The organism is Vibrio sp. MA40-2 (genome assembly GCF_047302445.1).
GTDB lineage: Bacteria > Pseudomonadota > Gammaproteobacteria > Enterobacterales > Vibrionaceae > Vibrio.
Map to the genome: position 1 here is coordinate 288,356 of NZ_CP178628.1, position 57,671 is coordinate 346,026.

At 39.4% G+C, this 57,671-nt stretch carries 51 protein-coding genes, 1 other RNA gene and 4 pseudogenes (2 of these 56 running past the window's edge); 31 read left to right on the forward strand and 25 right to left on the reverse strand.

The features are described from left to right. On the forward strand, positions 1–324 hold the 3' end of the coding sequence (locus tag ACLKML_RS08760; protein ID WP_413285014.1) for an aminoacyl-histidine dipeptidase. 1,146 nt of this gene lie to the left of the window's left edge; the window shows 324 of its 1,470 coding nt (coding positions 1,147–1,470); the start codon falls outside the window, past its left edge; the stop codon is at positions 322–324. 191 nt (positions 325–515) lie between these two features. On the opposite strand, the gene ACLKML_RS08765 is transcribed toward ACLKML_RS08760, so the two are convergent. Next, on the reverse strand, positions 516–752 hold the full coding sequence (locus ACLKML_RS08765) for a DUF3622 domain-containing protein (protein ID WP_413285015.1): 237 nt from the start codon (positions 750–752) through the stop codon (positions 516–518). 181 nt (positions 753–933) lie between these two features. Then, complete coding sequence (gene purL / locus ACLKML_RS08770; protein ID WP_413285016.1) at positions 934–4,827, reverse strand: phosphoribosylformylglycinamidine synthase; 3,894 nt, start codon at positions 4,825–4,827, stop codon at positions 934–936. 400 nt (positions 4,828–5,227) lie between these two features. Between purL and mltF the strand changes: the two genes are divergently transcribed. Next, the gene (gene mltF / locus ACLKML_RS08775; RefSeq protein WP_413285017.1) at positions 5,228–6,817 is read left to right on the forward strand and encodes a membrane-bound lytic murein transglycosylase MltF; all 1,590 of its coding nucleotides are present in this window, start codon (positions 5,228–5,230) and stop codon (positions 6,815–6,817) included. Between the two features lie 155 nt (positions 6,818–6,972). Further along, positions 6,973–7,113, forward strand: coding sequence for a hypothetical protein (locus ACLKML_RS08780; RefSeq protein ID WP_413285018.1), 141 nt, complete (start codon positions 6,973–6,975; stop codon positions 7,111–7,113). 23 nt (positions 7,114–7,136) lie between these two features. On the opposite strand, the gene tadA is transcribed toward ACLKML_RS08780, so the two are convergent. From tadA to grpE, 8 genes are all read right to left on the reverse strand, one after another. After that, complete coding sequence (gene tadA / locus ACLKML_RS08785) at positions 7,137–7,676, reverse strand: tRNA adenosine(34) deaminase TadA (RefSeq protein ID WP_413285019.1); 540 nt, start codon at positions 7,674–7,676, stop codon at positions 7,137–7,139. 70 nt (positions 7,677–7,746) lie between these two features. Further along, positions 7,747–8,130, reverse strand: a complete 384-nt coding sequence (locus ACLKML_RS08790; RefSeq protein WP_413285020.1) for a type IV pilus modification PilV family protein — start codon at positions 8,128–8,130, stop codon at positions 7,747–7,749. Further along, on the reverse strand, positions 8,114–8,542 hold the full coding sequence (locus tag ACLKML_RS08795) for a hypothetical protein (protein ID WP_413285021.1): 429 nt from the start codon (positions 8,540–8,542) through the stop codon (positions 8,114–8,116). The genes ACLKML_RS08790 and ACLKML_RS08795 overlap by 17 nt, the downstream gene beginning before the upstream one ends. A gap of 43 nt (positions 8,543–8,585) precedes the next feature. Continuing rightward, on the reverse strand, positions 8,586–9,146 hold the full coding sequence (locus ACLKML_RS08800) for a prepilin-type N-terminal cleavage/methylation domain-containing protein (RefSeq protein WP_413285022.1): 561 nt from the start codon (positions 9,144–9,146) through the stop codon (positions 8,586–8,588). Beyond that, the gene (locus ACLKML_RS08805; protein ID WP_413285023.1) at positions 9,127–9,621 is read right to left on the reverse strand and encodes a Tfp pilus assembly protein FimT/FimU; all 495 of its coding nucleotides are present in this window, start codon (positions 9,619–9,621) and stop codon (positions 9,127–9,129) included. Before ACLKML_RS08805 ends, ACLKML_RS08800 begins: the two co-directional genes overlap by 20 nt. Before the next feature lie 385 nt (positions 9,622–10,006). After that, the gene (gene dnaJ, locus ACLKML_RS08810; RefSeq protein WP_413285024.1) at positions 10,007–11,149 is read right to left on the reverse strand and encodes a molecular chaperone DnaJ; all 1,143 of its coding nucleotides are present in this window, start codon (positions 11,147–11,149) and stop codon (positions 10,007–10,009) included. A gap of 198 nt (positions 11,150–11,347) precedes the next feature. Then, positions 11,348–13,267 (reverse strand): molecular chaperone DnaK, encoded by a 1,920-nt coding sequence (gene dnaK, locus ACLKML_RS08815; protein WP_413285025.1) that lies wholly within the window; start codon positions 13,265–13,267, stop codon positions 11,348–11,350. A gap of 413 nt (positions 13,268–13,680) precedes the next feature. Then, positions 13,681–14,301 (reverse strand): nucleotide exchange factor GrpE, encoded by a 621-nt coding sequence (grpE, locus tag ACLKML_RS08820; protein WP_413285026.1) that lies wholly within the window; start codon positions 14,299–14,301, stop codon positions 13,681–13,683. 176 nt (positions 14,302–14,477) lie between these two features. On the opposite strand from grpE, the gene nadK reads away from it, so the two are divergent. The 3 genes from nadK (at position 14,478) to bamE (ending at position 17,723) form a co-directional block, all read left to right on the forward strand. Next, positions 14,478–15,362, forward strand: a complete 885-nt coding sequence (gene nadK, locus ACLKML_RS08825; RefSeq protein ID WP_413285027.1) for an NAD(+) kinase — start codon at positions 14,478–14,480, stop codon at positions 15,360–15,362. A gap of 144 nt (positions 15,363–15,506) precedes the next feature. Beyond that, positions 15,507–17,168 carry a DNA repair protein RecN gene (recN, locus tag ACLKML_RS08830; RefSeq protein ID WP_413285028.1) on the forward strand — a complete coding sequence of 554 codons (1,662 nt, stop codon included), beginning with the start codon at positions 15,507–15,509 and terminating at the stop codon, positions 17,166–17,168. 195 nt (positions 17,169–17,363) lie between these two features. Beyond that, on the forward strand, positions 17,364–17,723 hold the full coding sequence (bamE, locus tag ACLKML_RS08835) for an outer membrane protein assembly factor BamE (RefSeq protein WP_413285029.1): 360 nt from the start codon (positions 17,364–17,366) through the stop codon (positions 17,721–17,723). Positions 17,724–17,799: 76 nt separating this feature from the next. Here the strand turns inward: bamE and ACLKML_RS08840 are convergent, their stop codons facing one another. Together ACLKML_RS08840 and ACLKML_RS08845 are read right to left on the reverse strand one after the other, a co-directional pair. Next, the gene (locus ACLKML_RS08840; protein ID WP_413285030.1) at positions 17,800–18,138 is read right to left on the reverse strand and encodes an RnfH family protein; all 339 of its coding nucleotides are present in this window, start codon (positions 18,136–18,138) and stop codon (positions 17,800–17,802) included. 15 nt (positions 18,139–18,153) lie between these two features. Continuing rightward, a complete protein-coding gene (locus tag ACLKML_RS08845) occupies positions 18,154–18,582 on the reverse strand; it encodes an SRPBCC family protein (RefSeq protein ID WP_317717781.1) in 429 nt (142 codons plus the stop codon). Positions 18,583–18,699: 117 nt separating this feature from the next. Between ACLKML_RS08845 and smpB the strand changes: the two genes are divergently transcribed. From smpB to ACLKML_RS08880, 7 genes are all read left to right on the forward strand, one after another. Continuing rightward, positions 18,700–19,185, forward strand: a complete 486-nt coding sequence (gene smpB, locus ACLKML_RS08850) for an SsrA-binding protein SmpB (protein ID WP_317717691.1) — start codon at positions 18,700–18,702, stop codon at positions 19,183–19,185. A 69-nt stretch (positions 19,186–19,254) separates the two neighbouring features. After that, positions 19,255–19,621: a transfer-messenger RNA gene (ssrA, locus tag ACLKML_RS08855) on the forward strand. A 187-nt stretch (positions 19,622–19,808) separates the two neighbouring features. After that, positions 19,809–21,053, forward strand: a complete 1,245-nt coding sequence (locus ACLKML_RS08860; RefSeq protein WP_413285031.1) for an integrase domain-containing protein — start codon at positions 19,809–19,811, stop codon at positions 21,051–21,053. Between the two features lie 122 nt (positions 21,054–21,175). After that, the gene (locus ACLKML_RS08865; protein WP_413285032.1) at positions 21,176–21,424 is read left to right on the forward strand and encodes a helix-turn-helix transcriptional regulator; all 249 of its coding nucleotides are present in this window, start codon (positions 21,176–21,178) and stop codon (positions 21,422–21,424) included. Positions 21,425–22,176: 752 nt separating this feature from the next. Then, positions 22,177–22,308, forward strand: coding sequence for a hypothetical protein (locus ACLKML_RS08870; protein WP_413285033.1), 132 nt, complete (start codon positions 22,177–22,179; stop codon positions 22,306–22,308). Positions 22,309–22,843: 535 nt separating this feature from the next. After that, positions 22,844–24,417, forward strand: a protein-coding gene (locus tag ACLKML_RS08875) for an IS3 family transposase (protein ID WP_413285034.1) whose coding sequence is annotated in 2 segments (ribosomal slippage) — positions 22,844–23,330 and positions 23,330–24,417 — 1,575 coding nt in all. Because the reading frame shifts where the segments join, the coding sequence is not laid out codon by codon here. Between the two features lie 26 nt (positions 24,418–24,443). Then, a complete protein-coding gene (locus ACLKML_RS08880; RefSeq protein ID WP_413285035.1) occupies positions 24,444–25,181 on the forward strand; it encodes a metallophosphoesterase in 738 nt (245 codons plus the stop codon). A 471-nt stretch (positions 25,182–25,652) separates the two neighbouring features. On the opposite strand, the gene ACLKML_RS08885 is transcribed toward ACLKML_RS08880, so the two are convergent. The 5 genes from ACLKML_RS08885 to ACLKML_RS08905 form a co-directional block, all read right to left on the reverse strand. Next, complete coding sequence (locus ACLKML_RS08885; protein ID WP_413285036.1) at positions 25,653–26,795, reverse strand: HNH endonuclease; 1,143 nt, start codon at positions 26,793–26,795, stop codon at positions 25,653–25,655. A gap of 314 nt (positions 26,796–27,109) precedes the next feature. Next, positions 27,110–27,919: a hypothetical protein gene (locus ACLKML_RS08890; protein ID WP_413285037.1), complete on the reverse strand. Its 810-nt coding sequence runs from the start codon at positions 27,917–27,919 to the stop codon at positions 27,110–27,112. A 49-nt stretch (positions 27,920–27,968) separates the two neighbouring features. Continuing rightward, a complete protein-coding gene (locus tag ACLKML_RS08895; RefSeq protein WP_413285038.1) occupies positions 27,969–28,631 on the reverse strand; it encodes a hypothetical protein in 663 nt (220 codons plus the stop codon). Positions 28,632–29,009: 378 nt separating this feature from the next. Continuing rightward, on the reverse strand, positions 29,010–30,005 hold the full coding sequence (locus ACLKML_RS08900) for a hypothetical protein (protein ID WP_413285039.1): 996 nt from the start codon (positions 30,003–30,005) through the stop codon (positions 29,010–29,012). A gap of 70 nt (positions 30,006–30,075) precedes the next feature. Continuing rightward, a complete protein-coding gene (locus ACLKML_RS08905) occupies positions 30,076–30,372 on the reverse strand; it encodes a hypothetical protein (RefSeq protein WP_413285040.1) in 297 nt (98 codons plus the stop codon). Between the two features lie 111 nt (positions 30,373–30,483). Here ACLKML_RS08905 and ACLKML_RS08910 point away from each other — a divergent pair. After that, positions 30,484–31,004, forward strand: a pseudogene (locus tag ACLKML_RS08910) (transposase); the annotation flags it as partial. Between the two features lie 6 nt (positions 31,005–31,010). Here ACLKML_RS08910 and ACLKML_RS08915 read toward each other — a convergent pair. The 3 genes and pseudogenes from ACLKML_RS08915 to ACLKML_RS08925 all read right to left on the reverse strand — a co-directional run. Beyond that, positions 31,011–31,319: pseudogene (locus ACLKML_RS08915) on the reverse strand (integrase core domain-containing protein); the annotation flags it as partial. Between the two features lie 16 nt (positions 31,320–31,335). Further along, positions 31,336–32,412: an IS110 family transposase gene (locus ACLKML_RS08920; protein ID WP_153446669.1), complete on the reverse strand. Its 1,077-nt coding sequence runs from the start codon at positions 32,410–32,412 to the stop codon at positions 31,336–31,338. 272 nt (positions 32,413–32,684) lie between these two features. Continuing rightward, positions 32,685–33,562 (reverse strand): annotated as a pseudogene (locus tag ACLKML_RS08925) (IS3 family transposase); the annotation flags it as partial. 63 nt (positions 33,563–33,625) lie between these two features. On the opposite strand from ACLKML_RS08925, the pseudogene ACLKML_RS08930 reads away from it, so the two are divergent. Further along, positions 33,626–33,844, forward strand: a pseudogene (locus ACLKML_RS08930) (AAA family ATPase); the annotation flags it as partial. A 463-nt stretch (positions 33,845–34,307) separates the two neighbouring features. On the opposite strand, the gene edd reads toward ACLKML_RS08930, so the two are convergent. Both edd and ACLKML_RS08940 read right to left on the reverse strand, forming a co-directional pair. Next, a complete protein-coding gene (edd, locus tag ACLKML_RS08935) occupies positions 34,308–36,098 on the reverse strand; it encodes a phosphogluconate dehydratase (RefSeq protein WP_413285041.1) in 1,791 nt (596 codons plus the stop codon). Positions 36,099–36,142: 44 nt separating this feature from the next. Then, complete coding sequence (locus ACLKML_RS08940) at positions 36,143–36,673, reverse strand: gluconokinase (RefSeq protein WP_413285042.1); 531 nt, start codon at positions 36,671–36,673, stop codon at positions 36,143–36,145. 231 nt (positions 36,674–36,904) lie between these two features. Here ACLKML_RS08940 and ACLKML_RS08945 point away from each other — a divergent pair, with 231 nt between their 5' ends. The 15 genes from ACLKML_RS08945 to fucO all read left to right on the forward strand — a co-directional run bounded on the left by ACLKML_RS08945 (position 36,905) and on the right by fucO (position 53,457). Then, the gene (locus ACLKML_RS08945) at positions 36,905–37,354 is read left to right on the forward strand and encodes a TRAP transporter small permease (RefSeq protein ID WP_317717782.1); all 450 of its coding nucleotides are present in this window, start codon (positions 36,905–36,907) and stop codon (positions 37,352–37,354) included. Positions 37,355–37,401: 47 nt separating this feature from the next. Beyond that, entirely contained in the window at positions 37,402–38,715 is a 1,314-nt protein-coding gene (locus ACLKML_RS08950) for a TRAP transporter large permease (RefSeq protein ID WP_413285862.1), read from the forward strand. Positions 38,716–38,739: 24 nt separating this feature from the next. Beyond that, a complete protein-coding gene (locus tag ACLKML_RS08955; RefSeq protein ID WP_317717699.1) occupies positions 38,740–39,708 on the forward strand; it encodes a TRAP transporter substrate-binding protein in 969 nt (322 codons plus the stop codon). A 22-nt stretch (positions 39,709–39,730) separates the two neighbouring features. Continuing rightward, positions 39,731–40,495 carry an SDR family NAD(P)-dependent oxidoreductase gene (locus tag ACLKML_RS08960; protein ID WP_413285043.1) on the forward strand — a complete coding sequence of 255 codons (765 nt, stop codon included), beginning with the start codon at positions 39,731–39,733 and terminating at the stop codon, positions 40,493–40,495. Positions 40,496–40,774: 279 nt separating this feature from the next. Then, positions 40,775–41,191: an RbsD/FucU family protein gene (locus ACLKML_RS08965; RefSeq protein WP_413285044.1), complete on the forward strand. Its 417-nt coding sequence runs from the start codon at positions 40,775–40,777 to the stop codon at positions 41,189–41,191. Between the two features lie 397 nt (positions 41,192–41,588). After that, positions 41,589–43,136: a diguanylate cyclase domain-containing protein gene (locus ACLKML_RS08970; protein ID WP_413285045.1), complete on the forward strand. Its 1,548-nt coding sequence runs from the start codon at positions 41,589–41,591 to the stop codon at positions 43,134–43,136. A 195-nt stretch (positions 43,137–43,331) separates the two neighbouring features. Beyond that, positions 43,332–44,075, forward strand: a complete 744-nt coding sequence (locus tag ACLKML_RS08975) for a DeoR/GlpR family DNA-binding transcription regulator (RefSeq protein WP_413285046.1) — start codon at positions 43,332–43,334, stop codon at positions 44,073–44,075. A 214-nt stretch (positions 44,076–44,289) separates the two neighbouring features. Beyond that, complete coding sequence (locus ACLKML_RS08980) at positions 44,290–45,789, forward strand: sugar ABC transporter ATP-binding protein (protein ID WP_413285047.1); 1,500 nt, start codon at positions 44,290–44,292, stop codon at positions 45,787–45,789. 4 nt (positions 45,790–45,793) lie between these two features. After that, entirely contained in the window at positions 45,794–46,774 is a 981-nt protein-coding gene (locus tag ACLKML_RS08985; RefSeq protein ID WP_413285048.1) for an ABC transporter permease, read from the forward strand. Positions 46,775–46,815: 41 nt separating this feature from the next. Then, positions 46,816–47,766 carry an ABC transporter substrate-binding protein gene (locus tag ACLKML_RS08990; protein ID WP_413285049.1) on the forward strand — a complete coding sequence of 317 codons (951 nt, stop codon included), beginning with the start codon at positions 46,816–46,818 and terminating at the stop codon, positions 47,764–47,766. 102 nt (positions 47,767–47,868) lie between these two features. Then, positions 47,869–49,617: an L-fucose isomerase gene (gene fucI, locus ACLKML_RS08995; RefSeq protein ID WP_413285050.1), complete on the forward strand. Its 1,749-nt coding sequence runs from the start codon at positions 47,869–47,871 to the stop codon at positions 49,615–49,617. Between the two features lie 104 nt (positions 49,618–49,721). After that, positions 49,722–51,179 carry an L-fuculokinase gene (fucK, locus tag ACLKML_RS09000; RefSeq protein ID WP_413285051.1) on the forward strand — a complete coding sequence of 486 codons (1,458 nt, stop codon included), beginning with the start codon at positions 49,722–49,724 and terminating at the stop codon, positions 51,177–51,179. Next, a complete protein-coding gene (gene fucU / locus ACLKML_RS09005) occupies positions 51,172–51,603 on the forward strand; it encodes an L-fucose mutarotase (protein ID WP_413285052.1) in 432 nt (143 codons plus the stop codon). Before fucK ends, fucU begins: the two co-directional genes overlap by 8 nt. A 9-nt stretch (positions 51,604–51,612) precedes the next feature. Beyond that, positions 51,613–52,260, forward strand: coding sequence for an L-fuculose-phosphate aldolase (gene fucA, locus ACLKML_RS09010; RefSeq protein ID WP_413285053.1), 648 nt, complete (start codon positions 51,613–51,615; stop codon positions 52,258–52,260). Positions 52,261–52,308: 48 nt separating this feature from the next. Further along, positions 52,309–53,457, forward strand: coding sequence for a lactaldehyde reductase (fucO, locus tag ACLKML_RS09015; RefSeq protein ID WP_413285054.1), 1,149 nt, complete (start codon positions 52,309–52,311; stop codon positions 53,455–53,457). Positions 53,458–53,556: 99 nt separating this feature from the next. Here fucO and ACLKML_RS09020 read toward each other — a convergent pair whose 3' ends face one another. The 3 genes from ACLKML_RS09020 to ACLKML_RS09030 form a co-directional block, all read right to left on the reverse strand. Beyond that, complete coding sequence (locus ACLKML_RS09020) at positions 53,557–54,840, reverse strand: GGDEF domain-containing protein (protein ID WP_413285055.1); 1,284 nt, start codon at positions 54,838–54,840, stop codon at positions 53,557–53,559. Positions 54,841–54,849: 9 nt separating this feature from the next. Then, complete coding sequence (locus ACLKML_RS09025) at positions 54,850–55,971, reverse strand: ABC transporter substrate-binding protein (RefSeq protein WP_413285056.1); 1,122 nt, start codon at positions 55,969–55,971, stop codon at positions 54,850–54,852. A gap of 211 nt (positions 55,972–56,182) precedes the next feature. Then, positions 56,183–56,527: a DUF3316 domain-containing protein gene (locus ACLKML_RS09030; protein ID WP_413285057.1), complete on the reverse strand. Its 345-nt coding sequence runs from the start codon at positions 56,525–56,527 to the stop codon at positions 56,183–56,185. Positions 56,528–56,870: 343 nt separating this feature from the next. Between ACLKML_RS09030 and ACLKML_RS09035 the strand changes: the two genes are divergently transcribed. Continuing rightward, a protein-coding gene (locus ACLKML_RS09035) for an MATE family efflux transporter (RefSeq protein ID WP_413285058.1) crosses the window boundary here: on the forward strand, positions 56,871–57,671 show its 5' portion. Its footprint extends 552 nt past the window's final position; only the first 801 of its 1,353 coding nucleotides appear in the window; its start codon is at positions 56,871–56,873; its stop codon lies off the right edge, out of view.

The following is a 57,671-nucleotide window of genomic DNA, read 5'->3' on the forward strand; positions in this document are numbered from 1 at the left end:
CTGACGTCTATCGCCAAACTAGCGGGTGCAAAAGTCGAATTTAGTGGCGCATATCCTGGATGGAAGCCCGACCCAGATTCAGAAATAATGGCTATTTTTAGAGATACCTATGAAGGTATTTATGGCAAAAAGCCAAATATTATGGTTATTCATGCTGGATTAGAGTGCGGTTTGTTCAAAGAGCCTTACCCTAAAATGGACATGCTCTCTTTTGGTCCAACCATCAAATTCCCTCATTCACCTGATGAAAAAGTAAAAATTGATACAGTTGCGTTATATTGGGAACAGATGGTGGCTATTTTACAAAATATCCCCAAAAAATAACCAAAACCAATAAAAACAGTAATAACCAAAACAAGCTTGATAAAACCTAACAGCAGCCTGTCGTTGATACCACAGGCTGCTGTTAGGTTTGAAATAGTATGATGCACTTATCTCATGCGGAACAAGGCATCAATAAACCAACTTTTGATTCTCGCTTGTTGCTTCTTCTTACTATTTTTTCTTATTGCTAGTTATTCTTGATCGTCACTTTTACGTTGTGCAGACTTACGCTTATTCCGTTCAGTCTGTAATGCGATAAAAGCAGGCAACTCTTGTTCTGCCCAAGCTACAGCCTCTGCTTCTGTCTCAAAGCCCATTTTACGTTTTGATACTGCAGTACGTTGAGCCGATACTTGACGAACAATTTCTGCTGCCCAACCGTTACGTTTCTCAACCACTTTATAACTGAATTTTTTATTAGTACTCATATTTGTTTCCTACTCACTTTACATAAAAGAGTTTCGACTCTTTTCAATGCGCGCATTAAACCATATCGAGGCAACAATTGCTGTAATATTGCTTAAACTGCCGCCAATAAACATCAAATCAGAAAAAAGCCCTTGAATATGGCATATCCAAGGGCTTTATCAATTTTATATTGGTTATCTCTTATCCAATATTCACTCTAGCATTACGGAACATTCTCATCCACGGGCTATCTTCACCCCATGAATCTGGAGCCCAAGAGTTAGCAACGGTACGGAAAACACGTTCAGGGTGAGGCATCATAATAGTGACTCGTCCATCAGTCGTGGTTAATCCTGTGATTGCATTCGGTGAACCATTTGGATTATTTGGATATTGTTGAGTCGCATTACCCAAGTTATCAACATATCTCACTGCTACGGTGCCTGAATTTTCCAGAGCCGTTAAATGCGCATCATCACGAACTTCTACACGCCCTTCTCCATGAGAAACTGCGATAGGCATACGTGAACCTTGCATTCCATTAAAGAAAATAGAATCGGATTTCTGTACTTCAACTAAGCTAAAGCGTGCTTCAAAACGCTCAGATTCATTGCGCACAAAGCGAGGCCACAAATCAGCACCTGGAATTAAGTCATGCAAGTTCGATAACATTTGACAACCATTACACACACCTAACGAGAAAGTATTATCGCGTGTAAAGAAAGCTTCAAATTGATCTCTAGCTTGGTTGTTGAATAAAACAGATTTTGCCCAACCTTCACCTGCACCTAATACATCACCATAAGAGAAACCACCACATGCCGCTAAGCCGTGATATTCATCCAGTACCGCTTGACCAGTTAAAATGTCACTCATGTGAACATCCGTCGCTTCGAAACCTGCTCTATCAAAAGCGGCAGCCATTTCCACATGAGAGTTAACACCTTGCTCACGTAAAATCGCCATTTTAGGCTTAGCACCTTTAACAATATACGGTGCGGCAACATCTTCATGTACGTCGAAGCTAAGGTCGACATTAAGCCCTAAATCGCTATCATCCGCTTTAGCTGCAAACTCTTGGTCAGCACATTTAGGGTTGTCACGTAGAGATTGCATTTGGTGAGTTGTTTCTGCCCAAATAGTACGAAGCTCTGTACGAGATCGCTCTAACACAACCGATTGTTCAGAAGTAATCGTCAGCGTATCTGATTGCTCTACGTCACCGATAACATGGCTCAGCTCAGCTAAACCAAATGAAGCTAAAGTAGCAAGAATAGAGTCGACCTCATCGTTCTTAACTTGAATAACAGCCCCAAGCTCTTCGTTGAACAAGCTAGAAAGCGCATCACTGCCCAATGAAGCAATATCAGCACGTAAACCACAGTGACCGGCAAATGCCATTTCTGCCAACGTAACAATTAAGCCACCATCGCCTTTATCGTGATAAGCAATAACTTTATCGTCCGCAACCAAAGATTGAATCGCATCGTAGAAGCCTTTTAACTGCTCCGCACTATCTACATCCGCTGGTTTATCACCTAATTGTTTGAAAACTTGCGCAAATGCTGTCGCACCCATGCGATTTTTACCACAGCCTAAATCAATGTAAATAAGGCTTGTTTCACCTTTATCAGTTCGCAGTTGTGGTGTGACGGTTTTACGCACATCTTCAATACGAGCAAACGCTGTAATAACAAGACTTAATGGCGACGTGACTTCTTTTTGTTCTCCGTCTTGTTCCCATTTGGTTTTCATCGACATTGAGTCTTTACCAACCGGGATAGTTAAACCAAGCGCAGGACATAATTCTTCACCCACCGCTTTTACTGCTTCATATAAACCAGCATCTTCTCCAGGATGACCTGCTGGAGACATCCAGTTAGCAGACAATTTAATATGTTTAGTGTCACCAATATTGGTTGCTGCAATGTTAGTCAGAGATTCACCAACCGCTAATCGAGCCGACGCGCCAAAATCTAATAATGCGACAGGAGTACGCTCACCCATCGACATAGCTTCACCATGATACGTGTCGTAGCTCGCAGCCGTTACCGCACAGTTCGCAACCGGAATTTGCCAAGGACCAACCATTTGGTCTCGAGCAACCAGACCTGTAACAGAACGGTCGCCTATCGTAATTAAGAACGTTTTCTCAGCAACAGTTGGTAATCTAAGTACACGATCTAACGCTTCATTAACGTCGATATCCGACGTATCCATTGCGGAATTGGTCACTTTAAGTGTTGTTGCATCGCGATGCATTTTCGGCGCTTTACCTAATAAGATATCCATTGGCATATCAATAGGCGTGTTGTCGAAATAGGAATCTTCTAATGTTAGATGACGCTCTTCCGTTGCTTCACCAACAACAGCGTATGGCGCACGCTCTCTTTTACAAATCGCATCAAAACACGCCATATTTTCTGATGATACTGCCAAAACATAACGCTCTTGCGACTCATTACACCAGATTTCTAATGGGCTCATACCAGGCTCATCATTCGGGACATTGCGCAATTGAAATTTACCACCACGCTCGCCATCATCAACCAATTCAGGCAAAGCGTTAGAAATACCGCCTGCACCCACATCATGGATAAAAGCAATCGGGTTGTCTTCACCCATCTGCCAACAGCGGTCGATCACTTCCTGACAACGGCGTTCCATTTCCGGGTTTTCTCGCTGCACTGAAGCAAAATCGAGATCTTCCGCAGATTGACCAGAAGCCATTGAAGAGGCAGCGCCTCCACCAAGACCAATGTTCATTGCTGGGCCACCTAAAACAATTAAACTTGCACCAACTGGGATTTCTTTTTTCTGAACATGTTCGTCACGAATATTACCTAAACCGCCCGCAATCATTATTGGTTTATGATAACCACGTACTTCTTCCCCATTATGAGAGTTCACTTTCTCTTCATAAGTACGGAAATAACCAAGTAAGTTAGGACGACCAAATTCATTATTAAATGCCGCACCACCTAATGGCCCTTCAAGCATAATATCCAATGCGTTAACAATACGACCCGGCTTGCCGAAATCGGTTTCCCAAGGTTGTTCAAAACCTGGAATACGTAAGTTAGAAACAGAGAACCCAACTAAACCAGCCTTCGGTTTACCACCAATACCGGTTGCCCCTTCATCACGTATTTCACCACCAGAACCAGTAGATGCACCAGGCCAAGGAGAAATAGCGGTTGGGTGGTTGTGTGTTTCCACCTTCATCAAGATATGCGCAAGCTCTTGATTGTAAGTATATTGACGAGTTTCTGGATCAGGGAAAAATCGACCAACATGAGAACCAGTCATTACAGCAGCATTATCTTTATAGGCAGATAAAACATGTTCGCTGTTGGTTTCATAAGTATTTTTGATCATCTTAAATAGGGATTTTTCTTGATCAACCCCATCAATGGTCCAATCGGCATTGAATATTTTATGACGACAATGCTCAGAGTTCGCCTGCGCAAACATCATAAGCTCAATATCATTTGGATTGCGGCCCAACTTAGTAAAGCTCTCTACTAAATAATCAATTTCATCCTCAGCTAATGCTAAACCCAGTGCGACGTTAGCTTCTTCTAAAGCCTGCTGCCCACCAGATAAAATATCCACATTAGCTACTGGAGCCGGAACCGCAACGGAAAACAGCTTAGTTGCATCATCAAGATCAGCGAAAACCACTTCCATCATTCGATCATGAATTAACGCTTTAACTTGCGCAAGTTGGCTTTCAGTAAGTACAGAAGAGGATTCGATATAATAAGCGCTACCGCGTTCTAAACGCTTAATTTTACTCAAACCACAATTGCGTGCGATGTCAGTCGCTTTTGAAGACCAAGGCGAAATAGTTCCCGGACGAGGAGTCACCAGTAGCAATTGCCCACTAGGTTCATGCTCTTGAATAGTAGGACCATAAGTCAGCAACTTTTCTACTTTTGCTACTTCTTCGCTAGTTAAGTCAGCCGTTAAATCGGCAAAGTGCATAAACTCTGCGTAAATATCGGTTATTGGCAGTTCTTGTTCACGACAAAGTTCTAATAACTTGTTAACTCGAAACTCAGAAAGAGCTGGGGAGCCACGCAAAATTCTCATATGCTTAGGTCTCTTATACTATTGATTTAGGTGATATTATGATTTAGGTGATATTGGTATAAATTCAATACGTTAATGTAAAATTTCAAAAATTATACCAATGTCACCTATCTACTTCGGGCGTATTATAGAGGAAAATGTTTTGTGACGTAACTCTAAAGGCAACCGTTTGCGTCATTTTTTTACCATTATAGCCTGAACTAAAGCATGCAAGGATAAAACAGCGTCAGTGTTGTATAAAAGAAACTCAACCGCATGGAAAAGCGCAACTCGGACTGATAAATATCAAAATCAGCTCTATAAATTTGCTAAATAGTTAGCGTTTTCTTTAATCATAGTTTGCTCAACTTGCTAGCTCTGATATAAAGAACACAGTCATTTTATAAAGAACCCGTTATTAATGCATAACTTTTTTAACTGTCGGCCAATTAAAGCAACACTAATGATAGTGATGACACTTGTCCTATCTGCCTGTCAAATAGACTCAGACCCAAAAAGTGAGTTAGATAAAGTAAGGGAGCGTGGTGTATTACGAGTGGGAACACTCAACAATCAATTGGCTTATTATATTGGCCCAGAAGGTCCGACTGGGTTAGATTATGAACTGGCAAAACTTTTTGCTAGTGAATTAGGCGTTAAGTTGGAAATAAAACCTGCTTACCGTTTGTCAGAGTTATTTCCAGCATTACAAAATAACGAAATTGACATTGTGGCAGCCGGACTCAGTCAAACTCTCGAGCGAATGAGTGATTTTCGCGCGGCACCAGCTTATTATTATGTGAGTCAACAGTTAGTGTATAAAACCGGAACTTGGAAGCCAAGAAGCATTAAAAACTTGGTAGAAAGACAAGATGAGCATCCCGATGATACCTTAACCATTATTTCTGACTCACATTTTGTTAAAACATTAGAAGATCTTAAAACCGAATACCCTTCACTAAAATACACCACAAACAATAATTCTGATGTTCAAGATTTATTGCGACAAGTTTCAACGGGAGAGCTCTCTTATACCATTGTTGACTCGGTCGAATTGTCCCTGGCTCAACGATTATATCCTGACATTGCATTAGCTTTAGAGCTCACAGAAGATCAACCCGTTTCTTGGTATATGAGAGACACCGATGATGGCAGCCTCTATGCCTTATTAATTGAGTTTTTTGGTAAAATAAAACAATCAGGCCAGTTAGATACATTGGAAGAAAAATATTTTGGCCATGTCGATAGTTTCGACTACGTTGATACGCGTGCCTTTATTCGAGCTCTAGATAGTAAATTACCCACTTGGGAACCTTTGTTCAAAAAGCATGCTGGTAATTTTGATTGGAGGTTGATAGCGGCACTTTCATATCAAGAATCTCATTGGAAACCCAAAGCCACATCTCCTACTGGAGTACGTGGCATGATGATGCTCACCCTACCGACTGCAAAATTAGTTGGAGTTAAAAACCGATTAGACCCAGAACAATCGATACAAGGTGGCGTAAAGTATTTACAAGGTATTGTCGAGCGAGTTCCTGATTCGATTTTTGAGCACGAAAAAATCTGGTTTGCACTTGCTTCCTACAACCTAGGCTATGGCCATATGATGGATGCTCGCCGTCTCACACGATCACAAAATGGCAACCCAAACTCTTGGGCCGATGTAAAAGAACGTTTACCACTATTGAAAAAGAGACAATTCTATAGCAAAACACGGTATGGCTATGCTCGCGGCGATGAAGCAAGAAACTATGTCGAAAATATCCGTCGATATTATCAATCTATTATTGGTCATGTAGATAAACAAGGCGCTATCTCAGCAGATTTGGATATTGACGGAATTCAAACTATCGACGTGCAAATAACCGAACAAAATCCACAGCAATTGATTGATCAGCTAGAAAGCAACCCACAAGAAACAGATACTGCGGTAGCAACAGATCCAAAAGCAACCAAACCAGACGCAGACGCAGACGCAGACGCAGACGCAGAAAAACCTAAACAATAACGGTTAAGATTCAACCTAAAAAACAACAAAGAACAGCAGGTAAACTCTTATCTGCTGTTCTTTGTCGATCATTCATCATTTGGTAACAAACTCTGTTTATAAACAAAAGTTAATAATAGTCTATACTAATAGCAGTCAAATAAAGGGAGTGACCAATGACACCAATGAAAAAAAAGAACAAGACACTAGCAACAAAAACATCGTCAGCAAATCGTCGTAAGAGAATGTTAGCAAACAACAAAAAGAAAGTGATTTGGCGTCATAGAGCCTACGTACACTGTGAAACGTTCAGCTAAACAAACACCGATCATCAGCAACCTTACGACATATCTTTAGTCTTTAACTGTTTCTTCTCTTTTCGTCTTCGTTTAAAGAAAGATTGCAGTTGCAAACGGCACTCTTGTTCTAATAAGCCCGATTCTATCTGAGCGTAATGATAAGCCGCTTGGGTATCAAATAAATTCAGTACCGTTCCTGCAGCACCCGATTTAAGATCTGGCGCACCAAACACAATACGCTTAACTCGACTGTGCAAAAGCGCACCTGCGCACATAGGGCAAGGCTCCAGAGTGACATAAAGCGTCGTATCGAGTAGACGATAATTACCTAACACTTGTCCTGCTTTTCGTATCACTTGAATTTCAGCATGAGCCGAGGCATCGTGATCACAAATAGAGCGATTATAGCCCGTGGCAATAACCTGTTCATCTTTGACCAAAACCGCCCCAACTGGAACTTCTCCTGCCAATTCAGCTTCATAAGCTAGCGCAATAGCTTGGCGCATAAAATCCTCATCTTGAGCAGTAAAAGTGGTCACATCGGCATCCAAAGGTAAAATATCTAAAGGTAAAGTATTCAATCGCAAAGTCTCATATCACCATCACATTCTCCCGGCATTGTAGCGTAGACCAACCCGAAAAAGGAGACTTTTACTCTGTATCAAGGGGGACATACACATTACTTTCCAATGAAACCGTACGCTGTTCTCCTGAATATTCATGCCAACTAACTTGTATTTCGACTTGTTTTAAATTTGAGCTTGCCGGATGTTCACTCGCCATTAACTTTATGGAAAACGAGGAACGGTTTGTCTTATACTGCGACTCTGAAACATCAACCAACCAGTCTGATTCAAGTCGAACTCGCTCTAACTGAGATTCGGCAAGATAGAGCGCCAGTAACTGATTTTGTGTCACGGTAGAATGTTTAACAGTACTGATTTGTAGTGTGGTTAATCCTATAATAGAAAAAGAAATCAAAAGGATAGAAATCAATACTTCAAGCAAACTAAATCCTCTAATTGTCAGGTTCATTATCTGTCCAACTGCCTGCATTCCATGCCGCACTGTATGTTGGGAAGGTAGTAACAACTAACTCTCTAGAAAGCGATATATTGTCTACCGTTGATGTAACCTTGTAGTGATGCAAACTTTGCTGAACCCATACCACTTGTAGTGAAGCTGTAACACATTCCGCCACATAGTATGGCAGGTTGAGATTGAGTAATTGCTCATGACTAGCAACCGATTGATTAGCGAACAACGAAAAAGCACATTCTAACCCTCCTTCTGCCAACCAAAATTTCTGACGATAGATGGTTTCGTTTTGAATACTAGTTGATAGTTCAAAGATGCCAGTATTGCCAGCAAGAGCAAGACTCAACGCCGCGACAAGAAAAAAATGACACAATATCAGTACCACTACTCCGGTTTGCTTACTTGCCATTTAATTCACCTTCTACCATTTATCCAATTACTACGGTGCTAATTTAGCTATTTCTCGGCGAAACTTGAGCGACCAAAGTAAAAACTTGCTGTTGTTTTACAAGTTCTACACTTAAAGAGAGCTCGATTAATTTTTTGTTATTCTCAGTATCGATAACCTTTTCTTGGATAGTGAAACGAGTCACTTTCATTTGAGATGGATCAAACATCGAATAAAATCGATAGCATGCAGTTGAGTGTGCTGCTGTGGGATTTTTTTCTGAACAATATTTAAGTTTGTGTTCAACGTCATCTATTTTAATCGTCGTACGAACGTATTGCCCCGCATCTTGGTAGAAATAGCTTAGTTCTGTCAGTGAAAAGGTTACTGACTTTGCTCTTCTCAAATCGTCTTGGATAAAGCGCAAGGTTTCGGACACGCTGTTATGCAGTAGCAATAAGCTCATCTCTTTTTGTGCGGATGCAGTGCTAACAATCATTACCGACATCAACGTTGTTAGAGCCAAAGCGGTAATAACACTAGAAATAAGCATCTCAATTAACGTAAAACCTTTGCCTTTATCGTTATTATCCGACACTAATAATTCAACATTCTGCATAACCATAAAACGGCTTATCCATTGAACAGGTTCGTACTCTTCCTGTGATATTGTGCATAATTAGCTTTAATGAAGCGCCATCGGAAGCTTTATAAGAAAAGATCAAATGGCCACTTTCTAATATTCTCCCTGTTTTTCCATCTAACTTAACTTGCAGCCAAGTAGATGACATCTGAATATCCTTGTTTTGTAGATAAATTAATTCGCTCTCTTTTGAGTTCATTTCGCTGTTGATAACCAACGACAAACGCCACTCGTCTGTGCCATACGGATCCTGAGGCGAAAAAAATAACCAAAGATCTTTCTGTCGAGTTACGGTTTCTGATCTTACTCTTGAAAAGTAACTTTTTAATTCAGTAGCAAAAGCTCTGAGTTGATAGTTTTGATAAAAAACCTGAATATCAGGTGTCACAACCGCTACAATCCCTGCCGAGATAGACAATACAACCACAAACTCAATTAGTGTAAAACCACGACGCATACCATGCCCTGAACCGTTCGATAAATTAAATAGAACTCTTAATCATGTTAAGCAACGAATTAACACGATCAATTCGTTAACGTAAGCAACTAGTTAATGGGACCAATCCACTATTTGGTGAAATTAACTATTCATGAAATAGATGCCCGCGATCATATCAGCTAAAAATAAAACTCCACGGGATGGGTATTTCTATTTAGGGTAGATTCAAAACAAATAATCAAACGTTGCTATATTTTCTCAAACAAATCACTACTGGCTCGCAATAAGAAAATAAAATTAGATAGGCTAGGTTGGCTAACCACGTTCAATTAAAACCACCAACACCAGACACAAAAAAAGCCACTTAACAAAGTGGCTTTTTCTTTCATATCAATTAGATACATTAACTAGTTAAATCATCAAAGAATTTTTTAACTCCATTAAAGAAACCTTCTGACTTAGGTTTATGCTTGTTACCAGCATCACCAGAACATGTTTCTTCAAATTCTCTTAATAGATCTTTTTGACGCGAGCTTAATTTAACGGGTGTCTCAACAACAAGTTTAACGATAAGATCACCAACACCACCGCCACGTACACCTTTAACACCTTTACCGCGCATTCTAAATAAGCGATCTGTTTGGGTTTCTTCTGGAACTTTAAGGCTGACTCGACCATCTAGCGTCGGAACCTCAACTTCACCACCAAGTGCAGCTTGAGTAAAGCTTACTGGTACTTCACAGAAAAGATTATTACCGTCACGCTCAAAGATATTATGTTCGCGAACATGAACCTGAACATATAAATCACCAGCTGGTGCGCCATGCTCTCCCGCTTCGCCTTCGCCAGAAAGACGAATACGATCGCCAGTATCTACTCCTGCTGGAATCTTCACGTTTAGCGTTTTAGTTTTTTGTTTGCGACCTTGGCCATGACATGAGTTGCAAGGATCTTTGATTATCTGACCTTTACCATTACATGTTGGACAAGTTTGCTGAACAGCGAAGAAGCCTTGACGCATTTGCACTTGACCATGACCGTGACAAGTAGAGCAGGTTTGTGCGCTGGAGCCTTCTTTAGCGCCAGAACCGTGACACACTTCACATTCAACTAAGGTCGGGATCTCTATTTCTTTATCACAACCACGAACAGCATCTTCCAAAGAGAGTTCCATGTTGTAACGAAGATCGGCACCACGCTGAGCACGAGACTGCCCACCGCCACGGCGACCACCACCAAAGATATCACCAAATACGTCACCGAAGATATCACCAAAATCCGCACCTTGACCACCGCCAAAGCCACCACCCATACCACCTTGTTCAAAGGCAGCGTGACCATATTGGTCATAAGCGGCTTTTTTCTGAGAATCGGTCAGAACTTCATACGCTTCTTTTACTTCTTTAAACTTTTCGCCAGCCTGACTGTCATCCTGGTTTCTATCAGGATGGAATTTCATCGCAAGACGTTTATACGCCTTCTTAATATCTCGCTCAGAGGCATCACGGCTTACGCCCAATACTTCGTAAAAATCACGTTTCGACATGTTTCAACTACCGTTTATCTGCTGCAAATCGAACTAGATAAAAGCAATAAAACCATTATCTAGTTCGAATCATTATTTACAAATTTGCGGGCGAAAGAGAAAACTCTTACGCCCGCAACATATAACGTTCTAAATAACTGCTTATTCATCGCTACAAACCGTCTATTTATAATTGGGTTTATAACAATCAACACTCAATTATTTTTTCTCGTCTTCTTTTACTTCTTCGAATTCTGCGTCTACAACATCATCTTCAGGAGCTTGTTGTTGACCAGCTTCGCCTGCACCAGCTTGTTGAGCTTGTGCTTGTTGCTGAGCGATTTCCATTAGTTTTTGAGCGGCAGTCATTAGTGCTTGAACTTTCGCATCAATGGCTTCTTTATCATCACCATTTTTAACTTCTTCTAGCTCTTTAATCGCTGCTTCAATTTTCTCTTTTTCTTCTGCAGGAAGCGCATCACCAGCTTCTTCGATTTGCTTACGAGTACCATGGATCATTTGATCCGCTTGGTTACGTGTTGTTACTAGCTCTTCGAATTTCTTATCAGCTTCTTTGTTCGCTTCTGCTTCTTGTACCATTTTTTCGATATCGTCATCACTTAGGCCACCAGAAGCTTGAATAGTGATTTTCTGCTCTTTACCAGTAGACTTATCTTTTGCCGATACATGAAGAATACCATCTGCATCAAGGTCGAATGTTACTTCGATTTGAGGCATACCACGAGGTGCAGCTTGAATACCTTCTAGGTTGAATTGACCTAAAGACTTATTGTAGCTTGCTTGCTTACGCTCACCTTGAAGTACGTGGATAGTTACTGCATTTTGGTTATCTTCAGCAGTAGAGAACGTTTGGTTCGCTTTAGTTGGGATTGTAGTGTTTTTCTCAACTAACTTAGTCATTACCCCACCCATAGTCTCAATACCTAAAGACAGAGGAGTAACATCTAGAAGAAGAACATCTTTAACATCACCAGCTAGAACACCACCTTGAACCGCTGCGCCAATGGCAACTGCTTCATCAGGGTTAACGTCACGACGAGCATCTTTACCAAAGAATTCAGCAACTTTAGCTTGAACCATAGGCATACGAGTTTGACCACCAACTAAGATAACATCGTTGATGTCACCAACAGATAAATCAGCATCTGCTAGCGCAACTTTTAGAGGCTCAAGAGTACGTTTCACTAAATCTTCTACTAATGACTCAAGTTTTGCACGAGTCACTTTGATGTTCATGTGCTTAGGACCGGTTGCATCCGCAGTCACATAAGGTAGGTTAACATCAGTTTGTTGTGCTGAAGAAAGCTCAATTTTTGCTTTTTCTGCTGCTTCTTTAACACGTTGCATTGCTAGTGGATCATTTTTCAGATCAATGCCTTGCTCTGCTTTAAATTCATCAACTAAATAGTTAATCAGACGGTTATCAAAGTCTTCACCACCAAGGTGGGTATCACCGTTTGTTGCTAAAACTTCAAACGTTTTCTCGCCTTCAACTTCATCAATTTCGATGATAGAGATATCAAATGTACCACCACCAAGGTCATAAACAGCGATAGTGCGATCACCGCCTTTTTTATCTAAACCGTAAGCTAGCGCAGCCGCCGTTGGTTCATTGATAATACGTTTAACTTCTAGACCGGCGATACGACCCGCATCTTTTGTTGCTTGACGCTGAGAATCGTTAAAATAAGCAGGAACGGTAATAACCGCACCCGTCACTTCTTCACCTAAAAAGTCTTCTGCTGTTTTTTTCATTTTCTTCAAAATTTCTGCAGAAATTTGAGGAGCGGCCATTTTTTGGCCTTTCGCTTCAACCCAAGCATCACCGTTATCAGCCTTCACTATGTTGAATGGCATAATTTTGATATCACGCTGAACTTCTTCGTCTTCAAAACGACGACCAATCAGGCGTTTGATTGCAAATACTGTATTTTGAGGGTTTGTAACCGCTTGACGTTTAGCCGGTTGACCTACTAATGTTTCACCATCTGTGTAAGCAATAACGGAAGCCGTTGTACGCTCACCTTCAGCATTTTCTAATACGCGTGGTTTGTCGCCGTCTAATACAGCAACACATGAATTAGTAGTACCTAAATCTATACCAATGATCTTACCCATCAGACTCTCTCCGAAAATTCAATTATTCAATTTCTATAACCCATTAAATGGGGACGGAGAACAGGGATTCAACCCCAATCTCCAAATGTTTGTTTTGTGTCTGCCCCTTAGATAAGGGCAAGGAATAGCTTTTCAAGGGATAGAAGAAAAAATATTGGTTTTTTTCTTTGTTTATGCTTGTTTCAATCCAATAAATGAGTCAATAACACCCATTGTTTCTATATTTCTATGTTTCTATGTTTCTATGTTTCTACCTAAGCAGACATTCCTTATTGACCAAAGAAAAGGACTGCCATCGGCAGCCCTTACTTCATTAGTCGTGATTTATCACCAATCAATAAACCCACCACTTGTCATTGATAAGCCAGCCATTAAGAAATCAGTCATCACTAAAAAACAATAGCGGCGTATTTTTATTTAGACACCATAACCATCGCTGGACGAATCACACGACCATTCAATTCATAGCCTTTTTGCATCACAAACATTACCGTATTTGGTTCATGATCGGCACTTTCTTGAATAGACATCGCCTGATGGAATTCAGGATTAAACGCTTCACCATCTGGATTAATTTCTTTTAAACCAAATTTAGCAACGCTGTCAGTAAAGGTTTTATGCGTCAATTCTACCCCTTCAAGCAAAGGTTTGATCGTCTCATTTTCAGAGTCAGCGGCTTGAATAGCACGTTCTAAGTTATCAATAACAGGTAGCAGTTCTTCAGCAAATTTATTTAAAGCATATTTACGTGCTTTATCAATTTCTTGCTCAGAACGACGACGCATATTTTCAACTTCCGCTTTTGCACGAAGTACCGATTCTTGCTGCTCTTTTACTCGCATTTCACTTTGTAGCAAAGCGGCTTCAAGTTGAGCAATTTTTGACTCTTCTATATCAATGGCCTCTTCTTCGTTCCAATCGATATCACCTTCAGAACCTACTGCATCCACTTCAATTTCACTTTCTTGCTTATCTTGTTCCATGGTTTCCTGGCTCAGTTCTTCTTCGTTAATCTTATTTTCTTCTTTACTCATGATATCTCCTGACTACGGAATTCAGTTTTTAACACGAATTATAATATTTAAGCGGCACAAACGCTCAAACTTAAATAAAAAACTCGCGTATTGGATTTAGTTGCCTTTATTATGGGGATTGATATTAATGATTCAAGCGTTAAACGCTTCCTTTCATCTATAATTGGATTATCTGCATGAAAAAGCCTTTTAAAACCATAGGTATAATCGGAAAACCAAGAAACAAGAAAGCCATACAAACTCATAACGAAATGTTTCAATGGTTAACATCAAAGGGTTATGACACCGTTATAGATGACCGGCTACAAGGGATCCTTGATAATATCGATGATGAATATTTTACTAGTTTGGTTGATATAGGTTCAAAAGCAGATCTTGCCATTGTGGTTGGTGGTGACGGCAACATGCTTGGAGCGGCAAGATTGCTATCGCGTTTTGATATATCTGTTATCGGTGTAAATCGAGGCAACTTGGGGTTTCTAACCGATCTCAACCCGGAAGAGTTTGAAATAGCTTTAGAGAAAGTCCTAACTGGAGAATATCTCGAAGAAGATCGCTTTTTACTTGAAGCAGAAGTCGTTCGACATGATCAATGCCGCAGCAATAACTCTGCACTCAACGAAGTAGTATTGCATCCAGGAAAAATAGCCCACATGATAGAATTTGAAGTCTATATTGATGACAAGTTCGCTTTTTCTCAACGTTCAGATGGGCTAATAGTATCAACACCAACAGGATCAACCGCTTACTCGCTTTCCGGCGGAGGCCCTATTTTATCGCCAAGTTTAAACGCTATTTCAATTGTCCCTATGTTCCCGCACACATTATCAAGTCGACCTGTTGTTGTAGACGGGAATAGCCGAATTAAACTGGTAGTTTCACCTGACAACCGAGGAACTCAAGAAATCAGTTGCGATGGTCAGGTCTCATTACCCGTTTCTCCTGGTGATGAAGTGCATATTTTCCAAAGTAACAACAAACTTCGATTAATCCACCCAGAAGATTACAGCTATTACCATGTGCTAAGAAATAAATTAGGTTGGTCAAGTAAGCTTTTCTAACTGGAACGAGCAGTTTACGTCCATTAAAGGTTGCTACGCTAAAAAATTGCTCATAAAAAAATCACTCTGACGACTTTACTGTATAGAAAAACAGTATATACTGTTTTTCTATACAGTGTCTTTTAATTGTACAGGGTGACTAAAATGCTAGCTCACATAAGTGTAAATAATTTTGCGATTGTTAAATCTCTTCAGTTGGAGCTTTCAGCTGGGATGACGACCATTACAGGTGAAACAGGTGCTGGTAAGTCTATAGCTATTGATGCACTTGGTTTATGTTTAGGTGAACGAGCAGATACCGGTATGCTTCGTCAAGGGGAAGATAAAACAGAAGTCAGCGCCGCTTTTCAACTCGACAATAACATTCACGCTACGCGCTGGTTGCAAGATAATGAACTACTCGATGGCAATGAGTGTATTTTACGCCGCATCATTACCAAAGATGGGCGTTCACGAGCTTTTATTAACGGCAGCCCTGTACCTTTGTCTCAATTAAAATCTCTTGGCCAACATTTAATCAACATTCATGGCCAGCATGCTCACCACCAATTAATGAAAAGCGACTATCAATTATCTATGCTAGATCAGTATGCTGGGCATTCTGAATTGATCAATAAATCTCGTGTTCATTATCAACAATGGCGTCAAGCCAAGAATGCCTTAGATGATCTAAAAAGAAATAGCGAAGAAAACCAAGCAAAGAAACAACTTTTAGAATATCAGATCAAAGAGTTAAATGAGCTTTCTCTAACGGAAAATGAATTTACAGAATTAGAACAAGAATACAAACGGTTAGCCAATAGTGGCGAGTTAGCAACAAATTGCCAATCGGCTATTTTATCGTTATTTGAAAGTGAGGAAGTCAATGCCTTACAGCTATTACAGTCAGCAAATCAATCCGTTATTGAATTAACCGAACTGGATAAAACATTATCTTCCGTCGCACCTATGTTAAACGAAGCTATGATCCAAATAGAAGAAGCCAGTAGTGAACTGCGCCACTATTTAGACAAAATTGAAATGGACCCAGAAAGAATGGCGTATGTAGAAGAACGCTTTTCGAGCATCATGTCCCTCTCTAGAAAGCATAATGTGTTAGCCGATGATTTATACGCTCATCACCAAGATTTGTTGCAACAAATACAAGATCTAGATTGCTCCGATGAAAAACTCGACACCTTAGCCTTAGAGGTTGACAAAAAACATAACACCTTCATCACTAGCGCAGAAAAACTAAGTAAATCAAGAAGCCGTTACGCCAAAGAATTGAATAAACTAATTAGCCAAAGCATGCACGAATTGAGCATGGAAAAAGCCAAATTTTGCATCGCCATCGAGCAAGACCACAATCGTACTTCTCCACTAGGCATCGATTTTGTGAGCTTTTTAGTGTCCACCAACCCTGGCCAACCTTTGCAGCCTATCGCAAAAGTAGCCTCTGGCGGTGAGTTATCAAGAATATCTCTAGCAATTCAAGTTATCACCGCTCAAAAAGTGGATACCCCTAGCCTAATTTTTGATGAGGTTGATGTCGGTATTAGTGGTCCTACCGCTGCGGTTGTCGGCAAAATGTTACGTAAATTAGGCGAGTCAACCCAAGTATTGTGCGTTACCCATTTACCACAAGTGGCGGGATGTGGACATCAGCAATTATTTGTTGCTAAACAAACTAAAGCAGGTAAAACAGAAACACAAATGCATGTTTTAAATACAGAGCAAAGAATATCTGAATTAGCCCGATTACTAGGTGGAAGTACAATAACCGAATCGACAATGGCCAATGCGAAAGAATTACTCGCGGCTTAGTGGAAGAAAAGATAGCGTGTTGTTTATTGTTACTATTTTTACCGTTAATTTTTTGCAGCGAATATTTTGCAACCAATAGTGAAATTCGTGGTCATATATTCAACTTGAGGTAATACCTCTTTTACTTCTCAGCCAACCTTGTTTATTATCTGGCGAGTTTTAGTGAATACATTTATTAATAAAGAATATCCAACTATGCAATTTAACAAATGGTTAGCCGCTGTCCCTCTAGCCTTAACATTACTCACCGGCTGTTCGCTGGCGGAAAAATTGGTCTACCGTATTGATATCAATCAAGGTAACTATGTTGAACAAGACTCTGTAGATAAATTAAAATTCGGCATGACGAAAGAACAAGTTCGCTATGTGCTTGGTTCCCCCATGTTAGTAGAAAATGGCTACCCAAATACTTGGTATTATATATATCACCACAAAGAAGGTCATAATGACCCAATTCAGAAAAACCTATTTGTAAAATTTAGTGATACAGGAACTCTGTTGAGCTTAGAAGGTGATTTTCCTTCCGGAGAGGACTTCTTTGAAGGTTTAAATTAGTAATAAGCGACCTATTGCGATTATCCCCATGAAGGTGAGGATAATCGAATCAATTAAATCGCGATTAACGTTTGTATTAATTGCTGCTTTTACGCCTTTCATTGGGCTTTCCACCCGTAACCGGATCAGCACTACCTTTCGCTTTTGCCTGCTCCGCTCTTTTACGTCGTATTTCTTTAGGGTCGGCAAGTAATGGTCGATAAATTTCTATACGATCTTTATCTCTAACCGTTACATCCAATTTAACATTACGGCTAAACACCCCTACTTTGTTCTTTTTGAGATCAATTTCAGGATACATATCTAATATTCCAGAATGCTTAATAATCTCTTCAACTGTAAGGTTTTTATCCACTAACTGAGTTAACACGCGTTGTTCATTTGGCAGTGCGTACACAACTTCTACTTGAATCACACTAAACCCCCTTAATTAGTAAACCTGCTTGGCTCGTTGAGTAAACGCATTAACCATATTATTCGTTAACTCATTAAAGATCCGTCCAAACGCTATTTCTACCATTTTACTAGAAAACTCAAAATCCAGCTTAAGTTCAATCTTACAAGCGCTTTCATCAAGAGTTGTAAAGTACCATCCACCTTTGAGTGACTTAAAAGGCCCATCAACTAACTCCATTAAGATCACCGCGTTCTCAGTCAAATTATTGATGGTAGTAAAACTTTTGCTGATACCAGCTTTAGACACATCCACCGACGCTTTCATTGCATCTTGAGTTTGTTCCAAAACTTTAGAACCTGAACAACCTGGCAAAAATTCGGGATAACGACTTACATCATTAACTAGATCATACATTTGCTTTGCACTAAATGAGACCAGTGCTGAGCGTCTAACTTGTGGCATAAAATCTCTCGTCACATCCATTCCTTGCTAATTAACAAGGTTTTTTATTATTTATCAACACGAAAACTAAAAATAAGATTTCCCCAACAGAGGGGCAATCCGTATAATGTCGCCATTATGGCAAAGAAAAATTCAAAATCCAAAACTACGAGCAATACAATTGCTCAAAATAAGAAAGTTCGCCACGAGTACTTTATCGATGATGAAGTAGAAGCAGGCTTGGAACTTCAAGGTTGGGAAGTAAAATCACTTCGCCAAGGTAAAGTTAACATCGCAGAAAGTTATGTGTTTATGCGCGATGGTGAAGCCTTTATCAGCGGAATGACGATTACTCCTTTAAATCAAGCATCAACTCATATTGTTGCTAACCCTACACGTGTCCGTAAGCTTCTTTTATCAAGAAGAGAACTGGATAACTTGTACGGGCGAATCAATCGCGAAGGTATGACACTCGCCGCACTAGCACTTTATTGGTCACGTTCATGGGTCAAAATTAAAGTTGGTGTAGCGAAAGGTAAAAAACTTCACGATAAACGCACTGATATTAAAGAAAAAGATTGGGCTCGCGATAAAGCTCGTATAATGAAGAGTAAATTGCGTTAATCTTAACCACTTGAACGTGCAATGGCTAGACAGTGAGTACTATTCTGTTACTATGCACGTTAACCACTTGGGGCTGATCCAGGATTCGACGGGAATGCTGAAGTCTGAGGTGCATGCCGTGGGGCGGTTTGCCACGTAAAAAGCCGCAAAAAAATAGTCGCAAACGACGAAAACTACGCACTAGCAGCTTAATAACCTGCTGAGAGCTCTCTTGCCCTAGCTTCCGCTTGTAAGACGGGGAATAACAAGGGATCAAACCCAAACTAGCTAGCCCGGATTTTCCCTCCTGAGAGAAAAAGGGCGAATAATAATTCAGGATAGTCAATTACTAGCGTGTCGGTTCGCAGGTAGTTGGTGAATGTAAAGATCGACTAAGCATGTAGTACCAATGATGAATGATTTCCGGACGCGGGTTCAACTCCCGCCAGCTCCACCAATGCATTGGAACGGGACGTCTCAGGACGTCCCGTTTTGACATCTAAAGCCTTATAAAACCTAGCTTCTATAGATTCATAGTGTCTCATGACATTTCACTAAACCTCTCCTTTCAAGTAACAAACATAGGATGTAACATCACGAGTCGTGTTACCAAAGCAGTGTTACATCCTTCAAAGGAAGATAAAATGGCTAAGTTAATCACCCCTTTATCAGCAACCCAAGTCAATAAATCCAAACCAAAGAACAAAGAGTATTCGCTAGGAGATGGCAATGGTTTATTACTTAGAATCAAGCCCAACGGTACTAAATCCTGGATCTTTAACTACGTCCACCCTACAACTAAAAAGCGAAAAAATATTGGTTTAGGTATTTACCCTGATATAACTTTGGCTTCAGCAAGAGAAAAAACCAGAGAAATGCGTCAATTGGTAGCAGAAGGTATTGACCCCAAAACCTATCGTGACAACAAACTGGCATCTGAAAAGCTAGCTAATTCGACTACGTTAATATCCGTGGCCGAAGAGTGGTTTGACGTGAGGAAGCATAAAGTTACTGAAGACTATGCTAATGACGTATGGCGTTCATTAGAGCTACATATATTTCCAAACCTTGGTCAGTTACCTATTCACGATATTCTCGCCCCTACAGTTATCCAACAGCTTCGTCCAATAGAAAAACAAGGGAAACTAGAAACAGTCCGCCGCGTATGCCAAAGGTTAAATGACGTTATGACTTACGCAGTCAATTGTGGAATAGTAGCTTCCAATCCCATAGCTAACATAAAAAGTGCCTTCAAAGAACCTATAGTTGAACATATGAAGACACTGAAACCAGATGAACTACATATTCTTATGGGAGCAATGTCCAAGGCTAACATGACAACTACTATCAGGTGTGCTTTCGAACTTCAATTGCACACCCTCACTCGACCTAACGAAGTCGCTCGCGCGAAATGGAATGAAATTGCCTTCAAATCTAAGTTTTGGATAATTCAAGGTGAAGACATGAAAATGGGACGTCCACACAAAATCCCTTTATCAGATTCAGCCATTCAGATACTTGAATTTATGAAACCAATCTCTTACGGCCAAAAGTATATTTTTCCACATAGCACAAAGCCAGGTGAGTGCATGTGTAGCCAGTCTGTGAACGCCGCTTTAAAACGAGCTGGATTGACAGGGCAACTGGTTAGTCACGGAATGAGATCGATTGGTAGTACAGCATTGAACGAACAAGGATTTAATCGAGACGCAATTGAGCTTTCACTTGCTCATGTAGACAAAAACACTATCCGAGGAATTTATAACAATGCAGAATACCTCGAAGAACGTCGTGAAATTATGAGTTGGTGGAGTAGCTATATACTCAAGGCATCAAGGAATCGCTTCACGATCGCGACTAGTAACAGCCCAATGAATATCAACGACTGAAACCTACTAGATAATTTTTCAATGTCAATATAAGGTGTTGAAAAATATAAAAAATAACATTGAGCATTGTATTTAATGAGAGTATATTCATGCAAAAGCAATAATAATTAAAAGAGCTTAATATGAATATTGAAATTAAAATAGAAAGAAAAAAACAAGTCCTGGCTAGAGTTCCTTTTTCGAAGGCAACACTACATAGATACATAAATGATGGGATATTCCCGCCTTCAATAAATCTGGGCGGTCGAGCCGTAGGTTTCTTCAAACATGAAGTTGACGCTTATCTTGTTGCTGCTGCAAATGGCGAATGTCTCAATGATGCTGTCGAGCAGTTACTATTAAAACGCAAAGAGCTGGCTAAACCACATTGATGTTATTGTATCGACCCTCGATTCAGGTTTAAATCGGTGTTAAGTATTCGTATTTCTGGCAGAGCCTGTTTATGGTGTAATACTACCTTCACTATTTAATCTATATAGGTGATGACGGATGAGGTGCATTGAGTTAAACCTGGAAGAAATGGACGAAAATGAAGTTAGAGCTAGGCTTAGAGAGTTTAACTTTGAGTTACCACTCGGGTTCGATTTTAAACAGCACGTGTCACTTACATTTGATACCGAATTAAGGAAAGTTGTTGCTGTTGTAAAAAAGGGTTGATGATTTTTTTCAAAACCCTACTCTAAAGTGACTATGCGTTAATTATCAATTTTGTACTTCAATTGACACTGCAATCTTTCTTGGAACAGCCCAAGCAAAAGCTATGAAATGAGTTTTTGAAACTGTATTTGGATAAACACAAGTTACGATGTTGTGGAGAATCTGAGTTTTTTTAAAACGACGAGTTATTCTGACGTTTTTCCCAAACAAGCGAGTTAACCTGACGTTTTTCCCAAACGAGCGAGCTATTCTGACGTTTTTCCCAAACGAGCGAGCTATTCTGACGTTTTTCCCAAACGAGCGAGTTATTCTGACGTTTTTCCCAAACGAGCGAGTTATTCTGATGGTTTTCTCAAGTACGTAAGTTATTCTGATTCATTTCTACTACTCTCAATACATAAGCCCGTTATCGTCGCAATGGAAGCATATAGAGGATGCCATAAGTTTACACGTCAACATCAGGAGTATGCACATCAAGTTAATGCCAGCTCAATATGCTAAGCCGAATGTAAAAACCAACAAGAATGATTTTACTGATGTTAACGCAATAGCTGAAGCGGCGTTGCGTCCTAAGATGAGCGGTGAGATTTCTTTATAAAGGGTATTTGAGCTAGTATGGCATCTAGGTAAGAGAGGGATTAGTCGAATTGAAAAAGCCCCTCCACCCGCACTACTGTCTGTGTTAACGCAGATACTTCGGGAGAAGCTTAAAAGTAGAGCGACTGCGAAAAGCGTATAACCAAAGGTAATTCGGTGATGATTCGCCCCCACTAGTTTGGGGGCGTTTTTATTTGTAAAAAGAGCCCAAGAAATTTTCTATATGTAGAGCGCATACAATAGCTCTTGTACCTTAAACCCTTCACTCGATCCTCACTGACAATCTTACTTTTATTCAGAACTCACTAGACCACCTCTGACGCATTAATTAAAAGGTAACCGAGTTATTAGACATAGGATTGCCTAACCACTATTCTGTTTCAATAATATTTTTTGCGAGCTTGTCATTGAATACGTTATTTCAGATTATATCAGACCTGCATGAAGAGTCTGGCGGAGCTACCATTAAACAGATGGTCAACCCCCCCCTGTGTCAGACTACTTGTCGCCTCTAATTTTCATTAGAGATAATAAAAATGAGTGTAAAATTCACTGAAGCATTTAAGATACAAGCAGTCCAAAAGGTACTTAACCGATCGGATAACCGTAATATTAAAGATGTGGCTGATTCATTAGGAGTGGGCCTTTCAACCTTAACCCGATGGGTCCGACAAGCCAAAAAGCATGAATTTGAAATAGCTTCAGACGCGGAAATAAAAATGATGTCAAATGAGAAGCGTCCACAAGATTGGACCTTAGAAGAACGATTTGAAATTATCCTCCAGTGTAGCGGCTTAAATGAACAAGCTGTCAATCAATTGTGCCGCGAACGCGGCATTTATCCTCATCATATTGAGCAGTGGAAGACGGATTTTATTACGGGTAAAAAAACGGCGTCAGTCACACCACAACCTGGTGAAATCAAAGAGTTAAAAGTAGAGAACAAAGCCCTTAAAAAAGAATTAAATCGAAAAGATAAAGCACTGGCTGAAACGGCCGCCTTGTTAGTACTCCAAAAAAAAGTCAATGCCATTTGGGGTACAAACGAGGACAACTAATCGAAGAATATGAGCGTAAAGAGATCCTAAGTTTAATCGAGAAGGCTCAAATCACGGGAGCAACTCAATCTAAGGCATGTGAAATTATTGGGATCACACCGAAAACGATACAGCGCTGGAAATCGCATGACATGACTCATGAACGACGCAAAGATAATCGACGGACGCCAAAAAATAAATTAACAGACTTAGAAAAACAGCGAGTTTTAAATGTTATAAATGATAAGGATTATGCTCACTTACCTCCGAATCAGATAGTACCTGCGTTAGCCGACTTGGGCATTTACCTTGCATCTGAATCGACATTTTATAGAATTTTAAAAGAGAAAAATTTGTTAATTCATCGGAATGCCGATAAGCCACGTAGAAAAGTTGCTCGTCCGCAACCTTTGGTTGCCACGGGTCCTAATCAAGTGTACACCTGGGATATAACGTACCTTCCCACACGTATAAAAGGACTCTTTTTTTACCTTTACATGGTAATGGATATTTACAGTAGAAAAATCGTTGGGTGGCAAGTACATGACAATGAATCCAGTGCCCTAGCGGCCGATTTGATGACAGATATCTGCCAACGAGAGGGTATCGAGTATGGGCAAGTTGTCCTTCATTCAGATAATGGCAGTCCAATGAAAGGGGCGACTATGTTGGCGACACTACAGGAGTTAGGGATAATGCCTTCGCTAAGTCGCCCTTCTGTAAGCAACGACAACCCGTATTCAGAGTCGCTATTTAAAACCTTAAAATATCGACCAGAATATCCAGAAAACGCGTTTGAAAATATCACCGCAGCGCGGTGCTGGGTAGAAGGATTTGTGGGTTGGTATAATACTGAACACAGACATAGCGGTATAAAGTTAGTGACGCCAGAAGAACGTCATACAGGCAAAGATATTGAGATTTTATCCGCCCGAGTTATCGTCTATAAAAAGGCACAAAAACGACATCCAGAACGCTGGAGTGGCGACATAAAGAATATGGAACCGATGGGTTCAGTTTACTTAAATCCATCGAACATAAAAGCTGAGGGTAAAGGTTTTATAGCAGCTTAAAAATTAACTAACAGGCGACAAGTAGCTTGAAAATCACCGACCCTAACGCTGAGATTGTGGTAATTGCTGGTGATATTACTCACGGGGTAGGATTAGCAGAGCTCGCATTGCAAGCTGCTAAATCAAATCCCAAAATCGAGTTTGTTGTCGTAGCTGGTAACCATGAATTTTACCACAAGGACTTTGATTATCTGGACTACTTGGCTTGCGTTCCTCTCTGGAATCAGTTGAGTGGTAACCTGCACTTCCTCGAAAATACTTCTGTAATTATTAACAGATATGACCTTGAAATATTCGGGGGGATTGGCTGGACAAATCTAAGTGCACTAAACGACGTCAACACGCTCTCGTTACAAATGAGACTCAATGATTTGAAGTATATTACAGTAAATAACCAAACATTAACGCCTTCAAAGATGAAGGAACTAAACGTTCAGTTTAGAAGCGCTTGTGTTAAATCTATGTCTGAATCCCAAGCAAAAAACAAAGTGGTTGTGTCCCACTTCCCACAATCCTTTAAACTCAGACATTCAGGGTTCCCAGTAGACCTTTTGACGTGTTATTTCTGCTCTGATGACCATGAGTTAATCCGCGAGTTAGCTAGTCATGGTGTGAAAGTAATGGTGAGTGGACACACTCACGATAGTTTCGATTGTATCGTAGAAGGCGTAAGGCAGGTTTCAAGCCAAATCGGATATTCGCACGAGGATAATTTTGACAACAACTTAATCAACTCCAGAAAGTTACATAGGTTGCTTAATTGATGTATTTTTAATACTGAGCTGCTCTAACCAGTCTGGGCAGTCCATTACAACTAAAAATGTGCGTAAGGAATCTTGGTCAATTCATAGCACCCTTCAGATATGAAAAAAGCCGTTGATAATCAACGGCTTTGTCCATTTTTAAAAGTGGCGGAGAGATAGGGATTTGAACCCAGCGCCCACCGCAAAAAATGAAACTTTACCGTTTACTATCAATAACCTGCATCGGGATAACTAAGCATTGGTTATCAATTTAGTACATCAATTGACATTACGCTTTTTTCTGTATTTGTTCTATAAAAAGCTACGAAGTGAGATCACAAATGAGTCGGTGATCACAATGAGTCGGTGGTTTTACTAACTCAGAGTAAGGCAGAAGTGAATCAGAGACTTTCCTGCGTCAATCTTCTCAATTTCCAGTATTCAAAATGCAGAAAACCAACCCCCATTCCCATCAATTGGCTTAGCCCTGAACTATCTTCGGTGTAGACTGATTAAGAAAGGTAGTAAGTGATCAGTTAAATGATTTATGAAGAGCTTATAATCTTCTGTTGTTAACTCATCATCACTTGTGATGCCCATTTTATTAAGGGCATAATCATAGGCTAAGCGTATTTCTTTTTCTTTCTGCCTTTTAATATCCCTAGCAATCAATGTACTCATAATGCTACCGAGAGCTGTATTTAGTATTTCCGTGTCATATCTTTTGAAATGGTAGCAATCGAGGAAACCCGACTCTGTGAGCGGAATCTTGATATCGAGCTCCATCGTTTCTCCAGTTAATGGATTTATCGAATAGCTGGCGTTAAAAGAGCTACCAGAATAGTTTGAAGATAAAAGCAAAACGTATCTGATATGACCAAAATACTCTACATACCCTTTAATCAACTTATCTTGATCACCACCCTCTACATGTACACAATGAAATGGGACACCTATAGGTCGGTCTATCACTAAATCATTTTGATCATAATAAAAACCGAAACACGGTGTACTCCCCTCAACATCCCTTAAAAAAGAAATTGCGTGCTCACAGTGTGTTACGTCGATGCCACTTTCTGCAACCAATGCTAGAGCAGACTTAACAAGTGATCTCCCAACTGACAATCCTCCATAGGATTTTGTTATCTGAAGTGGACTTTCTAGATAGCCCCTTTTTTCTTTAAATTGTATCTCGTCAATATCTAAGGGGCTTGCGTTTGGGTATTTTTTACTTATAGATTTGGCTTGACCTGAAACTATCTGTCTAGCTTCTTTTTTGTTCCTAGCAGAAATATGGATCTTTGCTCCTTCATCATGTTCCTCAATGTTAAAGGTCGGCTTTGTATGCTCCATAGAACCATCAGGCAATACTCTTATTTCATTGCCATCAACTGTTTTGAATATCTGCTTAGAAGGGAACCCCCGTTCTCTTTCTATCTGGAACAATAGACTAAAATGATCTAGCTGTTCACACAGTTCAGAATCCCAATTTGCACCAGATTCGTTATTACACCTCCTACAAATGAAATCCCGTACTTTTTTCCTTCCACCAATGCCATTAGGAATAACGTGCTCTTTAGTGTTATTGGTTTCATTCAGTAGAGTTGAGCAAATAGCGCAGATTTTTGACATCATTGGTTCCTTAGAGGGAGTCTTACAACCATATTCCATTTTTTCCTTAAAGCCCGATTCTATCTACATGCTCGATGAGCGAAAATTATCTGAACACCACCAGCCTATTGCTGTGATGCTAATACCTGCTAATAACTAAGTGAAATCAATATTCATTAATACCTAACTTATCTGAAATTGTTAATCTTCCACACCGACACAAAGGTTTGACGCTTTTCTAAGTGACTGTAACTACTGGTTTTGTCGAGAATATCAGACTCTAAGTCTAAAGTGCCAACCAAGCGCTGAAAAGTCCATTTAAGAACTTTGTTGATGCTTTATTCTGACGCAGATTTTTCGTCCTTGAACTCAATTCGAACTGGTAGTTCAGTCATAGCATAGTGAATGAACTGTTGTCCTAATTCTGTTAAAACATAGAGTTCATCTTCGTCGAATGCCGATTTAATAGTTCTACTTGCTCCTTTCACAGTTTTCTTTTTAGGTTTAGGGACAAAATTACCATAATAGTCGACTTCTCTATGCTGTCGAATAATACCTCCAGTACTTAAGTCTCGAATCAATAGTTTGTATACATCTGCTTCCGCAGAGTCCTCTCTAGCTGACTCTTTGCCAATTTTTCGCCAAATTTCACCTCGACTAATTCCATTAGCGTTGTATGTCGCACTAATAACTTCAAAATGCATTTCGGAATATGTATCAATCCATGTCATAAATAGACGTACAACGTCATCAGACGCTAATGAACTCGAAGCTGCATTTGAAAGAATATTTCTAACGTATTCTCGTTTTTTTTCGCTTTCAGTCGCAGCCCAGTCTCGAAAGGTTCTCCTTATAAGTGACTGATATTCTTTGCTTTCTACTCTTTTGGACATGCTTTCATCATGTAGATCAAGCCGTGACATAATTTCGAGTAGTGTAATTTCCTTTTCTTTCAATTCATCTTCAATACCTTGCACCCAATGTTTAAAAAAAATATTAACCTGGTCTTGTTCTTTCTCTGACCAAGCTCCTGATATTGCAGAGAAAACGCCACCTGCAAAAGGAATAAGACCGCTTGCAGCATTTAATGCTGTTCTTGAATATTTTGATGCTTTACTTGATTCAGGAAACTCTATGTTGTCACTCATTAATCACCCCTTACTCTGCTTTGGTTGTCGACTTGAACAATTAGTTAAACTACTTCTCAGCCGCTTCACCTAATTCCACAATCCTTGTCCCAAACTGTTGGCTAGCCCAATCGGCAGAGTCTAAAATTAAGCGAAAGTTTTTTCCATTATGCTCGTAATCCCAAGTATCGCCTGGGAGGGCAGACTTCTGCTCAATTTTCTCACCACTTGGCATCGTTATTTTTATATCAGTACTACCATCAATCAAGACCCTATCCGCACCCACCACTACTTGAGTTAGAGGATCATATATCGAAATTTGTACAGGCTTTAAGTCTTGCTTGTTATATGTGCCAAGCTGTTCTTTCCAATCAAATTTTATTGTATCGTTACTAGATTGAGACGCTAGGCTAATAGTATCCTCAAGTTTGACGATTTTTGCTTTGAGTTCTGTAGCTTGCCTTTCGTAAAAGGGGATAGATTTAGGTTCTAATTCTAGCCACTTTAACAACTTTTCATTTTCACGAGTTAAGTAATCAACTCTAGTAACTAATACAGCATTTCTTGCATTTACTTCTTTGGTTTCAGCTTCTGCTCTAGCCACCTTGGCCTCATGCAGCTTTACTCTATTTTCATCAAATACGAATGCAAACGCAGCCCATGTAGCTGTCGCCACCACTATCGTATGCAACAGAACTGAACGTGTCGGATTATTTTCAAACCAGTTACTCACGTACTACCCCCTAGTTAGCTTATCACTTGATAGATGGAGTTTTTCCGAAAAATCAATTCGCCTATAGTGCGATCGATATCTATGAAATTCAATTACCATCAACATGTTGTGTGAATAGAGCAGACCAACCGACGGAAATATTCCGTATTGTCTCCCTAAAACATCATGAATAGTTCTAATAGGGGATAAAGCTTCAGGCACACCCACGGGGTCATTCATTCTACGAGGTCTTCAGATATAAATGCGTTTGCAATACCGATTTGGAAAGCTACATGTTAGCCCTGAATTCTTAGCAATTCTTAACCGATTTAAGAATTCTTAAAAAACGGACGAAATTTTAAGAATTCCACCATTCTGGTGAAATAACCGAGAAATTGACTACTCAGTGTGTAGCTGGTCTGTGCTTTTTGTTGGCGTTGCTATTTGTCCTTCCAGACGCTTATTTTCCTCAGTAAGAAGAGTAATCTTACCTTCAGAATCGCTAAGATTCTTCTCTAGTAGACGGTGGTTAACTGAAAGTTCACTTTTCTCATTTCTGAGCGTATCCAATTGATTATCTATCTTATTTAACAATCCTTGTGTGGATTGTAGTTGAGTCGACGATTCAATAAGTTGTTCTTTCGCTTCTTCATGCTGTTCTGACAATGCAGAATAATGCGTTCGAAGTGTATCCAGCTCATTCGTTGCATAATCTAACTTTACCAAAACTGCCGCATGAGTCGTTTCCATTGTCGACAATTTAGCAGTCAGTTCTGTGATGGTGTTTTGTTGAGCTTCTATGTTTTCCGCTGCCTTGCTGAGAGAGAGCGTCAATTGACCATTATTTTGAACCAGTTCGGATATTTCCTGCTTTGACTGCGCAAGCTCCACTTCCAGTATTTCGATTTGTTCTTCAAGCAACTCATTGTGTTCGACTTGTTTTTGTAGACGCGCTTCTAAATCAAGGCCGTCTTCCTCTGCTATCTCTTTGGCTTTTATTGCGGCATCGGATTTAATATCTAACTCTCTAACGCGAGCATCCATCAGCGCTTCATAATGAAGCTGTGCCTTATTATTCAATCCGATAGTCATGTTTCGAAGCGATTTGCAAACTTCCTGCTCTCTGATGGACAGCATTTCCTGAATCTCAATCGGCAGTTCAAAAGAAGCCCGTAAAGGCTGCCCACCTAAATCATCTTTATCGTTATTTGGCTCTGGTATTTCGGGCACTTTCCCGCTTTTAGTTAATCGGTCGAGGTCAGCCTGAATTGAAGCAATTTTTCCTCGACCGAGGATTTCTTTAATGTACCATCCCGTAGGCTTTCTGCCTTTGGAGGACAGTTGAGTAGCAATATCTATAATGTCTTCATCTGTATAGGATTTTGGTCTAGCCATGTTGTTTACCTTTATTGTAATTATTATCAAGGTTAGTTAGTAAAGTAAGTAAGCCAGTTAACTAACTTACTTATTTTTTGGGGTTATCAATGCTCTGGTTCGTTAACTGGTTATCGGACTCTTGCAGCAGAGCAATCTCACCTGTAATTTTGTCTACCAGCTCAGGTGGCAGATCTAACGTGGAGTTCAGAGCGGAGGCCAGATATTCACTCTGTTTCTTCATCACACCTTTATCTTTGGCATTAATAGAAAGCAGCACTTTCCTAAATATATCAACCAGTTTTGGCACTATAGCCTGCGTTAAGTTCTGTGTGAGCGTGGTCAGTCGCGATGATTCCACTTTCAGGTCTGACACCTCTACCTGCATGATATCTCGCTCAACCTGTAACTGACTTAGCTGTACCTGTGCCTGAGCAGTATCATCTGCCCCCTGTGTCAGACTACTTGTCGCCTCTAATTTTCATTAGAGGTAATAAAAATGAGTGTAAAATTCACTGAAGCATTTAAGATACAAGCAGTCCAAAAGGTACTTAACCGATCGGATAACCGTAATATTAAAGATGTGGCTGATTCATTAGGAGTGGGCCTTTCAACCTTAACCCGATGGGTCCGACAAGCCAAAAAGCATGAATTTGAAATAGCTTCAGACGCGGAAATAAAAATGATGTCAAATGAGAAGCGTCCACAAGATTGGACCTTAGAAGAACGATTTGAAATTATCCTCCAGTGTAGCGGCTTAAATGAACAAGCTGTCAATCAATTGTGCCGCGAACGCGGCATTTATCCTCATCATATTGAGCAGTGGAAGACGGATTTTATTACGGGTAAAAAAACGGCGTCAGTCACACCACAACCTGGTGAAATCAAAGAGTTAAAAGTAGAGAACAAAGCCCTTAAAAAAGAATTAAATCGAAAAGATAAAGCACTGGCTGAAACGGCCGCCTTGTTAGTACTCCAAAAAAAAGTCAATGCCATTTGGGGTACAAACGAGGACAACTGAAGTGGTCAAGAATAATTGGCCACGATTTCGGAGTTTAACCAGAATAATCGTTCCGATTCATTCGGTGTTAATCCTCCATTATATTGATGGGGCCTAAGCTGGCTGTAATATCCAATAATGTACCGAACAATCTGTTCTTTAGCTTCAGAAAAAGTACGATAACCATTTTCAGGGATCCATTCACTTTTCAAACTTCTGAAGAAACGTTCCATCGGACTATTATCCCAACAATTTCCTCTGCGTGATAAGCTCTGCTTGATTCGATAACGCCAAAGTAATTGACGATATTTCCTACTTGTATAATGACTTCCCTGGATGCCCTTCTAAGAGTCAAGTCGTTATTTGTATACTGTTGATTAAGGCGTTTCTATTTTTCAAAAGGTAATAAATTTCACGTGCTATGTATCTCTTTAAGCAGCGTATAGCTTCCATTTTTGATAATCCATCAGCCGTTCGTTTTTTGATATAATCCTTTGAACGCTGCTCAGTTCTAAGTCTACCAATCGCAATAATATGGAGTGCACTATTTGCAGCTCTATCACCACCTCGATTAAGCCTGTGTCTATTGGTTTTTCCTGAGGATGCAGGTATAGGGCTAACTCCACATAACGCAGCAAAACTAGATTCAGAGTTTAAACGTTCAGGGTTATCACCCAACGTTATCAATAATTGTGCGGCGGATTCGTATCCAACGGCTTTTTGTTCGATTAATTCAGGAGCAAGCATGTCAACGATAGAAGAAATCATTTTATCTAAATCCGCAATCTCGTCATGAAGTTCAAGATATCGACGAGCTAAGGATTTAAATACGATCCTATATGCGCTAGAAATATTTTTGTAAGCTGTTAAATCAGGTCTGCTTGATGCTAGTGTGCGAATCAAAGTCATACGAGTCATATGTCTTAATGTATCTCTTATTTCGTCGGGGGAAGATACAATGCTCGTTCTAATCATCTGAAGGGCAACAGTTCGAGCTGCCATTGCTGTTTTACGGCAACCTTTAAGTATTCTTAGCGACTCAACCATCCCATCTCGCGTCTTTGGCGTCACCGTGCGTAATTTACTATACGCGGCATGAGCAGCATTTTCTGCGTCTATTGTGTCATCCTTGCCTCGTTTTCTTCGATCAACCTTATCTGGTGCTGTTACTTCCAATACTTCAATGCCACTGCTTTGCATATAACGAAGCAAGCCCAAACCATACGTCCCTGAACACTCAATACCCACACGTGATATTTTACCAAATGAAGACATCCACTTTAGCATTTCCTTATATCCATGGCGGGTTGCTGGGAAGTATTCACTTGATAATACTTGATTAGAATCATTGACGATGGCAGCAACGTGGATATCTTTATGAGTATCCACTCCACCAATGACATAAGATGAGATTGTACTGGTATTCATTATTGACTCCTTCACTATATGATCATGGTCAAGAGTTACAAAACCAAATACTTGGACAAGACAGTAATGGGACAGGCGTCAGGCCCTTCTTGAGTCACAAATATTGGCGAGGCAACCCTCACCAAATAATGAGACTAAGCAATCGACAGATCCAAGGAAGGACACATAAGGTCGATCGCTGTGTGGGTCAGAAAGCTCAGAACATTATTGGTACCATCTTTCAAGCATGAACCAACTTTCTTAGTTAGTGTATGATGAAATCTAGCCAACACATTATTACTATCACTGTGAAACAAAATGTTCTCAGGTTGGCCTCGTGATTCAAAGGCCATTGAAAGTGCTTTACCTGTTAATTTACTATCAGGTGATAAAGACATCGCCCACCCAATAGGCTTACGCGAAAATAGGTCGATGACTACCGCGAGATATGCCCATCGATTTCCTGTCCACACAAACGTTACATCTCCAACCCAAACTTTGTTTGGAGTCGTCACTGCAAATTGACGATCTAAATGATTAGGGGTAGCTATATGCTCTGAGCCCGATTTTTTATATTTATGTTTTGGTTGTTGGCAACTCACTAATCTTAAGCTCTTCATCAACTTTGAAGCTCGATAACGACTCAATGGTGTACCTTGATTCGTCACCATATCCGCGATACTCCTCGCCCCTGCTGAGCCATTGCTGGCGGGATGAACTTCTCTAATCAAGCATTGTAATTTAATCTTTTCAGGGCTTACATCACTGGGCCGATTTCGCCAATATTTATAACTGCTTCGATGAACATTGAACACGTAACATAACGTTTTAACGCTATAGCTCTTCCTGAGTTTCTCGATTATCGAGAATTGTTCAGAGAGTCGGACATCAAGAGAGCGGAAGCCTTTTTTAAAATATCATTGTGTTCTTCAAGACGAGCAAGTTTCTTTTTCAATTCACGGATTTCAATTTGCTCAGGAGTAAGAGGAGCCGCTTGCGGAGCTTTTCCTTCACGTTCCTCTTTTAACTGACGAACCCATTTACCTAAAGCAGATTTACTCACATTCATCGCTTGAGCTGCTTCAACAATCGTATAATTTTGATCGAGAACTAACTGGGCAGCCTCAAGTTTAAATTCTGCACTAAGTAGCCTTCTTTTACGTTTAGTCATAATGTCACCTGTTAACTTATGAGGTGATGATATCACCTCTAACTAGGTGGCCAAATTAACTATGCCACTTCACTAGGTCGTATTGTACCTGTAGAAGTAAAGAGCGGTAAGCGAACTCGTGCAAAATCATTGCAGTCATACATTGAAAAGTGCAAGCCCCACAAGACGATAAAACTTACAGGTACTCAAGGCTCTCCAGCAACAGAGAAAGAGCACATCGTGATGCCACTTTACTACACTGAATACTTACTTGATCACCTAAGAGATCTAGATAAAAGCTAAGTGAGCAAGAAAGTATTCATTAAGATCCAAGAATCCATGATATGAGCAGTATTTGGCTCATATCATTTGAACAAAGCATTCAAACCTTTTGGTCTAATACCGTCCTCATCGAGTATGCTAAACTCATTGCTCGACAATAACTAATCACCTACTGATAACTAGCGGTCGCAGATAATTTTAAGATTATTTTGCTATGAGTTTGTCAGCCCGTAATAGCAAAAAGTTATATTGGGACGCGGGGTCAGTTCCTTTTTTAGTAGGAAATTGATGCAAAATTCAATATTACACTAAATTCGAATTAACAATTTAAGTCATTGAACTTTATGTAAATTAAACAACACTTCAACTCCCGCCAGCCCACAAATGCATTGGAAAGGGCCACCTTCGGGTGGCCTTTGAATCTAACTGTCTGTTAATACTATTGGTATCCGTTAATTAGGTGTCATCCACACACAACGCAAAGCTATAAAATACTCGCGCCCGTTTCTGCACTAGACACATTCTGTCTAAACACAGTGAATAACTCCCTGCCCATACCGATATGCTCATTAGTCTCAGGAAATCTTACTGCTTCTCTTGTAGCAAGATCCGCCTCTACCGATATGGTGCCATTTTTAGCATCAAGCGTAATAATATCGCCATCGACTAATTTAGCCAAAGGGCCGCCTTTGATTGACTCTGGAGACATATGAATTGCAGCAGGGACTTTACCAGATGCGCCAGATAAACGACCATCAGTGACTAATGCCGATTTGTAACCCGCTTGCATTAAATTGCCTAAAATTGGCATCAGTTTATGCAATTCAGGCATGCCATTAGCACCCGGACCATTGTGACGAACTACCACTATCAAATCTTTGTTTAGCTCACCAGCATGGTAGGCTTTCTCTACATCATGCTGAGATGAAAACACCCGAATCGGCGCTTGTGTATAGTAATTTTCTTTGGCTACCGCACTGACTTTTATTACGCCACGGCCAATATTACCATCCAGCACTTTCAACCCACCTTGATGAGAAAAAACCTCATTACTGGCAGCAATAACTTGATTATCTAAACTTGATTCGGCAGGCGAATACGTTAATTTGCCATCAATCAAAGACGGGCGACATAAATAATCTTGCATGCTACCGTAAATTGGCGTGGCATCCATATGAAGCAAATCTAATTCATGTAAGCGCTTCATCAAGGTTGGAACACCACCTGCTGATTCAAAAGCATTAATATCGGCAGGGCCATTGGGATACATTTTAGTGAGTTGCGGTACCACATCTGAAAGCGCATCAAAATCATCCCAACTTAAAATAAAACCGGCTGCTTTAGCGATAGCGACCATATGAATGGTGTGATTGGTACTGCCTCCAGAGGCGAGTAACGCCACCAAACCATTCACTAACGATTTTTCATCCATAACCTTACTTATTGGACGAAATTCTGTTGAAGTTCGATTGGCTATTTTTACAACTTGTAAGCTCGCCATTTCAGTTAAGGCAGATCTCAACGCGGAACCCGTCGCAACGAAAGCTGAACCGGGTAACATGAGTCCCATGGCTTCAAACACCAGCTGATTGGTATTCGCTGTGCCATAAAAGGTGCAAGTGCCCGGTGAGTGATAAGCAGTGCATTCCATTTCGAGTAAAGCGTCTTCACCCAACTCTCCCGCAGCATGTTGTTGGCGAATTTTTACTTTCTCATTGTTAGAAATACCAGTCGACATTGGGCCTGATGGAATAAAAAGTGTCGGCAAGTGGCCAAAAGATAGCGCCCCAATAATCTGCCCCGGTGCAATTTTATCGCAGATACCGAGTAATAATGAACCATCAAAAGCGTTGTGACTTAAACCAATAGCCGTGGCTTGAGCAATCAAATCTCTGGAAAACAAAGACAAATCCATACCATCTTGGCCCTGAGTAACACCATCACACATGGCAGGCACACCTCCGGCTACTTGAGCGCTATGCCCTGCTTGCGACAAGATGGTTTTAATGGTGTCGGGATACTCTTTATAAGGTTGATGAGCACTGACCATGTCATTATAAGCGGTCACAATGCCAATATTCATGGTGGTAAAGTCAAGTAGTGAACTTTGAGTTCCACCACAAGCCGCAGCAGTATGAGCTAAATTGCCACAAGATAACTGAGATCTTGATTTGCCTTGCTGGAGATAATAATCCACTTTATTAAGGTAATCTTGGCGTGTTGTTTTACTTCTTTGCAAAATGTTGTTGGTAACTTCTAATACTATGTTATTCATACTGCGACTCTTTAATTCCTTTCAACCTTATATACATAAAGACATTAGCGACGTTCACATGCGGCGACTTGATCAACACAACGCTGAACTACGGTGTCAAAATCACCATCGATATCAATTTTAAAAACGTTAGTTTCATCGGCAGTGGGCAGCTCTAATGCATCGAACTGTGTTTGAAGCAGAGAAATAGGCATAAAATGGTCTTCTCTTTCTTGCATCCGTTGCTTGATCAATTCAAATTCGCCATGAAGATGTAAAAAGATCACCTGACAATTACCTTCGCAAATCTGTTGGCGATATTTTCTCTTTAAAGCAGAACACACAATGACCCCCACCTCTTTTTTAGATTCAATACTAAATACGGCGTCACGAATTCTTTCCAACCACGGATCTCTATCCTCATCATCTAACGCATTGCCGGATGACATTTTTAAAATATTCGCCCTCGGATGCAGGTCGTCACCATCAATAAACTTGGCGCCAATTCTTTGAGCTAAGGCGTTTCCAATGGATGACTTACCTGTACTTGAAACCCCCATAACAATAAAAACTTTCCCTTTTAACCATTTATTCATTTTATGACCTCTATCTCACTTTAGGCATCTTGTGGTTTTTATCATATCACGTTACGGGTAACATGTTACCCGTAAAATAAATAAATGTGATTTTGAACGCATGAACAGATAAATAGATAACTAAATCAACTTATCTTATTTACTGAAATACTTGAGGGGTAACCAATGTATTTGTTTTCATATGGAATTGAGGTAATAACAAAAATATTAGCTCGATTTCTAACTATATTAATGTGGCTAATAGTCGTAACAGTTGTATGGCAGGTATTTACACGATTCTTAACTGATTCGCCATCCACTTTTACAGATGAACTGTCAAGATACTTAATGATTTGGATTGGAGTTCTAGGTGGCGCTTATACGTTTGGATTAAAAAGACACTTAGCTATTGAATTATTAATCACAAAAGTAAAACAAAAAGAAATGTTGGCTATTTTTATTAATTTAATGGTCATGTTGTTTTCTAGCATTGTTTTTATTTACGGTGGATTAAATGTTTCTAGTCGAGCATTAGAATTCAATCAAATATCACCAAGCATTAGTCTATTCGGCAGTTCATTGAAAATGGGGTATGTCTACTTAGTTGCACCTCTTTCAGGTTTTATTATCAATTTATATGCGGTTTATGACATTACAAAACTGACTAGAACTATCGTTAATAATAAAAAGGCGGATGGTTAATCATGACTTTATTAGATTTAATCTTCACACAAAACTATATTGACACAATGCCGGATATTGTTTACAGCTTAATACCAGTCGTTGTTTTATTTGGTTCGTTGGCTATATTTCTTGTTATCGGTATGCCTATCGCATTTGGTATTGGCTTGTCCTCTTTGTTAACCATTTTTATCGATTTTCCTTTGGACAAAGCAGCCAGCCTCAGTTCGCAACAACTCCTTGGAGGATTAGATAATTTCGGGTTATTAGCATTACCTTTTTTCATCTTTGCCGGTAACTTAATGAACTCAGGCGGCATAGCGAAAAGGCTGATAAACTTTGCCATGCTGATTGGTGGTCGACTTCCTGGCGCGTTATGTCACGTGAATGTTATCGCCAATATGATGTTTGGATCACTGTCAGGTTCGGCCACAGCATCGGCTGCTGCGGTTGGTGGGTTGATGGGCAATTTACAAGATGAACATAAATACCCGAAAGATTTTTCTGCTGCGGTAAATATTGCCTCATGCCCTTCTGGTGTATTAATTCCGCCATCCAACGTTTTAATTTTATATGCACTGGTTAGTAGCTCTTCTGTGCAATATTTATTCTTGGGTGGATATATTCCAGGACTAATGTTTGGCTTAGCCGTCATGCTTGGTGTTACTTTTTTTGGTAAAAAATATAAAGTACCTCAACAAACAGTAAGATTAGACCAACCTGCTTATAAAGTTATTATTGATGCTATCCCAAGCCTATTTATGGTTGTGATTATAATGGGTGGTATTGTTGGTGGTGTATTTACGGCAACAGAAGCATCCGCAATTGCTGTGGTTTATAGCTTAATTCTTGGTTTTATTTACAGAGAACTAAAGGTTAAATATTTAAATAAAATTGTCATCGACAGTATTATTATCACTTCTATTGTTTTATTAATGATTGGAACATCTAGTGCAATGTCTTGGGCTATGTCTAATGCTGACATCCCTCAATTTATCGCTGAATTTGTGTTGAACTTTTCATCAAATCCAATTGTTATATTAATTCTGATGAACATTATATTTCTTGTTGTAGGTACCTTTATGGATATGTCTCCTGCAATATTAATTTTCACACCAATTTTATTACCAATTGGTGTGCATTTAGGAATGGATCCGGTCCATTTTGGCGTCATGATGGTATTTAATTTATCTATTGGTATTTGTACTCCACCTGTGGGCACTGCATTATTTGTTGGTTGTAGTGTTGCAAATCAAAAAATAGGTCAAGTAGTTCCTAAATTATTACCGTTATACGTTCTAATCGTCCTAGCACTAACGCTTGTTACCGCATTTCCTAGTTTGACTATGTGGTTACCAAGATTAGCTGGTTATCAAGGATAATTTAAATTTAATTAAGGAATCTTTATGAAGTTATTTAATGCTAAAAACTTATTGTGCGCCGGGATACTAATGACTGCTGTGTCATTTAATGCCTCTGCTCAAAGAGTAAAACTAGGCCATGCGATGCCACTCGACCACCCAGTGCACGATTCATTAACTTGGTTTGCCGATCAAGTAAGTGAAAGAACAAGCCTAAAAGTTAAAGTGTATCCAAACTTAACACTAGGAAAAGAAGAAGCAACGCTGCAAATGGCTCAAGACGGAACATTAGCGTTTACTAAAATAGGAACCGGCTTAGCATCTGCATTTTCACCTCAATACAAAACTCTCGCTTTGCCTTATTTGTACAATAGTGAAGCAGACGCACGAAGGATCCTTGGTGGTCCTGTTGGTGACGAAATTCTACAATCTTCTGAAAAAGATGGCTTTATCGGCCTTGCTTTCTTAGTAAGTGGTTCTCGTGGTTTCTATACCAAAGAGAAAGTAAGTGGACCTGAAGATGTAATGGGATTAAAAATCCGAGTTCAAAGCTCAACCATTGATATCGATACTATGAAAGCACTTGGTGCAAGCCCAGTTCCAATTTCATCTGGTGAAGTTTATTCAGCAGTACAACAAGGTGTGGTTGATGGTGCTGAAAATAATATCCCAACATACTATTCAACACGTCTTTATGAAGTTGCGCCATATTATGCATTAGATCAACACTCAATTAGCCCTGATCTTTTAGTGGTATCAACCGAAGTCTGGAATGGTTTATCAGAAGAAGATCAAAAAATCATTCGTCAAATCGCGAAAGAAACACTTGCAGTCCACTATAAATACTGGGATGCATACATCGAAAAAGCCAAACAAGATATTGTTAAACAAGGTGGCGAAATTGTTGATGTAGATGTTTCTGCCTTCAAAGCGAAAGTATCTGGTGTGTACGATAAATTCAGAAAAGAATATCCAGATCTAGTTCCAACATTAGACAAATTACAAGAAAAATAATTACCATCATTAGGAGAGAATAATGGGTTCATTAGTAAGAAAAAAAGTATTTATTACCGGTGCAGAACAAGGTATTGGTTTTGCGACTGCTAAAGACTTAATCGAGGCTGGATGTGATATCTATATTCATTACTTTATGGGTGATGAAGGACCTAAAGAGCTAATGAAATTAGCTGAGTCAAAAGGTCAAAAAGCTACCATAGGCTACGCCGATTTGACCAATGCTGAAGAAACGACCAAGTGTATTGATGAAGCAGCTGAGTTTTTAGGTGGTATCGATATTCTGGTTAATAATGTGGGCGGTATTATCGCCAGAAAATGGTTGGCTGAGATTGATCAAAAGTTCTGGAATACGGTAATAGATGTCAATATGACCACTATGCTTAATGTAACCCAAGCTGCTCTTCCTTATTTAAAAGAGGCAAGTGATGGTGCCAGTATTGTAAACCTTGCATCTTTAGCTGGACGTTGTGGTGGGCATTCTGGTTCTCTCGTGTATTCGATGACTAAAGGGGCGGTTTTGACTTGGACGCGTTCTTTGGCTGCTGAGCTTGGTGAGCATGGAATTCGAGTTAACGCAGTTGCTCCAGGGTTAATTTTAGGCACAAGATTCCATAATACTCATACCACTGAAGAATCAGCTAATGAAACGGTGAAAGGTATTCCTCTAGGCAGAGCAGGTACATCTGAAGATGTTGCTCATGTAATCACTTATTTAGCTAGTGAATACAATGGCTTTGTGTCTGGTGCGACTATCGACGTTAATGGTGGCGTTTACAGAATGTAAAAACACGCTTACAACATACCCATTTAACGTGCAGTAATGTTGGCCTGCTCTCTCAAACCTCATTATATAGTCCGCTATATAATGAGGTCTTGCTAGCTTGGCCATCTATCTGCAGGTTTGGGTATATAAGGTGAGTCTATTTAACTCATGCCCAAACGAAATGACATGTTCCCACATCACTATTAGATATTTAATTTAATAACCCTAAATAAAAATTGAATACATATTACCTTATAAGCACAAGGTATATATTCGATATAAAATACAAAGAGAAATATTATGATAAAATCAAAAGTTATTCATCCCGAGCTATTATATCATTTATCTAGATGTGGTCATAAAACTAAGATACTTATAGCTGACAGCAACTACTCTTTTGTTACTAATTCTCCAGACAATGCCAACATTGTTTATTTAAACTTAACAAAAGGACTGGTCGATAGCCCAACAATATTAGATTTAGTGTTGTCACAAATCAATGTTGAAGCAGCAACTATGATGATTTATCCAGAAGATTTTGATAATACGGTTATCCCAGAGTATAAAGCAATCTTACCTGATGACATTGAGATCAATCATCTAGAAAGATATGAATTTTATGACATGGCCAAATCGAATGATACCATGTTAGTTATCGCCGCTGGGGAGCAACGTCGGTTTGCCAATTTAATATTAACAGTTGGTGTGGTTTTTTAAGTCCACATCACAGGTACAGCTACGTATCAAATGATACGCTCATCATTTTTTACGTGGCTTGTTTCGCTCTAAAGAGCTAAGTTTTATATTTTTATTTATCACAATTTACCCCTACCACATCGATTGATTGCTACAGAAAGCGAAGTCAATCTCCATTATTTGCGTAATAAGCCTATCCGGAACCCAAAATATTTATACTGGTTTATTGCCGACAGGTTTATTACAAACAGCTTTATTACCAACTGGCTCATCAATAATTATCACTAAATACGATATTATTAGCACTTTTAGTAATGATTATTTATTGTAAAGTTGAAGTTGAACCAATGTAATGTATGCTATAACACCAAAAATTAAAAAATAATACTCCAGTGAAGAAGATTAGAATGGTTCTAAAATGCTTGAGTTAGATATTCGTACTCTACTTGTTGTAACAACACTTGTCTCAATTGGTTCTGCTGTGGCTCTAATTTCTCTGTGGCGTTCACAGTCTCAACCCAATGGTGCTGGATTTTGGGCGTTAGGAATGTCCTGTGTTGCTGTAGCCAGTGTATTAATCTCAGGGCGAGGCATTATTTTCGATTTCATTTCCATCGTTATCGCTAACTCTGTGTATGTTATCGGCTTTTTGCTTATATTACGTGGCATTCGTATTTTTACTAATCGACCTCCCTTACTCTTTCTTGATTATTCTTTACCGGTTATTTCTGCCCTGTTTTTCTATTATTTCAATTATATAGATCAGAATATAAATATTAGAATAGCGGTTATTTCCACTATGTTCGTAATAATTTGCTTCACTATTGTTAGTACATTATTAAGTGATAAAAATGCACCTTGGCGACAAGCAGGAACAACGGTCGCAGCCGTTTTTGGTTTATTTGGTTTATTTCATGGATCACGAGGAGTATTAGCATTACTCACCCCTTTCGAATACGATTTCATGCAGACCAGTATCTCTTCCTCATTGGTCTTTTTAGGTAGCATATTCATTCTTGGCGGCAGCGCTATAACACTAATCTTATTAACTCATTCCACTTTACAATCGAAATTACAAATCGCTTCGCTTGCTGTTAATCAATCCGCTTCATCGATTATTATTACCGATACAAATGGCACCATTAGATATGTTAATCCCGCTTTTACAGAGAAAACTGGCTATTTACCGCAAGAGATTATTGGTAAAAACCCTCGTATTTTAAACTCAGGTGAAATTCCTGCAGAAGAATACGCTACGCTTTGGAAAGAGCTTTCTGCAGGTAATACTTGGCGAGGAGAATTTCATAACCGTAAAAAAAATGGTGAGCTATTTTGGGAAATAGCGTCCATAGCCCCTGTAAAGAAAAAGAATGGCAAAATCACCCACTTTGTTGGTATGAAAGAAGATATTACCGCGCTTAAAAATGCGGAACAACGCATTCTGCATATGGCAAATCATGACACGCTTACTGGCTTGCCAACACGAAGACTTTCAATGGATCGCTTAAAACATGCCTTGGCGAGTGCCAAAAGAAACAAGACTAAAATGGCGGTTCTATTTGTTGACCTCGACGACTTTAAAGCCATTAATGATACTCATGGACATGAGATAGGCGATCAGGTACTAAAAGAGACCGCAAACCGACTCCGTACTTGCGTACGCGAAGCTGATACCGTATCTCGTATTGGTGGCGACGAATTCTGGCTTTTACTGACTAATATTTCAGACAAAGATTGTGTTATAGCCATAGCAAATAAGTTGATTGAAGCGGTAATAGAACCGCACAAACTAGCCGATCAAGAAATAACTATTGGTGCAAGCATTGGTATTGCTCTATACCCTGAACATGGAATAGAACCCCAAGAGTTAGTTAATCTCGCAGATCAAGCCATGTATAAAATAAAACGCCAAGGGAAAAATAACTTCACCTTTTCTGATGCGCTAAACTCGGTTAAATCCCGTTAACCTCATCTAGTTAACTCTGGCCTATTTTTAAGCGATCATCTATCGAATACGCCCGTTAATGCCCGATCAAATACCCACAATAAAAAAATGGTCATATAAATGACCACTAACAGACATTAACGGTCATATCGTGACCTATATCTAATTCCAACCGTCTCCACTTCTCTATATTGTTCCCAACCAAGGAGCAAAGATATGCGAAAAAAGCAAATCGTTAATTTAGTCAACAATGTAAAGCATATCTCCGTAGAAGAACTCTCATCAACTTTTTCTGTTTCGGTAGAAACAATCAGAAGAGATTTAAATCTTCTAGACAAAAAAGGGCTATTAGTTCGTGTCCACGGTGGAGCTACAAGCAAAGAAACCAGTGATGTAGGAACTTCTTTTGCTTATCGAGCAAAAAGCAATGTTGAGGATAAGCAACAACTGGTTGAAATGGCGATTAATCAAATAAAAGAGCATTCCGTGATTGGTTTAGATGCAAGCTCTTCAAGTTGGTTACTAGCACAGTCAATCCCGAATATTAAATGCACAGTTGTCACTAATTCTATAAATATTATTAATGCCTTAGAAAAAAAGAACAATATAAACATCATTAGTTTAGGCGGAAATTATTCCGAAAAATATAAATCATTTTACGGAATAATTGCTAGAAACACACTAAGCAAAATGTCTCTTGATTTGTGTTTCATCTCCTGTGTTGGAATTGATATAGCCAGTGGTGTTTGGGATTCAAATGAATATAACTCTGAAATAAAACAATCGCTAATTTCAGTATCAAATAAAACAACCCTTATAGCTGACAAATCCAAGATAAAAAAGAGAAGTTTATTAAAAATATGTGATCTAGAAGAATTGGACTTTCTAATAACCAATGCAGAAATGACACAAGACGAAAAAGAATATCTTTACAAAAAATCGGTAGTAATAAACCCATAGCCTATAAGACCAGAAAACTTAAAAGTCCGGATGAGACTGCATTTATAAATATAAATTATTTTTAAATAAAAATGGATAGCAAATAAAAACAGATTAAAAAAGGACTCACCGACTAAAAATTTTTATCGGCTCTCAACCTTAAATTATAAACTTAGCATCTTATTTCTAAATAGAATATAGACGTTATATTTTCAGTTCAATAATGGATAACTTTATGAACACTACAATCTTAACCATGGATAACATTACCAAGCGATTTCCTGGTGTATTAGCGCTTGATAATGTGAGCTTTAACTTAAGACGTGGCGAGGTACATGCCCTATTAGGTGAAAATGGTGCAGGAAAATCGACACTGATGAAAGTGCTCTCAGGCGTTTATATTCCGAATGAAGGAAAAATCACTTTTGAGGGACAAGAAGTAAAACTTACCTCACCTATTTCTGCTCAAGAAAAAGGGATTGCCATTATTCATCAAGAATTTAATTTATTTCCTGAACTAAGTGTGGCAGAAAATATTTTTATTGGTAGAGAGTTTCGGGGAACCAATCACTGGTTACTTGATGATGCCTCTCAAACTGAAGCAACACAAGCACTGTTAAATAAACTGAGGTTAACGATAGATCCTCACACTTTGGTAGAAAAGTTAACCGTCGCTCAACAACAAATGGTTGAAATAGCTAAAGCTCTTTCAGTTAATGCAAAAATACTCATCATGGATGAACCTACAGCGGCATTAACAGAAAGTGAGATTGAAAGCTTATTTGAAGTAACAAATATGCTCAAATCTCAAGGGGTAGGAATTGTATATATTTCCCATCGCTTAGAAGAATTAGCACAAATAGCCGATAGAGCAACCGTAATGAGAGATGGCTGCTTTATTGGTACCGTAGATTATTCGGCAACACCTATCGATAAATTAATTGCCATGATGGTAGGTCGAAACCTAGGCGATATATTCCCTAAACGCACCAATAAACCCAGTGATGAAATTGTATTAAAAGTTAAAAACCTGAATAGAAAGGGTGTACTCCATGACATTAACTTCGAGCTAAGGCGTGGTGAAATTCTCGGCTTTTCAGGGTTAATGGGAGCGGGACGAACAGAGGTAGCGAGAGCTTTATTTGGAGCCGATGATATTGATAGTGGTGAAATATTTTTATTTGGTCAAGAGGTCACTATTCCTGATGTTCACAAGGCGATTGATCTAGGTATTGGTTATTTAACAGAAGACAGAAAAAAAGAAGGATTAGCGCTTGGTCTGTCAGTTAATGTTAATACCGTACTAAGTAGTTATAAACAGTTCTCAAATAAATTCGGGGTTATTGACGAGCAAGCCTGCTTAAATATAAGTGAAGACCTAAAAGAAAAACTAAAAATAAAAACACCTGATTTAGAACAATTAGCAGGTAATTTAAGTGGTGGTAACCAACAAAAAATTATTATTGCGAAATGGATTTGTAAAGACACTGAGATACTTATATTTGACGAACCAACTCGTGGAATAGATGTTGGTGCAAAATTAGAAATATATGAGTTAATAAATAACCTAACACAACAAGGAAAGTCGATTATTGTTATTTCTTCTGAATTGCCAGAAATATTAGGCATGTGTGACAGGATTTTGGTAATGAAAGGTGGAAAAATCACTGGCGAATTAGAATCAGAACGTGCTACTCAAGAAAACATAATGAAATATGCGACATTAGAAGGGTAAACCAATGCTTACTAATACAAAGAATTTAAACGATCAAAAAGAACCCATTTTAAATAAAGAATTGCTAATGAAGTTAGCACCGTTAATAAGTCTAATTTTGCTAATGATATTTTTCAGCATAGGTACACCTTATTTTCTCAATTTATCTAATTTGCTAACGGTAGCATTACAAACCGCTGTCATCGGTATTATGGCTATTGGTGTCACCTACGTCATAATCACTGCAGGTATAGACCTATCATTAGGATCGGTTATGGCATTTTCGGGGGTTGCAGTTGGACTAGCCGCTTCAATCGGATTGCCTCTATGGTTATGCGTATTAACGGGCATGTTAGCTGGTTTTCTGTGCGGCTGCTTGAGTGGATTCTTGGTTACTCGTGCTGCTATTCCTCCTTTTATCGCCACTTTGGGGCTGATGATGTCCGTCCGTGGTATTAATTTAGTATTGACGGATGGTCGCGCTTTATATTTTCAAGAATATCCAACTTTTCGCACTATTGCTCAAGGACGTTTATTCGATTTAATCCCCTATCCTGTTATTTATTTCGCCGTAATTGCTCTCATTTCTGCTTATATTTTAAAGCGTACTGTTATTGGTCGCTATATCTATGCTGTCGGTAGCAGTGAAGATGCTGCACATTTATCAGGAATAAAAGTCAATCACGTAAAAATGTTTGTTTATTCATTTTGCGGTTTATTAACTGGCATCGCAGGGGTCATTTTAACGTCACGATTAAATTCGGGGCAACCGACCGTTGGAGTTGGATATGAATTAGAAGCTATTGCTGCGGTAATAATAGGCGGCACAAGCTTAATGGGAGGTATAGGAACTATTGGTGGAACCATTATTGGTGCGTTAATCATGGGTATTTTAAAAAACGGACTTAATTTAATGGGGGTCTCTCAATTTTGGCAAATGGTTGCAATGGGCGTTGTTGTCGTTGCTGCTGTATATCTAGATACACTTAGAAAAAATATGAAATAGAAAAATAATAACTCTTATCCTACGTACACGGAGAAACACTAATGAAATTTATTAAAATACCGCTGATATTAACATTAGCTGCAATTGGATTGGGTACTGCTCAAGCGAAAGAAGATATTTATATTCCAGTCGTCAGTAAAGGTTATCAACACGAATTTTGGCAAACTGTAAAGTTAGGTTCAGATACTGCGGCGAAAGAATTGGATGTAAGAACTAGCTTTGTCGGTCCCGCTGATGAAACTCAAATCTCGCAACAAATTCAATTAATGGAAGATATGATGGCTCGTCAGCCTGACGCTATATTACTGGCTGCTTTAGACGCAAATGCGCTAGTACTTCCTGTTGAAGATGCTGCATCACGAAATATTTCAATCGCAACTTTTGATTCTGGTGTTAATTCAACAATACCTAAAAGTTTTATTGCAACGAATAACGTCAAAGCTGGCGCTGATGCCGCAATGGCATTAGGCAAAATGCTCAATGGAAAAGGTAAAGTCGGTATTGTCGCTCACGTGGCAGGGACGCAAAGTGCTATAGAACGTTCTGAAGGTTTTATCAACGCGATGAAAGAACACTACCCAAACATCTCGTTACTTGACGTTCAATATAGTGATGGAGACCCGCAAAAATCGATGGATAAAACTATCGACATGTATCGCGCTAATCCAGATTTAGCGGGCGTTTATGCCACCAATGAAGGCGCAACACTAGGTGTAGGTAACGCCATCGATAGCTTAAATCTTTCAGGCAAAGTATTAGTCATGGGTTTTGATAGTACTGAGGGCATCATCAACTTCTTAAAATCAGGCACTATTCAAGGCTTTGTCGTCCAAGACGCTTACCAAATTGGCTATCAAGGTCTGAAAACACTGTATAGCGTCATTAAAGGCGAAAATGTTCCAGCAGTTATTGATATACCGGTAAAAGTTATTACGGCAAGTAATATCGACAGTCCTGAAATGCAAACGTTGCTGTTTCCATTTGGAAAATAAATACCAACTAATTCCACAATAATAACAGAAGGGTGGCAGTAGATTAATTCGACCCCACCCACATTAAACATAAATTCTAGCTATTGGGAAAGAGAAATAAATATGACAAATTTAATTAAAATAGGCATCCGTCCTACGATCGATGGCCGTCGGATGGGAGTACGCGAATCCCTAGAAAAACAAACCATGGATATGGCTAAATCAGCAGCGAAATTTATTCAAGACAACATCCGTCATACAAATGGTCAGAAAGTAGAATGCGTGATTGCAGACTCGTGTATCGGTGGCGTTGCAGAAGCAGCCGCTTGCGCAGACAAATTCAAAACAGAAAATATTGGACTCACTCTTACTGTTACGCCTTGCTGGTGCTACGGTACAGAAACTCTCGATTTAGATCCTCTCTTACCAAAAGCCATCTGGGGTTTCAACGGCACTGAACGCCCTGGAGCTGTATATCTAGCGGCAGCGATGGCTGGACATACACAATTAGGATTACCTGCATTTTCTATTTATGGGCAAGAAGTACAAGATTCTGATGACACCAGTATTCCAACGGATGTCCAAGAAAAAATATTACGATTTTGTCGTGCGGGACTGTCGGTTGCATCCATGCGAGGCAAATCGTATTTATCTATGGGCTCTGTCTCTATGGGGATCGCAGGATCGATTGTTAATCCTGAATTTTTCCAAAAATATTTAGGTATGCGCAACGAATATATTGATATGACGGAAATTAAACGCCGTTTAGATCGTGACATTTATGACAAAGAAGAATTTGAATTGGCTTTAAGTTGGGTAGAAAAATCTTGCCCTGAAGGAAAGGATTATAATACAACTCCATTTACTCAAGATCGAAAATCAGACGATTGGAAAACCGTCATTAAAATGACCATGATCATGCGTGATCTAATGCAAGGTAATCCAAAACTTGCCGAACTGGGATTTTACGAGGAATCTTTTGGCCACAACGCTATCGTTGGTGGCTTTCAAGGACAACGTCACTGGACCGATCACCTTCCAAATGGGGATTTCAGTGAAGCTATTCTCAACTCTTCCTTTGACTGGAATGGAATTAGAGAACCATTTGCCATTGCGACTGAAAATGACAGCCTAAATGGGGTCAATATGTTATTTGGCAAACTATTGACCGGCCAAGCGCAAATATTTTGTGATGTACGTACATACTGGTCTCAAGACTCCGTACAACGCGTGAGTGGCTACAAACCAGAAACGGGTTTCATTCATCTGGTTAATTCTGGCTCTGCTGCTCTTGATGGAAGTGGAGAAATGACGGACGCTCAAAATAAACCGTGTATGAAACCACACTGGGAAATGAACCAAGACGATGTGAATAAATGTCTAAAGGCCACGGTATGGCCACCCGCGGTAGCAGAATATTTCCGAGGTGGTGGTTTCTCTTCTAACTTTTTAACTAAAGGTGCAATGCCATTTACGATGCATCGAATTAACCTCGTAGCAGGATTAGGCCCTGTTTTACAAATTGCGGAAGGGTTTTCAATTGATTTGCCAGAAGATGTTCATAACACCTTGAATGAGCGAACTAATCCAACATGGCCGACCACATGGTTTGTTCCTCGATTAACTAATCAACCTGCTTTTAAAGATGTCTATTCGGTAATGGCTAACTGGGGCGCAAACCATTGTGTTATTACCCATGGTCATATAGGAGCAGATTTAATCACAATGGCATCTATGCTTCGTATCCCAGTTTCAATGCATAACGTTAATGAAGACGATATCTTCCGCCCGCACTCATTTTCTGCATTTGGACAAGATAGTGAAGGGCAAGATTACCGCGCTTGTGAAAATTTTGGTCCACTTTACAAATAAACTGTATCGGCACAAATAAACTGTAGCGTCATAAATAAACTATAGCGTCATAAATAAACTATAGCGGCATCCGCGAATGTGGATGCCCAATTTAAGGAACAATTATGTCTATTGTCGTCATATTGGATTGCGGAGCTACCAATGTCCGGGCTATCGCTGTCGATCAGCAAGGTTCTATTGTGGCTTCTCATCATATTCGTAATGAAACAGTACAAAGCAAGGGGCAATCGATTAGGCATATTTGGGATTTCGATCAAATTTGGCAAAAATTAGTGCTATGTTGCAAGGAAATTACGACTCAAATAGATGAGCAAAAAATCTGTGCCATATCGGTGACCACCTTCGGTGTCGATGGCGCTCCTTTTGATATAAATGGACAACAACTTTACCCCATCATTTCTTGGAAATGCTCTCGAACTATTCCTGTTATGGCGACTGTAGAGCAAGAAATGGATAGAACAGAGCTGTATAAAGAAAATGGTATTGCTGACTACAGTTTTAACACTTTATATAAATTGAAGTGGCTCAAAGAGCACGAACCCAATGTTTACAAGAACATGGACAAATTTGTGTTTATATCCTCAATGATTGCTTATCAATTAACAGGAAAAATTACTACAGACCGAACCATGGCAGGTACATCAATGTTAACAAGTATCCAAAATGGTAACTGGAATCGTCGCGCTCTCGACTATCTTCAGTTAACGCCAGATCATTTTCCACCATTAGTTAATGCGGGAGATAAAATCGGCGAATTAACTAACGAAGTTGCTCAGGAACTCGGGTTACCGAATAACACGCCTGTCATTTCTGCTGGCCATGATACTCAGTTTGCTCTATTTGGTTCTGGTGTAGCAAAAAACCAACCTTTCTTAAGTTCTGGAACTTGGGAAATATTAATGGCTCGCACACAACGTCCTGAACTAAAAGCTGAATACTTACTAGAAGGTATGACTACCGAACTCGATGCGCAAGAAAACCTTTATAATCCAGCAATTCAGTGGCTGTCCAGTGCAGTGATGGAATGGATTACCGATGTTCTGTTTCACGATATCAAGGATGAAAACAATAAATACGTACAAATGATCAGTGAAGCGGATGTTATTCCAGTAGGTAGCAATGGCATCCGTTTTGACCCTCGTTTTTTACCAAATAACGCTGGTAATGGGAACGGTTGCATACAAGGATTATCGATAAATACTACTCGTGGCGAAATCTATCGCGCAGCTCTTGAGTCCTTGGCTTATCAACTCAAGAAAAGCCTAAACAACTTATCTGAAATCAGCAATTTTAAAGCAGACAGTTTAGTTGTGGTTGGCGGTGGTTCTAAAAATGTATTGTGGAATCAAATAAGAGCCAATGTATTAAATATGCCAATTTTGGTAGTTGATCAACCAGAAACAACCGTACTTGGTGCTGCTATGTATGCATTTTATGGCGCAGATATTTTTGCTAGTGCGGATAGTGCACAACGTGCGATGCAACCGTCATATACCACCATTCATCCAAATAACGATAGCACCTTATACCAAAAGCTATATGAGGAGTTTTGTAATGCTTAAAGGAATTCATCCAGCCATTAGCCCAGACTTACTTAAAGTGTTAAGTGAAATGGGACATGGTGACGAGATACTGTTGGCAGATGGACACTTCCCTGCTCATACTTTTGGCAAAAAAGTGATCAGAGCTGATGGAGTAAAAATCGACACATTATTAGAAGGAATAATTCCCTTATTTGAATTAGACCAATACAGCAAACAGCCATTAGCAATGATGTTAGCCGTCGAAGGAGACAACCTAGATCCTTTAGTTGAGGAGAAATATCGAACAGCAATAAGTACATCCAGAGAATCCATTCCTAACATCGAAAGAATAGAACGCTTTGCTTTTTATGAACGCGTTAAAGATTGTTATGTCGTTGTATTAAGTGGAGAAACAGCAAAATACGGCAATATTATTTTAAAAAAGGGTGTAACCACCTATTAAGGATTAATCATGACACGAAACGAATTATCACAAAAAATCATCGACACTTGCATTGAAATGACTCGACTTGGCTTAAACCAAGGCACCGCAGGCAACGTAAGTGTCCGCTTTGAAGACGGTATGCTCATCACTCCTACCGGAATTCCCTATGAAAAACTAACACCAAATCATATCGTTTATGTTAGTAATGACGGCGAATTTGAGCAAGGGAAGCTCCCATCAAGTGAATGGTTATTTCATCTGACTTGTTACAAGTCGAGAAGCGATGCTGATGCTGTTGTGCACAACCACTCGATCAATTGCGCCGCGGTTTCTATTCTCAATAAACCCATTCCAGCGATTCATTATATGGTTGCAGCATCAGGCGCTAATGAGATCCCGTGTGTTCCTTATGCAACATTCGGTAGCGCTAAGTTGGCTGAAAATGTTGCGACAGGAATAATAAAAAGTAAAGCCATTTTGCTACAACACCATGGGCTTATCACTGCGGAGCAAGATTTAGATAAAGCTCTTTGGTTAGCCCACGAATGTGAAGTTTTAGCCGATTTGTATTTAAAAACGATGGCGATACAAAAAGAAGTGCCTATTCTCGATAGCACCGAAATGGATGTTGTATTAAATAAATTTCAATCTTACGGTCTTCGTGTAGAAAAATAGAAATTAACACTTTTTTACACTGAACTTTTAAACTTTGAGGTATATAAAATGGTATTTTCTCTAAATTTACCACGGTTAACGCTGTCTGGCGTTGGTGCGGTAGCGGAATCAGTTGACGTTCTAACCCAACAATCCGTCAAAAAAATCTTGGTTGTTACGGATAAAAACTTACTCGATTTAGGTATATTAGATTCGCTTTTTTCATCTCTAGAAGAAAAAGCAATTCATTATGTCCTTTTTGATAAAGTGACGCCGAATCCAACCGCAACTTTAGTGCGTGAAGGACATAAGTTTTATACAGAAAATCAATGTGACGGCTTTATTGCTGTTGGAGGAGGAAGCCCAATTGATTGCGCTAAAGCAATTCGAATTATGGCATCTAATCCGGGTGATATTTGTGACTATGATGGTGTTGGATTAGTACAAAATCGAGGAGATTTTTTTATTGCTATAAATACCACGGCTGGTACGGCGGCTGAAATGACATCAAACTCTGTCATTATAGATGAACAACGCAAAGTAAAAATGGTCTTGGTCGACAGTAAGCAAATACCGGACGTGTCCGTTAATGATCCTTCTCTTATGGTGGGGCTTCCAGCAAATGTGACCGCTGCTACTGGAATGGATGCGTTAACTCACGCCATCGAATCTTATGTGACACCTGGTGCTCACACCTTAACTCAACCTACGGCATTAGAAGCAATAAAACTTATTAACCTTTGGTTGCCTATAGCGGTTAAAGATGGGGCAAATATTGAAGCGAGAGCCAAAATGGCTGACGCTCAATTTTTAGCAGGAATGTCGTTCAATAGTGCTGGATTAGGTTTAGTACATGCCATGGCTCATCAACCAGGCGCGACACATAACCTACCTCATGGTGTTTGTAATGCGATTTTGCTTCCTGAAATATGTCAGTTCAATGCGCAAACTCAACCAGAACGTTTTCGAGCTATTGCCGAAGCGATGGGGGGAGATACAAGTCAATTGAATGATAGTCAAGCAGGGGAACTTGCCGTACAACTGATCCGTCGTTTATCTGCAGAGGTAGGTATTCCCTCAGGATTTACTCAACTGGGAATAACGGAATCCGATTTGGACCAGTGGATAGATAAAGCAATGCAAGATGTTTGTTGTGGAGGTAATCCTCATCAACCGAGCCCTGATGAGATCAAAGCGCTTTACTTATCATCATTGTAACTGGATCGGTTTACCAACGTAACTAAATCTGTTTGCTAAAAAGGTAGACGACACGCCTACTTTTTTAGCACTATTCTATCCTATCTTCTTACCGAGAGATCAACCAAGTTCAATTCGATTACGACCAGAAGCTTTGGCTCTATATAAAGCATCATCAGCTTTTTTGATTAAATCGCTGGCTTTTTCGCCATGCTTATATTGGGCAACACCACAACTTACCGTGAGAGTTTCCGATTCTACAAAAGAGAATTCCTGTACCTTTTTTCGAAAGTTCTCTGCAACAAGAGCGGCTTGTTCGCAATTTTGTCTAGGTAACAAAACAAGAAATTCTTCTCCTCCCCATCGGCCAATAACATCTGATTTTCGGAAATAGTTTTTAAACAAAAGGGCTAATGATTGAAGAACTTCATCTCCAACTAAATGCCCATAGTTATCATTGATTTTTTTGAAATAATCAATATCAATCAGAAGGATAGAAAATGAATACAGATACCGCTGTTCCATATTAATTTCGCGCTCTATCACGTCATCCAATCTAATTCGATTCGCCAAACCAGTTAAACTATCGCTGCGAATACCAATATAAGAGCTTTTCAACGCATACAGCATCTGCTGGAAAGAATAAGCGAGTGAATGTATCTCATTTTTACTCGCGTCTGAAGGCCTTATATTAAAAGGGAGCTTTTGGAAAGAGTTAATCATTTTATCAATTCGTTTCTCTTTCGCTTCAAAACTGGAGGTCATCTCTTCGTCTTTACTTAGTTGCATTGTATTTTGCAGTTGTTGAATCGGGTTCATAACAAAGCGAATCAATATACTATTGATTGACCATAGAAGAATGACCGAAAAAGACAGGATAGAAGCAAAGAAAATAAGGATAATATTATTCGTTTGTTTTTGAATTTGCGCAATCGAGTACTCAATGTTCCAAAAACCAACCCGTTCTCCATAAGCAACAATTGAGCTATCGAAGCTTAAAATGCTATGTTGTTTACTTTTACCTGGTTTCATCATGGTGGTAGAGGAAAGAGCCAACAATGTCTCCTCATCTAGAGCTTGACGCGATTGATTGTCAGAACTCACGAGAAATTGCCCAGCATCATCAAAAACACTAATAGCAAGAATATTAATATTCTCTGAGTCGATGATCGAAGTTAATGAGTCTTGAATAGCAAGAGTTTGATTAGAGAAAATTTCATTCCCTAGAGTTGAGCTATGTTGCGTGGTCAGTTCTTGTAAGGAGGTTTGAATATCTTTAATCACTATATTACGTCGAACATTTTCATACAGAATAAGTATGCTTCCAAATACAATCGCCACTACGATTAACGTCACAACAATAGTAATGTTAATTCTGTACCGAATACTCCTGCCATTAGTCATCGGTAGTGGTTAGCCTTGTTCAGGTTTTATCGTAGCCACTATATTGGTTTTGCCATCTGTTATTTTAATCATTAACATTTGTTTTATAGCGTCTCCATTCTGGTCAAATGTAATATTGCCTGTCACCCCTTTATAATCCTTGGTTACCGCAAGTTGATCGCGTATGGCTTTCCGATCTAAGGAATCGGCACGCTCAATTGCTTCAAATAATATCATCGCCGCATCGTATCCACCCGCGACATAATCGGTAACTTCGTAATTTATACTGTAACGTTTTACAAAATCTTGCGCTTCTTTTGTTTCCAGGTTTTTATTCCAATGAGATGAATAATAACCTTCTTCTAAATCTTGTCCTCCGTAAGCAACAAATTCTTTATAAGACCAAGTATCTCCACCCATCATTTTGGCTTTTATTCCCATTTTACGAGCTTGTTTCACTATATAACCACTTTCGCCATAGCCGGGAATAAATAACAAATCTGGCTCTAAATCTTTCACTTGCTCTAACTCTGCCGTTAAATCGGTTTGCTGAGTTTTGTAGTTGTATACCGCGACAACTTCTCCTCCCATCTTACCAAAATCGTTTTGAAAAACTTCAGCAAGACCAATACTATAATCGCTTTTTATGTTCTGTAAAATAACGACACGTTGGCTTTTTAAGTGATTAGCCGCAAAATTCGCTAATATTTTTCCTTGCCAAGTATCGGATACGCAAGCTCGAAAAATATAGTCGCCAATTTTAGTTAACTTCGGATTGGTAGAGTCTGGTGAGATCATCGGCACCTGCATTTTTTGTAAATACGGCGCAATCGCTAATGAGTGAGTACTCCATGAGGCGCCAATAACGGCAACTACATTGTCTTTCACTGCTTGTTTTGCAGCCAACAAGCTTTGAATGGCTGTACTATGATTATCATATTCTAGAAGTCGGACTTTTTTACCTCGTATCCCTCCTTTACTGTTTATCTCATCAACAGCAAAACGTGCAGCTTGAAAAAGCACTAAGTTTTCTTCTGCTGCTTCTCCTGTTTTGGCAAAAATAGCACCAATCTTTACTTCATCCGCAGCTTGAACTACCGAAAATGGATAACTAACTGAAAAAATAAACAATAGCGTTAAAAATCTAATCAAAATACGGTCTCTAAAAGCTCATCTAGCATTTCAAGCTAGCATACTGTAACCGCTTTTGCCAACACCATAATAAACACCACGCATATCTATATCCAGAATGGCAAAAAGCCAATAGACGAAATAAATCTATTGGCTTTTCAAAGACAGTATTTTTTCAAAAACGATGCTTACTCAAAAACAATACTGACTCAAAGAGTATGCTTGTGAAATATTAATCGTTACGATTGTCTTGAGCTTCAAACTGATAACCAACATTCACGATAGCGCGATAAGAAGTTTCGCCACGTGCTTCAGAGAACTCTTCAATGGTAACAACCGTATCACCTAATGTGATGTTAGATACAAAGTTATCGCCAATAGGTGATAATTTGAAACGAAGCTCTGAATTGCTCGCTGTTTCTAATGTTTCTACATAATCAAAACCAGCTTCATACGCAGCGGCTTTAGAATCGAAACCTTCTGTTGCGATATTTCTTTCACTGTAAACGGTTTGAATACCAGCAAATGCAGTTGCACTCATTAATAAGGTTGTTGCTAAAACTGTTAATTTTTTCATATTATTTACCTTTAAATTCTTGATTAAAAAATGAGTGTTTAATTATTGGGGTACACCCTTGTTCTCACTCGACGAAGCTATTATTGCCTACTTTTACGTGATGGACATCACAAGAATTTGCCATTCATTATGGACTATTTAGCATCAATAAAATGAAATTTTTTCTGACATGCTGTTTATCGAACTTTCTATTGAAAGAAAAGGTCACTAACAATGAACCACTTTTATTGTTGATTTTGTAGCAACAGTGAAGTGCTCACATTATGCTAGTCGATTGAGTTTAAAAGCCTTAACATTCATCGTCTAATCGCTCTAAGCTTATTTTACCAACGAGAATACCTGCATGTTACGAAAAATCATTGCTCATACGCTACCACTGACTTTTGGCGTATTATCGCTGATGCTAGTTCAACTTGTAGATAGTATTTTTATTGGACGGTTAGGCATTGATGCACTGACGGCACAAGGTATAACTATACCATTCCAAACGTTATTTATTGGTATACAAGTCGGTATTGGAGTAGCAACAACAAGTATTATATCTCAAGCAGTCGGCTCAAAAAATAGACAGTCAGCAACCAAAACAGCGACTATTTCCGTTATCAGTGGTAGCGTTCTTTTATCGCTACTAAGTTTACTATTATGGATAAAACGTCCATTTTTTTACTCGTTGTTCGGCAACTTTACCACCGAATCTATTAGCAACAACTCTCTTGATAACAGTAATATAATCAGTATATTACTCAATCAATACTGGTCGGTTTGGTTAATCAGTGTCGTACTCGGGGCGCTAATGTACTTTATATCTGCGATTTACCGAGCGAATGGCGAAACAAAAGCGCCTGGATATTTCCTTGTTCTGGCTAGTTTGATAAACCTAATACTCGACCCACTATTTATGTTTACCTTTAATATGGGAATAAAAGGCGCTGCACTCGCGTCTTCTGTTTCCTATATCTTTTGTATTTTTATCATGGCCGTAAAAGTAAAGAATAAAAGTTGGTTCTGTTTTTCTTTATTCGACCGTACCAGTATCGATTATTTTCGTAGCTTGATTAACATGGCGATTCCAACCATTTCGAATCAAATTCTACCGTCAGTTAGTGCGATGACAGTAACGTATTTAATTGCCCAATTAGGTACA

Excerpts from the sequence above, each read along its gene's own strand:
- ACLKML_RS08865 (WP_413285032.1), top strand. The coding sequence starts at position 21,176 with ATGAATATTGAAATTAAAATAGAAAGAAAAAAACAAGTCCTGGCTAGA.
- ACLKML_RS08975 (WP_413285046.1), top strand. The coding sequence starts at position 43,332 with ATGCGAAAAAAGCAAATCGTTAATTTAGTCAACAATGTAAAGCATATC.
- fucI (WP_413285050.1), top strand. The coding sequence starts at position 47,869 with ATGACAAATTTAATTAAAATAGGCATCCGTCCTACGATCGATGGCCGT.
- ACLKML_RS08940 (WP_413285042.1), bottom strand. The coding sequence starts at position 36,673 with ATGAATAAATGGTTAAAAGGGAAAGTTTTTATTGTTATGGGGGTTTCA.
- ACLKML_RS08900 (WP_413285039.1), bottom strand. The coding sequence starts at position 30,005 with ATGGCTAGACCAAAATCCTATACAGATGAAGACATTATAGATATTGCT.
- ACLKML_RS08980 (WP_413285047.1), top strand. The coding sequence starts at position 44,290 with ATGAACACTACAATCTTAACCATGGATAACATTACCAAGCGATTTCCT.
- ACLKML_RS09020 (WP_413285055.1), bottom strand. The coding sequence starts at position 54,840 with ATGACTAATGGCAGGAGTATTCGGTACAGAATTAACATTACTATTGTT.
- ACLKML_RS08955 (WP_317717699.1), top strand. The coding sequence starts at position 38,740 with ATGAAGTTATTTAATGCTAAAAACTTATTGTGCGCCGGGATACTAATG.
- fucK (WP_413285051.1), top strand. The coding sequence starts at position 49,722 with ATGTCTATTGTCGTCATATTGGATTGCGGAGCTACCAATGTCCGGGCT.
- recN (WP_413285028.1), top strand. The coding sequence starts at position 15,507 with ATGCTAGCTCACATAAGTGTAAATAATTTTGCGATTGTTAAATCTCTT.
- fucA (WP_413285053.1), top strand. The coding sequence starts at position 51,613 with ATGACACGAAACGAATTATCACAAAAAATCATCGACACTTGCATTGAA.
- nadK (WP_413285027.1), top strand. The coding sequence starts at position 14,478 with ATGAAAAAGCCTTTTAAAACCATAGGTATAATCGGAAAACCAAGAAAC.
- ACLKML_RS08965 (WP_413285044.1), top strand. The coding sequence starts at position 40,775 with ATGATAAAATCAAAAGTTATTCATCCCGAGCTATTATATCATTTATCT.
- purL (WP_413285016.1), bottom strand. The coding sequence starts at position 4,827 with ATGAGAATTTTGCGTGGCTCCCCAGCTCTTTCTGAGTTTCGAGTTAAC.
- ACLKML_RS08870 (WP_413285033.1), top strand. The coding sequence starts at position 22,177 with ATGCACATCAAGTTAATGCCAGCTCAATATGCTAAGCCGAATGTAAAA.
- ACLKML_RS08780 (WP_413285018.1), top strand. The coding sequence starts at position 6,973 with ATGACACCAATGAAAAAAAAGAACAAGACACTAGCAACAAAAACATCG.
- dnaK (WP_413285025.1), bottom strand. The coding sequence starts at position 13,267 with ATGGGTAAGATCATTGGTATAGATTTAGGTACTACTAATTCATGTGTT.
- ACLKML_RS08860 (WP_413285031.1), top strand. The coding sequence starts at position 19,809 with ATGGCTAAGTTAATCACCCCTTTATCAGCAACCCAAGTCAATAAATCC.
- fucU (WP_413285052.1), top strand. The coding sequence starts at position 51,172 with ATGCTTAAAGGAATTCATCCAGCCATTAGCCCAGACTTACTTAAAGTG.
- fucO (WP_413285054.1), top strand. The coding sequence starts at position 52,309 with ATGGTATTTTCTCTAAATTTACCACGGTTAACGCTGTCTGGCGTTGGT.
- ACLKML_RS08945 (WP_317717782.1), top strand. The coding sequence starts at position 36,905 with ATGTGGCTAATAGTCGTAACAGTTGTATGGCAGGTATTTACACGATTC.
- edd (WP_413285041.1), bottom strand. The coding sequence starts at position 36,098 with ATGAATAACATAGTATTAGAAGTTACCAACAACATTTTGCAAAGAAGT.
- ACLKML_RS08920 (WP_153446669.1), bottom strand. The coding sequence starts at position 32,412 with ATGAATACCAGTACAATCTCATCTTATGTCATTGGTGGAGTGGATACT.
- ACLKML_RS09030 (WP_413285057.1), bottom strand. The coding sequence starts at position 56,527 with ATGAAAAAATTAACAGTTTTAGCAACAACCTTATTAATGAGTGCAACT.
- ACLKML_RS08905 (WP_413285040.1), bottom strand. The coding sequence starts at position 30,372 with ATGCAGGTAGAGGTGTCAGACCTGAAAGTGGAATCATCGCGACTGACC.
- ACLKML_RS08795 (WP_413285021.1), bottom strand. The coding sequence starts at position 8,542 with ATGGCAAGTAAGCAAACCGGAGTAGTGGTACTGATATTGTGTCATTTT.
- grpE (WP_413285026.1), bottom strand. The coding sequence starts at position 14,301 with ATGAGTAAAGAAGAAAATAAGATTAACGAAGAAGAACTGAGCCAGGAA.
- ACLKML_RS08765 (WP_413285015.1), bottom strand. The coding sequence starts at position 752 with ATGAGTACTAATAAAAAATTCAGTTATAAAGTGGTTGAGAAACGTAAC.
- ACLKML_RS08790 (WP_413285020.1), bottom strand. The coding sequence starts at position 8,130 with ATGAACCTGACAATTAGAGGATTTAGTTTGCTTGAAGTATTGATTTCT.
- ACLKML_RS08950 (WP_413285862.1), top strand. The coding sequence starts at position 37,402 with ATGCCGGATATTGTTTACAGCTTAATACCAGTCGTTGTTTTATTTGGT.
- ACLKML_RS08990 (WP_413285049.1), top strand. The coding sequence starts at position 46,816 with ATGAAATTTATTAAAATACCGCTGATATTAACATTAGCTGCAATTGGA.
- ACLKML_RS08800 (WP_413285022.1), bottom strand. The coding sequence starts at position 9,146 with ATGGTTATGCAGAATGTTGAATTATTAGTGTCGGATAATAACGATAAA.
- ACLKML_RS08970 (WP_413285045.1), top strand. The coding sequence starts at position 41,589 with ATGCTTGAGTTAGATATTCGTACTCTACTTGTTGTAACAACACTTGTC.
- mltF (WP_413285017.1), top strand. The coding sequence starts at position 5,228 with ATGCATAACTTTTTTAACTGTCGGCCAATTAAAGCAACACTAATGATA.
- dnaJ (WP_413285024.1), bottom strand. The coding sequence starts at position 11,149 with ATGTCGAAACGTGATTTTTACGAAGTATTGGGCGTAAGCCGTGATGCC.
- ACLKML_RS08805 (WP_413285023.1), bottom strand. The coding sequence starts at position 9,621 with ATGCGTCGTGGTTTTACACTAATTGAGTTTGTGGTTGTATTGTCTATC.
- smpB (WP_317717691.1), top strand. The coding sequence starts at position 18,700 with ATGGCAAAGAAAAATTCAAAATCCAAAACTACGAGCAATACAATTGCT.
- ACLKML_RS08890 (WP_413285037.1), bottom strand. The coding sequence starts at position 27,919 with ATGAGTGACAACATAGAGTTTCCTGAATCAAGTAAAGCATCAAAATAT.
- ACLKML_RS08960 (WP_413285043.1), top strand. The coding sequence starts at position 39,731 with ATGGGTTCATTAGTAAGAAAAAAAGTATTTATTACCGGTGCAGAACAA.
- ACLKML_RS08985 (WP_413285048.1), top strand. The coding sequence starts at position 45,794 with ATGCTTACTAATACAAAGAATTTAAACGATCAAAAAGAACCCATTTTA.
- ACLKML_RS08845 (WP_317717781.1), bottom strand. The coding sequence starts at position 18,582 with ATGCCACAAGTTAGACGCTCAGCACTGGTCTCATTTAGTGCAAAGCAA.
- ACLKML_RS08885 (WP_413285036.1), bottom strand. The coding sequence starts at position 26,795 with ATGATGTCAAAAATCTGCGCTATTTGCTCAACTCTACTGAATGAAACC.
- bamE (WP_413285029.1), top strand. The coding sequence starts at position 17,364 with ATGCAATTTAACAAATGGTTAGCCGCTGTCCCTCTAGCCTTAACATTA.